Origin of the sequence: Aeromonas sp. DSM 116730, assembly GCF_046581335.1 — a bacterium.
Lineage (GTDB): Bacteria > Pseudomonadota > Gammaproteobacteria > Enterobacterales > Aeromonadaceae > Aeromonas > Aeromonas rivipollensis.
In genome coordinates this window covers 1,808,774-1,866,444 of the sequence record NZ_CP144265.1, presented here as the reverse complement: position 1 = coordinate 1,866,444, position 57,671 = coordinate 1,808,774, and the positions used below count along the sequence as shown (strand labels likewise).

General features: G+C 62.4%; 47 protein-coding genes (1 of these 47 cut by a window edge). 14 read left to right on the top strand and 33 right to left on the bottom strand.

The annotated features are described in order from the left end of the window. Positions 1-195, bottom strand: partial view of an FAD-binding and (Fe-S)-binding domain-containing protein gene (locus Aeroheme_RS08530; RefSeq protein WP_411167089.1) — the 5' end (the start) only. The gene continues 2,868 nt to the left of window position 1, outside the view; 195 of the gene's 3,063 nt are visible here — the first part of the coding sequence; it begins with the start codon at positions 193-195; its stop codon lies beyond the left edge, outside the window. 182 nt (positions 196-377) lie between these two features. Between Aeroheme_RS08530 and Aeroheme_RS08525 the strand changes: the two genes are divergently transcribed. From Aeroheme_RS08525 to Aeroheme_RS08510, 4 genes are all read left to right on the top strand, one after another. Then, positions 378-1,304 (top strand): cation diffusion facilitator family transporter, encoded by a 927-nt coding sequence (locus Aeroheme_RS08525; RefSeq protein WP_289977474.1) that lies wholly within the window; start codon positions 378-380, stop codon positions 1,302-1,304. 370 nt (positions 1,305-1,674) lie between these two features. Beyond that, positions 1,675-2,199 carry a hypothetical protein gene (locus Aeroheme_RS08520; RefSeq protein ID WP_111911466.1) on the top strand — a complete coding sequence of 175 codons (525 nt, stop codon included), beginning with the start codon at positions 1,675-1,677 and terminating at the stop codon, positions 2,197-2,199. 647 nt (positions 2,200-2,846) lie between these two features. Continuing rightward, entirely contained in the window at positions 2,847-4,397 is a 1,551-nt protein-coding gene (locus Aeroheme_RS08515; RefSeq protein WP_408858486.1) for a TerC family protein, read from the top strand. A 156-nt stretch (positions 4,398-4,553) separates the two neighbouring features. Beyond that, positions 4,554-5,675: an alkene reductase gene (locus tag Aeroheme_RS08510; RefSeq protein ID WP_303808039.1), complete on the top strand. Its 1,122-nt coding sequence runs from the start codon at positions 4,554-4,556 to the stop codon at positions 5,673-5,675. 70 nt (positions 5,676-5,745) lie between these two features. On the opposite strand, the gene Aeroheme_RS08505 is transcribed toward Aeroheme_RS08510, so the two are convergent. Then, positions 5,746-6,765 carry an adenosine deaminase gene (locus Aeroheme_RS08505; protein ID WP_411167088.1) on the bottom strand — a complete coding sequence of 340 codons (1,020 nt, stop codon included), beginning with the start codon at positions 6,763-6,765 and terminating at the stop codon, positions 5,746-5,748. Between the two features lie 200 nt (positions 6,766-6,965). On the opposite strand from Aeroheme_RS08505, the gene Aeroheme_RS08500 reads away from it, so the two are divergent. From Aeroheme_RS08500 to asnB, 3 genes are all read left to right on the top strand, one after another. After that, on the top strand, positions 6,966-7,715 hold the full coding sequence (locus Aeroheme_RS08500; RefSeq protein WP_005302324.1) for an HAD-IIA family hydrolase: 750 nt from the start codon (positions 6,966-6,968) through the stop codon (positions 7,713-7,715). A gap of 116 nt (positions 7,716-7,831) precedes the next feature. Further along, a complete protein-coding gene (locus Aeroheme_RS08495) occupies positions 7,832-8,200 on the top strand; it encodes a cupin domain-containing protein (protein WP_411167087.1) in 369 nt (122 codons plus the stop codon). A gap of 192 nt (positions 8,201-8,392) precedes the next feature. Then, positions 8,393-10,057 carry an asparagine synthase B gene (gene asnB / locus Aeroheme_RS08490; RefSeq protein ID WP_411167086.1) on the top strand — a complete coding sequence of 555 codons (1,665 nt, stop codon included), beginning with the start codon at positions 8,393-8,395 and terminating at the stop codon, positions 10,055-10,057. Between the two features lie 488 nt (positions 10,058-10,545). On the opposite strand, the gene maiA is transcribed toward asnB, so the two are convergent. From maiA to Aeroheme_RS08460, 6 genes are all read right to left on the bottom strand, one after another. After that, a complete protein-coding gene (maiA, locus tag Aeroheme_RS08485; RefSeq protein ID WP_111911478.1) occupies positions 10,546-11,184 on the bottom strand; it encodes a maleylacetoacetate isomerase in 639 nt (212 codons plus the stop codon). A gap of 72 nt (positions 11,185-11,256) precedes the next feature. Continuing rightward, a complete protein-coding gene (locus Aeroheme_RS08480) occupies positions 11,257-12,255 on the bottom strand; it encodes a fumarylacetoacetate hydrolase family protein (protein ID WP_411167085.1) in 999 nt (332 codons plus the stop codon). 10 nt (positions 12,256-12,265) lie between these two features. Continuing rightward, the gene (locus Aeroheme_RS08475; protein WP_411167084.1) at positions 12,266-13,417 is read right to left on the bottom strand and encodes a homogentisate 1,2-dioxygenase; all 1,152 of its coding nucleotides are present in this window, start codon (positions 13,415-13,417) and stop codon (positions 12,266-12,268) included. A gap of 50 nt (positions 13,418-13,467) precedes the next feature. After that, positions 13,468-14,601: a 4-hydroxyphenylpyruvate dioxygenase gene (hppD, locus tag Aeroheme_RS08470; RefSeq protein WP_111911484.1), complete on the bottom strand. Its 1,134-nt coding sequence runs from the start codon at positions 14,599-14,601 to the stop codon at positions 13,468-13,470. Between the two features lie 236 nt (positions 14,602-14,837). Further along, positions 14,838-15,488, bottom strand: coding sequence for an HAD family hydrolase (locus tag Aeroheme_RS08465; protein ID WP_411167083.1), 651 nt, complete (start codon positions 15,486-15,488; stop codon positions 14,838-14,840). Then, positions 15,485-16,129 (bottom strand): TIGR01621 family pseudouridine synthase, encoded by a 645-nt coding sequence (locus Aeroheme_RS08460; protein ID WP_411167082.1) that lies wholly within the window; start codon positions 16,127-16,129, stop codon positions 15,485-15,487. Before Aeroheme_RS08460 ends, Aeroheme_RS08465 begins: the two co-directional genes overlap by 4 nt. An 87-nt stretch (positions 16,130-16,216) precedes the next feature. On the opposite strand from Aeroheme_RS08460, the gene Aeroheme_RS08455 reads away from it, so the two are divergent. Beyond that, entirely contained in the window at positions 16,217-17,809 is a 1,593-nt protein-coding gene (locus Aeroheme_RS08455) for an ABC transporter substrate-binding protein (RefSeq protein ID WP_411167081.1), read from the top strand. A 97-nt stretch (positions 17,810-17,906) separates the two neighbouring features. Here Aeroheme_RS08455 and Aeroheme_RS08450 read toward each other — a convergent pair whose 3' ends face one another. The 3 genes from Aeroheme_RS08450 to Aeroheme_RS08440 form a co-directional block, all read right to left on the bottom strand. Then, positions 17,907-19,460, bottom strand: a complete 1,554-nt coding sequence (locus tag Aeroheme_RS08450; protein ID WP_411167080.1) for a methyl-accepting chemotaxis protein — start codon at positions 19,458-19,460, stop codon at positions 17,907-17,909. Positions 19,461-19,581: 121 nt separating this feature from the next. Continuing rightward, positions 19,582-21,240, bottom strand: a complete 1,659-nt coding sequence (locus Aeroheme_RS08445; protein WP_411167079.1) for a fatty acid--CoA ligase — start codon at positions 21,238-21,240, stop codon at positions 19,582-19,584. Positions 21,241-21,298: 58 nt separating this feature from the next. Then, positions 21,299-21,883: an RBBP9/YdeN family alpha/beta hydrolase gene (locus Aeroheme_RS08440; protein ID WP_163157143.1), complete on the bottom strand. Its 585-nt coding sequence runs from the start codon at positions 21,881-21,883 to the stop codon at positions 21,299-21,301. Between the two features lie 315 nt (positions 21,884-22,198). Here Aeroheme_RS08440 and Aeroheme_RS08435 point away from each other — a divergent pair, with 315 nt between their 5' ends. Beyond that, complete coding sequence (locus Aeroheme_RS08435) at positions 22,199-23,251, top strand: AraC family transcriptional regulator (RefSeq protein ID WP_411167078.1); 1,053 nt, start codon at positions 22,199-22,201, stop codon at positions 23,249-23,251. 82 nt (positions 23,252-23,333) lie between these two features. Here Aeroheme_RS08435 and Aeroheme_RS08430 read toward each other — a convergent pair whose 3' ends face one another. From Aeroheme_RS08430 to Aeroheme_RS08375, 12 genes are all read right to left on the bottom strand, one after another. Further along, positions 23,334-25,850: an efflux RND transporter permease subunit gene (locus Aeroheme_RS08430; protein ID WP_411167077.1), complete on the bottom strand. Its 2,517-nt coding sequence runs from the start codon at positions 25,848-25,850 to the stop codon at positions 23,334-23,336. Positions 25,851-25,910: 60 nt separating this feature from the next. Further along, a complete protein-coding gene (locus Aeroheme_RS08425) occupies positions 25,911-26,987 on the bottom strand; it encodes a YCF48-related protein (protein WP_411167076.1) in 1,077 nt (358 codons plus the stop codon). 100 nt (positions 26,988-27,087) lie between these two features. Then, positions 27,088-28,446 (bottom strand): DUF1329 domain-containing protein, encoded by a 1,359-nt coding sequence (locus tag Aeroheme_RS08420; RefSeq protein ID WP_163137254.1) that lies wholly within the window; start codon positions 28,444-28,446, stop codon positions 27,088-27,090. A gap of 33 nt (positions 28,447-28,479) precedes the next feature. Beyond that, complete coding sequence (locus Aeroheme_RS08415; protein ID WP_394293624.1) at positions 28,480-30,405, bottom strand: DUF1302 domain-containing protein; 1,926 nt, start codon at positions 30,403-30,405, stop codon at positions 28,480-28,482. 464 nt (positions 30,406-30,869) lie between these two features. Then, the gene (locus Aeroheme_RS08410) at positions 30,870-31,499 is read right to left on the bottom strand and encodes a CoA transferase subunit B (RefSeq protein ID WP_411167075.1); all 630 of its coding nucleotides are present in this window, start codon (positions 31,497-31,499) and stop codon (positions 30,870-30,872) included. Positions 31,500-31,593: 94 nt separating this feature from the next. Then, positions 31,594-32,295 carry a CoA transferase subunit A gene (locus Aeroheme_RS08405; RefSeq protein ID WP_411167074.1) on the bottom strand — a complete coding sequence of 234 codons (702 nt, stop codon included), beginning with the start codon at positions 32,293-32,295 and terminating at the stop codon, positions 31,594-31,596. Between the two features lie 91 nt (positions 32,296-32,386). Continuing rightward, positions 32,387-33,406: a YeiH family protein gene (locus Aeroheme_RS08400; RefSeq protein ID WP_163148653.1), complete on the bottom strand. Its 1,020-nt coding sequence runs from the start codon at positions 33,404-33,406 to the stop codon at positions 32,387-32,389. Then, positions 33,394-34,377, bottom strand: coding sequence for a DsbA family protein (locus Aeroheme_RS08395; protein ID WP_411167073.1), 984 nt, complete (start codon positions 34,375-34,377; stop codon positions 33,394-33,396). The genes Aeroheme_RS08400 and Aeroheme_RS08395 overlap by 13 nt, the downstream gene beginning before the upstream one ends. Further along, complete coding sequence (locus Aeroheme_RS08390; protein ID WP_290029656.1) at positions 34,374-35,699, bottom strand: MFS transporter; 1,326 nt, start codon at positions 35,697-35,699, stop codon at positions 34,374-34,376. The genes Aeroheme_RS08395 and Aeroheme_RS08390 overlap by 4 nt, the downstream gene beginning before the upstream one ends. A gap of 190 nt (positions 35,700-35,889) precedes the next feature. Further along, positions 35,890-36,942 (bottom strand): 3-keto-5-aminohexanoate cleavage protein, encoded by a 1,053-nt coding sequence (locus Aeroheme_RS08385; protein ID WP_163137249.1) that lies wholly within the window; start codon positions 36,940-36,942, stop codon positions 35,890-35,892. 81 nt (positions 36,943-37,023) lie between these two features. After that, positions 37,024-37,872: a TauD/TfdA dioxygenase family protein gene (locus tag Aeroheme_RS08380; RefSeq protein WP_106886507.1), complete on the bottom strand. Its 849-nt coding sequence runs from the start codon at positions 37,870-37,872 to the stop codon at positions 37,024-37,026. 73 nt (positions 37,873-37,945) lie between these two features. Next, a complete protein-coding gene (locus Aeroheme_RS08375; protein ID WP_411167072.1) occupies positions 37,946-38,926 on the bottom strand; it encodes a quinone oxidoreductase family protein in 981 nt (326 codons plus the stop codon). A gap of 368 nt (positions 38,927-39,294) precedes the next feature. Between Aeroheme_RS08375 and prpB the strand changes: the two genes are divergently transcribed. From prpB to prpF, 5 genes are all read left to right on the top strand, one after another. After that, entirely contained in the window at positions 39,295-40,194 is a 900-nt protein-coding gene (gene prpB, locus Aeroheme_RS08370; RefSeq protein ID WP_106886505.1) for a methylisocitrate lyase, read from the top strand. Between the two features lie 64 nt (positions 40,195-40,258). Beyond that, positions 40,259-41,419, top strand: a complete 1,161-nt coding sequence (prpC, locus tag Aeroheme_RS08365) for a 2-methylcitrate synthase (protein WP_411167071.1) — start codon at positions 40,259-40,261, stop codon at positions 41,417-41,419. Further along, on the top strand, positions 41,419-41,571 hold the full coding sequence (locus tag Aeroheme_RS08360) for a hypothetical protein (RefSeq protein ID WP_411167070.1): 153 nt from the start codon (positions 41,419-41,421) through the stop codon (positions 41,569-41,571). Before prpC ends, Aeroheme_RS08360 begins: the two co-directional genes overlap by 1 nt. Beyond that, positions 41,571-44,201, top strand: coding sequence for a Fe/S-dependent 2-methylisocitrate dehydratase AcnD (acnD, locus tag Aeroheme_RS08355; protein ID WP_411167069.1), 2,631 nt, complete (start codon positions 41,571-41,573; stop codon positions 44,199-44,201). Before Aeroheme_RS08360 ends, acnD begins: the two co-directional genes overlap by 1 nt. Before the next feature lie 155 nt (positions 44,202-44,356). Further along, the gene (gene prpF, locus Aeroheme_RS08350; protein ID WP_411167068.1) at positions 44,357-45,559 is read left to right on the top strand and encodes a 2-methylaconitate cis-trans isomerase PrpF; all 1,203 of its coding nucleotides are present in this window, start codon (positions 44,357-44,359) and stop codon (positions 45,557-45,559) included. A gap of 108 nt (positions 45,560-45,667) precedes the next feature. Here the strand turns inward: prpF and Aeroheme_RS08345 are convergent, their stop codons facing one another. The 10 genes from Aeroheme_RS08345 to Aeroheme_RS08300 all read right to left on the bottom strand — a co-directional run bounded on the left by Aeroheme_RS08345 (position 45,668) and on the right by Aeroheme_RS08300 (position 57,545). After that, on the bottom strand, positions 45,668-45,922 hold the full coding sequence (locus tag Aeroheme_RS08345; protein WP_411167067.1) for a DUF6719 family protein: 255 nt from the start codon (positions 45,920-45,922) through the stop codon (positions 45,668-45,670). A gap of 367 nt (positions 45,923-46,289) precedes the next feature. After that, on the bottom strand, positions 46,290-49,649 hold the full coding sequence (locus Aeroheme_RS08340; RefSeq protein WP_411167066.1) for an Ig-like domain-containing protein: 3,360 nt from the start codon (positions 49,647-49,649) through the stop codon (positions 46,290-46,292). 275 nt (positions 49,650-49,924) lie between these two features. Further along, positions 49,925-50,446, bottom strand: coding sequence for a fimbrial protein (locus Aeroheme_RS08335; protein ID WP_106886499.1), 522 nt, complete (start codon positions 50,444-50,446; stop codon positions 49,925-49,927). 10 nt (positions 50,447-50,456) lie between these two features. Further along, the gene (locus Aeroheme_RS08330; RefSeq protein ID WP_411167065.1) at positions 50,457-51,455 is read right to left on the bottom strand and encodes a fimbrial protein; all 999 of its coding nucleotides are present in this window, start codon (positions 51,453-51,455) and stop codon (positions 50,457-50,459) included. 179 nt (positions 51,456-51,634) lie between these two features. Beyond that, the gene (locus Aeroheme_RS08325; RefSeq protein ID WP_411167064.1) at positions 51,635-54,196 is read right to left on the bottom strand and encodes a fimbrial biogenesis usher protein; all 2,562 of its coding nucleotides are present in this window, start codon (positions 54,194-54,196) and stop codon (positions 51,635-51,637) included. 12 nt (positions 54,197-54,208) lie between these two features. Next, positions 54,209-54,901, bottom strand: coding sequence for a molecular chaperone (locus tag Aeroheme_RS08320; protein ID WP_411167063.1), 693 nt, complete (start codon positions 54,899-54,901; stop codon positions 54,209-54,211). A gap of 9 nt (positions 54,902-54,910) precedes the next feature. Continuing rightward, on the bottom strand, positions 54,911-55,405 hold the full coding sequence (locus Aeroheme_RS08315) for a fimbrial protein (protein ID WP_111911534.1): 495 nt from the start codon (positions 55,403-55,405) through the stop codon (positions 54,911-54,913). Positions 55,406-55,778: 373 nt separating this feature from the next. Beyond that, positions 55,779-56,333: a fimbrial protein gene (locus Aeroheme_RS08310; protein WP_290029643.1), complete on the bottom strand. Its 555-nt coding sequence runs from the start codon at positions 56,331-56,333 to the stop codon at positions 55,779-55,781. Positions 56,334-56,665: 332 nt separating this feature from the next. Further along, the gene (locus tag Aeroheme_RS08305) at positions 56,666-56,956 is read right to left on the bottom strand and encodes a FaeA/PapI family transcriptional regulator (protein WP_411167062.1); all 291 of its coding nucleotides are present in this window, start codon (positions 56,954-56,956) and stop codon (positions 56,666-56,668) included. 91 nt (positions 56,957-57,047) lie between these two features. After that, the gene (locus Aeroheme_RS08300) at positions 57,048-57,545 is read right to left on the bottom strand and encodes a transcription termination/antitermination NusG family protein (protein WP_411167061.1); all 498 of its coding nucleotides are present in this window, start codon (positions 57,543-57,545) and stop codon (positions 57,048-57,050) included. Positions 57,546-57,671 lie beyond the last annotated feature (126 nt).

Sequence of the window (57,671 nt, the reverse complement as noted above, 5' to 3'; positions counted from 1 at the left end):
CGCAATATCATCCGCGCTGCGCGGATAGAGAACCGCCTGAGGTACTACCTGATAGACGCTGTTATCCGTCGCCATCGCCAACCGGCTTGCATAAGACTTTTCGATATCACCACGAAATGCTGATCGCGCCAGCAACTCAAGAAACTGCAGGGTTGTAGGTGACAAACTGTCCTGGTAATCGAGTCTCGGGATCATGAATCCTTGTTCCCATCCTTTGCTTGATGCCGGCATTCCGGCGACAACGACTGGCCTTCCGCCTCTTCGGGGCGCTCTTGTTTTAGAGCCATGGGGCCAGTCCGCTCACATGTGAGCGGGCAGTATATCAGCTAGAAAACCGCTTGCGCGTTCAATCTTCACCATTTGAAAGGAGGACTTTTATGGCTCACCTCAGCCATGTTATCAGTACGTTTATCACCACCGAGAAACAGGCCCTGACCTTGTCACTGTTCGGCTGCATCAGCTTCGCCATCTTCGGGATCGGCTATGGTCTCTTCGCCGGCTCCAACGCCATCATGCTCGATGGCATCTTCACCCTGTTCAGCATGGGCATGACGGGCCTCGGACTCATCACCGCCTACCTGGTGACCCGCCCCTCAGACGCACGCTTCCAGTATGGCTACGCCCACTTCGAGCCCATCACCAACGTCATCAACGGCACCATCATACTGCTGCTCTGCCTCGGCGCCTTCCATAGCGGCATCACCTCCCTGCTCGAAGGGGGACGAGAGATAGATCTCGGCCACGCCCTCATCTACGCCGCCGTCTGCACCTTCTTCTGCGCCATCATCTACCGGATCGAGGCGGGCGTCGCCGAACGTATCGACTCCGAACTGGTGCGGGTCGACTCCAAGGAGTGGCTGGTCGACACCCTGCTCAGCGCTACCCTGCTGATCGGCTTCGTGGTCGCCATCGGCCTCGACGCCCTCGGCTACGGCCACTACAACCGCTACATAGACCCAGTGCTGGTCACCCTGCTCGCCCTCTGCGCCACCCTGATCCCCATCAAGGTGCTCGGCCGCAACCTGCGGGAGGTGCTGAAAATCGCCCCCAAGGGGGATGTCTCGGCGCGGGTCGAGCGCGAGATAGACGCCCTGCGCCAGCGCCATGGCATAGAGTGCTACAGCCATCTGGCGAAAAGCGGCCGCCGCTTCGATCTGGAATTGAACATACTGGTGGCCCCGGACCAGGAGTGGCCCATAGAGCGCCAGGATGCCCTGCGCCAGGAGCTCTGGTCCCGCCTCGGCGATACCCTGGGGGATGCCTGGCTCTCGGTCTGCTTCACCCGCGAGAAACGCTGGCTCTGATCCGGCGCTTGCCATCCTGATGCAACGCGGGGCCCCGTCGCCCCGCGTGACAAATGTCCCAAACAGGGCGCCAGCTACTTTCTCCTACTTCACGCTCGCCGCCCCTCTCCTGCCCGTTATTGCTCTGTTTTTTTTAATCTTTAAACCATTGACAGGGAAAACCGTTTGTCGAGTCCCTTGAATCAATAACCATTTTCAGCAGCACAAAAAGTTACGAAAATTTCGTTGCTAAAATTAAGTAGGCCAGCTATTTATTTTCGCCAAGGACAAACGGCAGACTGCGCGCCGAAATACAGTGATGTTGTTATCCACCAAACAATAAAAACAAATACACTTATTCCACTTTGTTAAAACAGTTAAGGTAAGTCCCATGAAAAAGGTGTTGATCACAGTATTTGCATTGACCATGGCGGGCACCGCCAGTGCTGCCCTTCCCCAGCTTAATTACGAGTGCCCGGGTAAGATCCAGATGCACAGCGATGAGGGTGGCCCCGTCTATATCAATGGTAAAGAGGCCAAGCTCAAGAAGTTCAACGACAACTTCTATGAGGCCAAGGGCGCAGGTGTCACCCTCTCCATCAGCAACACCGGGGGCCAGTACGATGTCTCCTACAACAGCAAGCAAGGCTCGGGCGTCTGCCAGCCCGCAGCCACGTCAGCAGCGCCTGCGGCCTCGGCAAGCCCTGCCAGCCCTGCCAGCCCTGCGGAGAAAGCCTGTCTGAAGGCGGTCTCCGAGAAGACGAACGTGCCCCAGGCTCAGCTTCAGGTGACCGATGTGATGGACTCCGAAGCCGGGGTCGGCGTCACCATCAAGGTGCCGGGTGCCGATGCTCCCTGGTCCTGCCTCAGTGACAAGAAGGGCCATGTTCAGGGCGCCGCCTACACGGGCCAATGAGGGGTTTCGCACCCTTCAATATGAGATCCCCGTGACATGATGGGATTGACCGACAGGGAGGCAATGCCTCCCTGTCTTCATGTAAAACTCTTTATATTGATACGCCAACGCCCCTGTCTTCGTGTTCACATCTTTATATTTAGGCGCCAGCCTCCCTTCAAATAACCTCCACCTTCCATCGCCCCCAAAGACACCCGCTGCCTGTTCGCGCCACCTTATATAACCAAATGAGCTGACATTTATTAAAAAAAGCACCAAATGACAGGTGTCTGAAATAGGTTGTTACACTTTGGCCAGGTGCGGATATATACAGAGCCTGTGTCTTATGCCTGTCCTCATCCATATGGCGAGAGACTCTCCATGGGCCGACCAGCAGCGCAGGCGCCCCCCTAGACCCGATGCACCGCCACCACTTGTGCGCCCGGTGCTTGCCAAATCGGCGATAGCCGTTATCATCAGGGCTCACTTTTGACCCGAGGTTTTATTGCCCATCATGGACAACCCCCGAAGTAGCCCTTCGTTTTTCCCCATCAAAACCTATCTGTACCTGCTCAACCAGCGCCTCTGAAAACACCCGAGCCTTGCCCTGCCACGGCCCCTTGCCGTGACCGACATCCACTGCGTCTGTTTTTATTGAGGTCATCCTAATGGAATTCTTGCTGGACCCGTCTATCTGGGTCGGTCTGTTCACCCTGATCATCCTCGAGATAGTGCTCGGGATAGACAACCTGGTCTTCATCGCCATCCTGGTGAAGAAGCTGCCCCCCGCCCAGCGGGACAAGGCCCGACTCATCGGCCTCTCACTGGCCCTGATCATGCGCCTCGCCCTGCTGAGCGTGATGTCCTGGCTCGTGACTCTCACGACCCCCATACTGCACATCTGGGATCACCCCTTCTCGGGTCGGGATCTCATCCTGATGGGCGGCGGCCTCTTCCTGCTGTTCAAGGCCACCTCAGAGCTGCATGAGCGGCTGGAGGCCAAGCCGGAGGAGCAGGGCCCGGCCGGTGTCTATGCCGGATTCGGGGTGGTGATCGCCCAGATCCTGGTGCTGGATGCCGTCTTCTCCCTGGACTCCATCATCACAGCGGTCGGCATGGTGGAACACCTGGGCGTCATGATGGCGGCCGTGACCATCGCCATGGTGGTGATGGTGATCGCCTCCAAGCCCCTGACCCGCTTCGTCAACGCCCATCCCACAGTGGTGGTGCTCTGCCTGAGCTTCCTGCTGATGATAGGCTTCAGCCTGGTGGCGGAGGGCTTCGGCTTCCACATTCCCAAGGGCTATCTCTATGCGGCCATCGGCTTCTCCGTGCTCATCGAGTTCTTCAACCAGCTCGCCCAGCGCAGTGCCCAGCGCCACGAATCCAGGCAGCCCCTGCGCGAGCGCACCACGGCTGCCATCTTCAAACTGATGGGAGGCAGCCGGGCCAACCAGCACCCGCAGCAGGATGAGGAAGAGGAGCAGGATGCCCCCCGTCCCATCAGCTTCGGGGAAGAGGAGCGCTACATGGTGACCGGTGTACTGTCGCTCGCCGAGCGCTCCATCCGCACCATAATGACACCCCGCGCCGAGATGGAGTGGATCGACGTCAATGACTCCCCGGACGAGATCCGTGCCCTGCTACAGCGGGCCCCCCACAGCCTGTTCCCGGTCTGCGACGGTGAGCTGGACGAGATCATCGGGGTGGTGAAGGCGCGGGATCTGCTGTTTGCCCTCAACGAGGGGCAACCCCTGACCGAGCTCGCCAAGCAGAACGACCCCATCATAGTGCCCCAGACCATCAACGTAATCCGGCTGCTGGCGGAGCTGCGCAAGGCCAGGGGCAGCCTCATCCTGGTGGCGGACGAGTTCGGCATCATCCAGGGGCTGGTCACCAACCACGATCTGCTGGAGGCCATAGTCGGCGAGCTGCCGGATGAGGATGAGACCCCTGACATAGTCCAGGAGGGGGAGAGCTGGCTCATCAACGGCAGCACCAACATCCACCAGATAGAGCAGACCCTGGGCCATGACGGCCTGGTGAGCGAGAGCGATGAGTACGTGACCCTCGCGGGCATGCTGCTCTCCCACTTCGGCAGCCTGCCCACCTGCGGCCAGCAACTCCGTCTGGGTCAACTCTGCTTCGAGGTGCTGGCGGTAAGCGAGCGCCGGATAGAGCGGGTGCGGGTCACCCCGATAGGCGCCAGCGCCGCCTGATCTGCCGCGACACTGAAAAGAGGGCCAGAAGGCCCTCTTTTTCATGGTCTCGGGCTCATTGCTGTGCCAATGGCAATTCTCTTCTGCAATTACCCCTCTTTTTCACAATGACAATCCCCTCTAGAGTCGCCTCCATCCCAACACGAGGAATTCACCATGAACCACGATCCCCTGTTCTGCCCCCTTCGCCTCGGCCAGTTGCACCTCTCCAATCGCATCGTCATGCCGCCCATGACCCGCTCCCGCGCCAGCCAGCCCGGTGACGTGGCCAACGCCATGATGGCCACCTATTACGCCCAGCGCGCGGGCGCCGGCCTCATCATAGGCGAGGGCACCCAGATAGATCCCCTGGGCAAGGGCTATGCCTGGACCCCGGGCATCCACAGCGCCGAGCAGGTGGCTGGCTGGAAGTTGGTGACCGATGCGGTGCACGCCAAGGGGGGTATCATGTTTGCCCAGCTCTGGCACGTGGGCCGGGTCACCCACCCGGACAACATAGGCGGCGCCCAGCCCATCTCCTCGTCGGCCATCAAGGCGCAAGGGGTGAAGGTCTTTGTCGACAACGGCAGCGACGCCCCCGGTTTTGTGGAGACAGTCACTCCCCGTGCCATGACCCAGGCCGACATAGACGCCGTGGTGGGCCAGTTCCGCCAGGCCGCCCGCAATGCCATGGAGGCCGGCTTTGACGGCATAGAACTGCACGCCGCCAACGGCTACCTCATCAACCAGTTCCTCGACTCCGAATCCAACGCCCGCACCGACAACTACGGCGGCTCCCTGGAGAACCGGCTGCGCTTCCTGAAAGAGGTGACAGAGGCGGTCAGTGACGAGATCGGGCCTGACCGGGTCGGGGTGCGTCTCGCGCCGCTGACCACCCTCAACGGTACCGTGGATGCGAATCCGCAGGAGACCTATCTGGCCGCCGCCAGACTGCTGGGGGAAATAGGCATCGTCTATCTGCATATCGCCGAGGCGGACTGGGACGATGCGCCTCTGATGGCGGAGGGCTTCAAGCAAGGGCTGCGGGATGCCTTCCCCAACACCCTCATCTATGCGGGAAAATATGACGGTGAGCGGGCCAGAGCCGCGCTGCAGGCGGGCTGGGCCGACTTGATTGGCTTCGGTCGCCCCTTCGTGGCAAACCCGGATCTGCCGAACCGGCTGCGTCACGGCTATCCCTTTGCCCCCCATGATCCCGCCACCCTGTTTGGCGGCGGCGAGCAGGGGCTCATCGACTACCCCGTCTATCAGGCCGAGACAGCGTCGCAGCCTGCCTGAGACTGGCAACCGGCATAGTCCCACGCGCCCGCCCTCATCGGCGGGCGCGCGCTATTTGCACCTCCGATGCCTAGTAGAGGGCTACCCCGTGGCAGGCACCATAGCCTCTGATCTCCTGGGTCAGCCTCACCTTGTCGGCAAGACTCAGCCAGCTCGCCTCCACCCCATTGAGGGAGAGGCGGCAGAGCTGCTCCCGCGTGGCGCCGAGCCCGTCGGCCAGGGCCCTGAAATTTGCCCCCAGGTAGCCGCCGAAATAGGCGGGATCGTCCGAGTTGATGGTGACGCAGAGCCCCTGCTCCAGCAGGGTCAGCACATTGTGATCCGCCATGGTGCCGAACACCTTGAGCCGCACGTTGGAGAGGGGGCAGACGGTGAGCGGCAGCCGGGTGTCGGCCAGGTAGCGCACCAGCTCGGGATCCTCGGCGCAGCGCACCCCGTGATCGATGCGGCGCACCGCCAGCTCCCGAATCGCCTGCCAGATATAGTCGGCCGGCCCCTCCTCCCCCGCGTGGGCCACCACAGGCAGCCCCAGCTCCCTCGCCCGGGCAAAGACCCGGGCAAACTTGGCCGGCGGATTGCCAAGCTCCCCCGAATCGAGGCCGACCCCGTTCAGCCGCGCTAGATAGGGCTCGGCCTCGCGCAGGGTGGCGAAGGCATCCTCTTCGCTCAGGTGGCGCAAAAAGCTCATGACGAGCCGCCAGCTGATGCCAAGCTGCCGCTCCCCCTGCTGCAATGCCCGCTCGATGCCGCCGAGCACGGTGGCAAAGGGCACGCCCCGGGCACTGTGGGTCTGGGGGTCAAAGAAGATCTCCACGTGCACCACCTTGTCGGCGGCGCAGCGTTCAAGGTAGGCCCAGGTGAGGTCGAAGAAGTCCTGATCCGTGACCAGCACGCTGGCCCCCAGGTAGTAGAGATCGAGAAAGGATTGCAGGCAGTCGAACTCATAGGCAGCCCGCAGGCTCTCCACATCGGGCCAGGGCAGGGTCACCCCGTTGCGTCTGGCCAGGGCAAACATCAGCTCGGGCTCGAGGGTGCCCTCGATATGCAGGTGCAGCTCCAGCTTGGGCAAGCCGGCAATAAAGTTCTCCATGATGACGGCTCCATCGTCAGCGCCTGATGGATCAGGCAGTCCAGGCACCAGCGGCGCCCTCCCTCTGCCGTCATTGTGCACCCATCTGGCGCGCCGGGGGAGACTTGTCATCAAAGCGCCTTATAATGGCGGCACAAAAAAGCCATAAGTGATTGAAGACATTCGAGGTTGGCAACCACCTCCCCCTACAAGGAGTTTCCATGAAGAAAAGCGTCATCTGCGATATCGACGGCGTCATACTGCACAACAACGATCTGGTGCCCGGCGCCGACCGTTTCGTTCACCGCCTGCTGGAGCAGGGCAGCAAGCTCCTGTTCCTCACCAACTACCCGGCCCAGACCCAGAAAGATCTGCAAAACCGCTTCCGCTCCGCCGGGATCGAGGTACCCGAGGAATGCTTCTATACCTCCGCCATGGGCACCGCCGATTTTCTCAAGCGCCAGGATGGCAAGAAGGCCTACGTGATAGGCGAAGGGGCCCTGACCCACGAGCTCTACAAGGCCGGCTTCACCATCACCGACATAGACCCCGACTTCGTGGTGGTAGGGGAGACTCGCAACTACAACTGGACCATGATGCAGCTGGGGGCCAAGTTCGTGGATCAGGGGGCCCGCTTCATCGCCACCAACCCCGATACCCACGGCCCCATGATGCACCCGGCCTGTGGCGCGCTCTGTGCCCCCATAGAACGGATGACCGGCAAGAAGCCGTTTTACGTCGGCAAGCCGAGCGCCTGGATCATTCGCGCGGCGCTCAACCGGATGGAGGCCCACTCCGACGACACCATCATCATCGGCGACAACCTGCGCACCGACATACTGGCGGGCTTCCAGGCCGGCCTCGAGACGGTGCTGGTGCTCTCCGGGGTGAGCAAGGTGGCGGACATAGACCGCATGCCGTTCAGACCGAATCACATCTTCGACTCCGTGGTCGACATCGATATCGTCTGATCCCCCTCATCGGCTCCCCCTTGGCAAGGTGGCACACATCGTTTAACGTAAGCGCAACATTGTTAAACAAACTAAACGGGAGCAGGACGCTCCCCTCGCCACCCCAAGGACGCACCATGAAGAGCCTGAATGACTGGATCCTGCTGGACCAGCACCCCGTCTCCCCCACCCCGCTGATGCCCGCCCCCGAGCGGATCCGGGCCGGCAACCCGAGCCAGACCCTCTGGAACCACTACTCGGACCCGAGCCAGCAGTTTCACGTTGGCTTCTGGGCCTGCGAGCCGGGGCGCTGGGCTGTGCACTACACAGAGCACGAATACTGCCAGTTGCTGGAGGGCGAGGCGCGGATCCACGACGGCCAGGGGGGCCAGTTGCACCTCAAGCCAGGGGATCAGTTCGTCATACCGGCGGGCTTCGTCGGCGAGTGGGAGACCCTGGTGGCCTGCCGCAAGCTCTATGTGATCTTCGAACCCGCCGCGGCCTGACGCGCACGTCAAGCACCCGCCCTTTATTGACACCATTCTCACCCGCCGACTTGACGTTGGCGGCATGATTTTCTGCGGTTTTCCCGCTTGCAAAAGGGTTTTCCGCTAGGCATTGTGATTGGCGAGGAATGTAAATGGAATTTCGAGCCCAAACGTGGGGGGCTCATATAAAAATCAAGAGGATTACCGCCAATGTGTTCTATTTTCGGCATTCTGGACATCAAGACCGACTCCGCTGCCTTGCGCAAATCGGCCCTGGAGATGTCCAAGCGACTGCGTCACCGCGGGCCTGACTGGTCCGGCGTCTACAGCTCCGACAAGGCCATTCTGGTGCACGAGCGCCTGGCCATCGTCGATCCGGGCAATGGCGCCCAGCCGCTCTACAACCCCGAGCGCACTCACGTATTGGCCGTCAACGGCGAGATCTACAACCACAAGGAACTCGAGAAGAGCCTCAAGGTCGACTTCAAGTTCCAGACCCACTCCGACTGCGAGGTGCTGCTCGCCCTCTACAAGGAGAAGGGCCCCGCCTTCCTGGACGATCTCAACGGCATCTTCGCCTTCATCCTCTATGACGCCGAGCAGGATGCCTACCTGATTGGTCGTGACCACATGGGGATCATCCCCCTCTATACCGGTCGCGACGAGCACGGCAACTTCTATGTCGCCTCCGAGATGAAGGCCCTGGTACCCGTGTGCAAGAGCGTCGAGACCTTCCCGCCCGGACATTACCTCTGGAGCAAGGATGGCGAGCTCAAACAGTGGTACAAACGGGACTGGATGGAGTACGGTGCGGTCGAGCACAACGTCAGCGACAAGGCCGAGCTGAAAGCCGCCCTGGAAGCGGCGGTCAAACGCCAGCTGATGTGCGACGTGCCCTATGGCGTGTTGCTCTCCGGCGGGCTGGATTCCTCCGTCATCTCCGCCATCACCAAGATCTATGCCGCCCGCCGGGTGGAGGACGATGGCAAGAGCGAAGCCTGGTGGCCCCAGCTGCACTCCTTCGCAGTCGGCCTGGAAGGCTCACCGGATCTCGCCGCCGCCCGCAAGGTGGCCGATCACCTCGGCACCATCCACCACCAGATCCACTTCACAGTGCAGGAGGGGCTGGATGCCCTGCGGGACGTCATCTATCACCTCGAGACCTATGACGTCACCACCATACGCGCCTCTACCCCCATGTATCTGATGGCCCGTTACATCAAGGCGATGGGCATCAAGATGGTGCTATCCGGCGAGGGCTCGGATGAGCTGTTCGGCGGCTACCTCTACTTCCACAAGGCGCCGAATGCCCGCGAGTTCCACGAGGAGAACGTGCGCAAGCTGGCCTCCCTGCACCTGTATGACTGCCTGCGGGCCAACAAGTCCATGGCCGCCTGGGGCGTGGAGGGTCGCGTGCCCTTCCTCGACAAGGAGTTCATGGATGTGGCGATGCGCCTGCAGCCTGCCGACAAGATGTGCGGCAACGGCAAGATCGAGAAGCACATTCTACGGGAAGCCTTCGAGGAGCTGCTGCCCCACGAAGTGGCATGGCGTCAGAAGGAGCAGTTCTCCGACGGCGTGGGCTACTCCTGGATTGACAGCCTGAAAGCCATGGTCGAGACCGAAGTGACGGATCAGATGTTCGAGGCGGCCGCATTCCGCTTCCCCATCAACACTCCGCTCACCAAGGAGGCCTACTTCTACCGCGCCATCTTCGACGAGCACTTCCCGCTGGAGTCCGCCGCCCGCACAGTGCCCTACGGCAAGTCGGTCGCCTGCTCCACGCCCACCGCCCTGGAGTGGGATGCCAAGTTCAAGGAGATGGCCGACCCGTCCGGCCGCGCCGTGATGGACGTCCACCAGCAGAGTTACTGATAATCCCAGCGGACAGTTTCACTGCGAGATAACCAAGCCCCTTTTGAGGGGCTTTGTTTTTTGGTTCCCCTCCGCTTCCGCTCCGGCTTTTCGCATATCACCCGCCACTCTTGCCACTTGGCGACAGAGTTCGTTCGTGGCGGCTTGGAAGCTACAAAAACGCCACAGGAAAGAGGCTATGAGAGGACAGCTATTGCAGAGGCGAGTGGTACAGCGGGTGTCAGGAGATAAACCGCTTCCTGGATCGGGAGCCCGAGTATATTGGGGCGCCTCACTTCTACGTGCTGGATGCCAGGGGCTGGCTGCTGGAGCCCTTCAATACAGGATTGCTTGAGCAGGGAAAGCGCTACGACGAGGCGACATTCGGCAGCTTTATCGACCATTGTCAGCGCCAGGGGATTCGCATCTGACAAGCGCCGACCAAGATGAGAAGGCCCCGCACTGTCGCCTGACGGTGCGGGGTGTTTGTTGTTTATCACAGGGAAGGATCAGGCTTGCGCATCCGGCTGATTGGCGGGGGCCGCCTTGATAAAGGCCTGCAACTGCTCGCAGTTGGCGACGATGCGCGCGATGGTGGGGTAGTCGTCCAGCGTCATGTTGAAGCGGCGGGCGTTATAGACCTGGGGCACCAGCATGCAGTCCGCCAGGGTCACCTCGTTGCCCACGCAATAGACGCCGGCCGTGGTCATCAGCAACTGCTCTAGGGCGGTGAAGGTCTCGTCAATCCAGTGGCGATACCAGACATCGCGCGCCGTCTTGCTCTGTCCCAGCTCCTGCTCCAGGTAGTTCAACACCCTCAGGTTGTTGAGGGGGTGAGTGTCGCAGGCGATCATGTTGACTATCTGGCGCACCCTGGCCCGCTCCTCGGGAGCGGAGGGCATCAGGGGGTAGGCCGGATAGGTCTCGTCGAGGTACTCCATGATGGCCACCGACTGACCCAGCTGCACATCCCCGTCGATGAGAAAAGGCACCAGCCCCTGGGGATTGACCCGGCGATAGGCCTTCTCTTTCTGTTCACCCTGTCTCAGATTGACCGGATGCTGCTCATAACCAAGTCCCTTGAGTTGCAGCACCAGACGTACGCGAAAGCTGGCCGATGAACGCCAATATCCAAACAACTGCAGCATATTATGTCCCTATGGTGGCAGGTGTGTGCCACCTGCCGTGTCGCCTGCCGACCTTGGCCGGCCCAGGCTTTCCTAGCTCGTCTGGCTGGCGCCCCCTTGCGTGACCCGTTGCAAAATGGTGCCAAACAGACTCATCCCATTGCGATCCTGCATCGCGATGGACACTGTATCACCAAAGCGCAGAAAGGGTGTAGTGGCTTGACCTGACTCGATAATTTCCAGCATCCGCCGCTCGGCGAGGCAGGAGGATCCCCGGCTTCTGTCGTAATTGGAGACGGTGCCCGAACCTATGATGCAGCCAGCGCCAAGGGGTCTGGTCCTGGCCGCGTGGGCAATCAGCTCGAAGAAGTTGAAGGTCATGTCGAGCCCCGCATCCGGCTCTCCGAACAGGGCGCCGTTGAGCTGGGTCACCAGGGGCAGATGCACCTTGCCCTGCTGCCAGTCGCCGCCGAGCTCGTCCGGGGTGATGGCCACCGGCGAGAAGGCGCTGGAGGGTTTGGACTGGAAGAAGCCAAAGCCCTTGGCGAGCTCCCCGGGAATGAGGTTGCGCAGGCTCACATCGTTGACCAGCATCAGCAGCTTGACGTGCTCCTCTGCCCCCTGCGCGCTGGTGCCCATGGGCACGTCGTCTGTGATGACGGCCACCTCAGATTCAAAGTCGATGCCCCACTCCTCAGACCCCATGATGATGGGGCCGCGCGGAGCCAGGAAGCTGTCTGAGCCCCCCTGGTACATCAGGGGATCGTGCCAGAAGCTGTCCGGCATCTCGGCACCACGCGCCTTGCGCACCAGCTCCACGTGGTTGACGTAGGCGCTGCCGTCGGCCCACTGGTAGGAGCGGGGCAGCGGGGAGAGACAGGCCGTCTCATCGAAGGGGAAGGCGTCGGGGCAGGCGCCGTCGTTGAGGGCCTGATAGACGGCGGTCAGTCGGGGGGCGAGCTCGGCCCACTCGTCCAGCGCCCCTTGCAGGGTGGGGGCTATGTCGGCCACGGCCACAGCCCGGCTCAGATCCCGGCTGACCACCGCCAGGGCACCATCGCGCTTGCCATTGTTCAAGGTTGCCAATTTCATATCGAATTCCTTATTTGCCGGGGGTGCCGTCTGGTCGCTGCCAGCTGGAAACATAGTGGGGATTCTCTATCCCCTCGCAGATCTGGCCGACCCCGAGGGCATCCCGGGTGTCGAGCATCACAGCCACCTCGTCGGTGAAGGTCTTGGCGTGGGCCTGCCCCGCCGCAAAGGCCTTGGGATGAGGGCCGTGGGTGAAGCCGGCGGGATGGAAGGTGACCATGCCCCGCTCTATGTTGTCCCGGCTGAAGAAGTCCCCGGCGTGGTAGAAGAGCACCTCGTCAAAATCGTCGTTGCTGTGGTAGAAGGGCACCCGCAGCGCCCCGGGATCGCTCTCTATGGGGCGCGGTACGAAGGTGCAGATGACGAAGCGGCTCGCCACGAAGGTGGAGTGGGCCGACGGCGGCAGATGGTAGCGGTGGCTCATCAGGGGGCGGATGTCCCGCCAGTTGAGGCGCACCACGCAGAGATCCCCGTGCCAGCCCTGGGCATCCAGGGGGTTGAAGGGCCAGGTGATGACAGAGACCTGATCGTGGCGCTTGACCTGCAGCGACCAGGGATTTTCGTCCTGCTGGGCCAGGAAGCGCTCGTTGATGGCAGGCACCTCCAGCGCCGCCGGATCGAAGATGGCGTGCTGACCCACCAGCCCCTTGTCCGGCAGCTGATAGCTGTCCTCCGTCGCCTCTATCATCAGGATGAAGAGCGGCGCCGTGGGCTCGATGCGCCACATGGTGCCACGGGGGATCACCACATAGTCCCCCTCTTTCAGCGTGAGATGCCCATAGTCGCAGAAGAAGTCACCGCTTCCCTCGTGAATGAACAAGAGCTCGTCGCCGTCGGCGTTGCGCACCAGAAACGGCATTGTCTCGGTCAGGCGCCAGATCCGGTAGCGGCAGTGGGGATTGCTGAGCAGATCCGGCATCACCCAGGGGGAGAGGGAGCTCACCTCTTCCTGCAGCCCGTTCAAGTCAAACGCCCGCGGCCGCAGCGGCCCTTCCCAGTGGCTCCAGTCGGTGGGGGCATGCTTGTGGTGCATGTGGGTGGCGGGGCCGAAGAAGCCGCTGCGCCCCAGCTCGCGCTCGTAGATGGCCTGCTCGGGCAGATCGGCGTGGGCCTGGCGGGAGTGGGTCCCCTCCCGGTGGGGAAAACTGATCCAGTTACGCATGGCTCTGTACCTCCCATGAAATAGATACCGGCCGACGAGCTCGCATCCCGTTACGCATCGCTCGGCTCCCCCTTCTTCTCGCCCTGCTCGGCCCCGCTCAGCACCCCACGACGGATCTGATCCAGTTCAATGGATTCGAACAGTGCCTGGAAGTTGCCCTCGCCGAAGCCCTCGTTGCCCTTGCGCTGGATGATTTCGAAGAATACCGGGCCTATGACGGTGTCGGTGAAGATCTGCAGCAGGATGCCGTCCTTGGTCGGAGAGCCGTCGATCAGGATGCGCAGCGCCTTGAGTGCCTCCAGATCCTCCTGATGCCCCGCCACCCGGCTGTTCACCTTCTCATAGTAGGTGTCCGGGGTCGGCATAAAGCCGGTGCCGCGACCACGCAGGGTACGGATGGTCTGGTAGATGTCGCTGGAGGCCAGGGCTATGTGCTGTATCCCCTCCCCCTTGTACTGGCGCAGGTACTCCTCTATCTGGGATTTGTCGTCGGAGGATTCATTGATGGGGATGCGGATCTTGCCGCAGGGGGCCGTCATGGCGCGGGAATGCAGCCCGGTCAGCTTGCCCTCGATGTCGAAGTAGCGAATTTCCCGGAAGTTGCCGATCCGCTCGTAGAAATTGGACCAGAGGTCCATGTTGCCGCGATGGACGTTGTGGGTCAGGTGATCGATCTCATAGAGCCCCGCATCCACTTCGGCCATGCGCGCCTGCCAGTCGGGGTAGAAGACGAAGTCCACGTCATAGATGGAACCCTGCTCGCCGTAGCGGTCTACAAAGGAGAGGGTGCTCTCGCCTATGCCGTAGATGGCGGGGATGTTGAGCTCCATGGGCCCTATCTTGCCGACGAAGGGCTTGGCCCCCTTGGCGATGGCGTACTGCTGGGCACGGCCCGCGTCGCTCACCCGAAATGCCATGCCGCAGACGCTGGGCCCGTGCAGGCTGGCAAATTGCTCCGCCTGGGAGTGGGGCTCGGCGTTGACCACGAAGTTGATGTCCCCCTGGCGGTAGAGCCAGCACTGCTTGTGCTTGTGCCTGGCCACCTCGGCAAACCCGAGCGACACGAACAGCGCCTTGAGGGCGGCAATGCCCTTGAGATCCGGGGCCGTGTACTCGACGAATTCGAACCCGTCGGTGCCGAGGGGATTGATGCTGTGGGAAGGGGAAGAAGAGGTCGTCATGATGCGCTCCTTGCGATGGACTGATAACGAAACGGGTCACGCCGGGAAGGCTCGACAGGCAGCCCGGACGGCATTGTTAACAACTTGTTTCATTAGAGGCAGGGGCGGGGCAGAAGAGAAGAGGCGAGTTTCAGATAGTTTGGCGAGGACCGCCGCCAGAAGATGTAAATAGATTGTGACATTGCAGCCTGGGCCTTGCGGACAGCCCCACGGCGCTCCGCCGGGCTGTCAGCTTTCCCTTACAGGTGCCAGTTTTTCACCTCGAGATGGGGCAGGTGGGCCCTGGCCTGTTGCAGCCGGCGGACGGTCGGGTTGATGAACCAGGCCTGCTGCCCCAGCGCCAGTAGCGGCAAGTCGTGCAGGCTGTCACTCAAGGCCAGCGTCACCCTGAGGGCGCGGATCTCGGGCAGGATCTTGTGCCGGCCGTGGCAATAAAAACGCGGCACCAGGCCACCGAGGCGATAGCACATTCGCGAGCCTATGATGCGATGGGGAAGCCGTGGCAGTTGTCGATGGAGCTGGGCCCGGACCAAAGCCCGGGGGCTGGCGGAGATGACCCAGCAGCGCGCCCTTTCGGCCATCAGCAGGGAGCGGGCCTCCCGAAACAGCCCGGGCCGGGTGCAGCAATAGGCCCGCACCAGCTGGCGCCAACCCAGCGGCGAGAGCCCCAGGGTGATGGCCCACCAGATAAGCGAAATTCCCTGACGCCGCAGGCGGGGCACCAGATACACCAGGCCACCCAGTGCGATCACCGGCAGCAGCAGGAGTGGCCAGCGGCGCCGGCGCAAGATGAAGCGCAGCAGGCCGGCGTGGCTGTCCCCCGGCGCCAGGGTGTCGTCAAAGTCGGCCAGGATCCAGCCAGCGCCGGGCGCCCCGCGGGTGCTTGTCATTCGCTCAATCCCGCGATGGCGGCGTGCAGTTCGGGCAGGAGGAACAGCTCCCCCTCATCCGGCGGGCAGACAAGATCGAAGGCCTCCCCTGCCAGGGTAAACTGCAGGCGCCAGGCGTGCAGATAGCCGCGATCGGCGATCGTGCCACCGTAGCGCTCGTCCCCGAGGATGGGGGCGCCAATGCTTTTCAAGGCGACCCGGATCTGGTGGGTCTTGCCGGTCTGGGGCTTGATGCGATAGAGCCGCAGCCCCTCTCGCACCGAGACAGAATCAAACCAGCTGATGGCCGGGTTCTCCTGGGTGCGGGCCAGCATCCAGCTGCCGCCACGCCCTTTCTCCATGTCCCCCTTGACCCAGCCCTGCTTCTTCTTCGGCTTGCGGTCCGAGAGGGCCAGATACTGCTTGCTCACCTCCCGGGCGGCAAAGGCCATGCTGAGTGCGCGGTTCGCCTCCGGGGTGCGGGCCAGCAGCACCAGCCCCGAGGTCATCTTGTCGAGGCGATGAACAGGGTAGAGTGTCAACCCGGTCTCGGTGCGCAGCCGGTTGACGAGCCCGGGCTCACCGCCCTCGTCATGCATGCCAAGGCCTGGGCCCTTGTTGATCACCATGAAATCTTTGTGCTGCAATTGTATCCGGTACATCTATAACCCTTTAGAATATGGATTGTTAACAAGTTGAATGCGGGCCTGCTGGCCACCCCATGGATCCTCAGCACAAGAATCGCACGGATGAAGAGATACTTGTTTTGGCTGCTATTGCTTGGCGCCAGTTACGCTTCCCCTGTCCTGGCAAGTGACCGTCCCCATGAGCCTCCGGATCGGGTCGTCTTGCAGTTGCGCTGGCTGCATCAACCCCAGTTCGTGGGCTATCACATGGCCAAGGCGAAGGGGTTCTATGCCGATGCCGGACTGGATGTCGAGATAAGACCCGGCGGCAAGGGGATAAGCCCGGTACAGGAAGTGCTGAGCGGGCGCGCCGACTTTGGCGTCGGCAACACAGAGGTGCTCACCAGCTACGTCAATGGCGAACCCCTGTTGGCGCTCGCCTGCGTCTATCAGCACTCCCCCTCCATCTTCCTGGCCCGTCGCGACAGCGGCATTCTCACCGTTGCGGACATGCGTGGCAAACGGATCATGATGTTTCCCGGCCATCAGGATGCCGAGCTGCTCGCCACCCTCTACTATCAGGGGCTGCACGAACGCCAGCTCATCCCTGTGCCCACCTCGGTCAACATAGACGATCTGATCACCGGCAAGATCGACATCTTCAACGCCTATCTCAGCAACGAGCCCTTCTATCTGGAGGAGCACGGCGTCTCTGTCTCCGTCATCAATCCCCGCAATTACGGCATCGATTTTTACAGCGACATCCTGTTCACCACCCAGAACGAGGAGCGCACCAACCCGGAGCGGGTGGCAAAGTTTCGGGCCGCCAGCCTCAAGGGGTGGCGCTACGCCCTCGCCCACCCGACCGAGGCCATCGACCTGCTGCGCAAGGAGTATGCCGTCAACCGCAGTCAGGCCCACATGGAGTACGAGCTGCAGATGAGCAAGGAGATGATACAGCCGCTCTATGTGGAGATCGGGTATATGAATCCGGATCGCTTCGCCCACATCATGCAGCAGCTGGTCGAGATAGGCCTGGTCCCGAGGGCGGTGCCGCTGACCCGTTTTCTCTATCAGGCCCCCTCAGCGCAGTGGATCTTCTGGCGCCCCTGGTTCTTGCTGAGCCTGGGGGTTGGCGCCCTCATCCTGCTGCTCTCCCTCTATCTGCTGGTCAGCAACAAACGGCTCAATCGGGAGGTGACACTGCGCAAGTTGCGCGAGCAGGAGATACTGCAGCTGGCCCGCATAGATCCCCTCACCGGCCTGCCCAATCGCCTTAGCCTGATGGAGCAGTTGAAGACGCAAGTTCAGCTCGAGGATCCCGGCTGCCTGCTGTTTTGCGATCTCGATGACTTCAAGCGCATCAATGACAACTTCGGCCACAGCCAGGGGGATGCCATCCTCTGCCAGCTGGCCAACCGGCTCCATGACGCCATCGGTCACCAATGCTATTTTGCCCGGCTGGCGGGGGATGAATTCATCCTGCTGCTGCCCGGCTACAGCTGCTCCCAGGCGCAGGATGTGACCGAGGTGATCCGGCACGCCATGCGGGCCCCCTTCGTGGTCAATGGCCAGGCCATGCAGGTCGGGATCAGCATAGGGGTCAGCCACTACCAGAGTGGCTGGAGCCCGGAGCAATGGCTCATCCAGGCGGACAGGGCCATGTATTGCGACAAGAGCGGCGGCTTCATTGCGCTGGCGGAGCAGACGAGCTGATGGTGGCCCAAGCGCCACGCCTCCACAGGACGCGCTCATGCAACAAGGCCACCCCGGGGTGGCCTTGTTGTCATCTTGTGCCTGCTCGACGCGGGCGTCAGCCGAAGGTCTGCCCCAGGGATTTGAGCTGGCGCGCCTTGGTGAGCAGGATGTCGCTCGAGGCATCCATGTCGTGCATCTTGTTGCTGTTGGTGTGGGAGTGCTGGGAGATGGCGTTGACGTTTCGGCTGATGTCCTCCACCACCGCCTGCTGCTCCTCCGCCGCCGCCGAGATCTGGGTCGACAGATCCACCACCCGCTCTATCTCGGCCAGCACCTGATGCAGACTCTGTGAGCCCTGCCGGGTCAGGGTCACGCAGGACTGGGTCTGCACCAGGTTCTGCTGCATCATCCCCTTCCAGCCATTCAGGGTGCGCTGGATCTGCCCTATGCTGCCCTGGATCTGCTCGGTCGCCTTGTGGGTCCGGGTTGAGAGGGTGCGCACCTCGTCCGCCACCACGGCGAAACCGCGTCCCAGCTCTCCCGCCCGGGCTGCCTCTATGGCGGCGTTGAGTGCCAGCAGATTGGTCTGATCCGCTATCCCCTGGATCTCGTTCATCAGGACCCCGATGCGATCCGACTCCTCCGCCAGCGCCACCGCCGCCGTGAAGGCGTGCTCCGCCTGGGTGGCCAGCTCGGTGACCCTGTGCTGGGTATCCTCCAGCTGCTGATTGGTGTGTTGGCAATGTACCTTGGCCTGGGCGATCTGGTTGTCGGTCTCCTGGATGTTGCGGGCTATCTCGTGGGCCGTCGCCGCCATCTCGGTGATGGCGGTCGCCACCTGCTGGGTCTGGATGTCCTGCTCGGCGATGTCGGCGCTCGTCTCGCTGGAAGCTGTCTTGAGATGGACCGCCAAATCCTGCAGGGAGAGGGTGGCATCGTCCACCCGCCCGAGCACTGTGCGGATCCTGGCCTGCAGCAGCTTGATGTGGAAATCGGCGATGGCGCTGGGTTCATCCCCCGAGTAGATGAGCCGGGTCAGGCTGTCGTACTCCTCGGCCAGCTGGCTCAGATAACGGGGGGTGGTGATGAGGGTGTGACGATAGAGGAGGCCGAGCCACAAGAGGGGCAGCAGCATGAACAGGGCCCCCAGGGGCCCCGTCAGATAGGCGCTCGCCGCCAGCATCAGCAGGAGCCCGGCGATGGCCAGCCCATGGCGGACGGGGCGCAGGCTCAGGCCCGCCTTGCGCTCCCCCCGCTCCACCGCCCGCAATCGCCCGTAGGTGCGGGCGGCGACTGCCTTCATCCCGGGCTCGGCCCGGTTGCGCACCGACTGATAGCCGCTGATCCGCCCCTGCTCGAAGATAGGGGTGACATAGGCATCCACCCAGTAGTAGCGACCATCCTTGCAGCGATTCTTCACCATGCCGCGCCAGGGCTTGCCCTGCTTCAGCTTGCCCCAGAGATCGGCGAAGGCCGCTTTGGGCATGTCGGGATGGCGCACCATGTTGTGGTGCTGGCCTATCATCTCTGCCCTGCTGTATCCCGCCACCCGGCAGAAGTGGTCATTGGCATAAGTAATGACCCCCTGCAGATCCGTGGTGGAAACCAACTGTTCACTGGACGGAAAATCCACCTCTTCATCAACGAGATGAATCTGGGTTCTGTTCATGGCGCACGCCTCTTGTGTGATAACTCAGTTATCGTAGTCAAGCCATGGCAGCCCGGCCAACAAGGCCCCTCAGACAGTGGGGATGACTGAGAGGCCGTCCTCTGGATCTATGACGGCGGCCTCACTTCTCCACCGCCGGATGGCATTCACGCTCCCGGATCAGCTTCTTGTTCACCTTGCCGACGCTGGTCTTGGGGATCTCCTGCACTATGCGGATCTGGCGCGGTATGGCCCAGCGATTGATGCGACCACTGTCGACGAATCCCTGCAGGTGAGCCTTGATGGCCTGTGCATCCAGATGCACCCCCTCCTTGCCGACCACCAGGGCCAGAGGGCGCTCCCCCCACTGCGGGTCCGGCACCCCGATCACGGCCACCGCATGGACGGAAGAGTGAGCGCTGATGAGACTCTCCAGCGCCAGGGAGCTTATCCACTCGCCCCCTGTCTTGATCACATCCTTGATGCGATCCTTGATTTCCACTGTGCCGTCCGGGGTGATGGAGGCCATGTCCCCCGTGTGCAGCCAGCCCCCCTCCCAGAGCTCGGCCCCCTTGCCCGGCTCTTTCAGGTAGCCCTGGGCCAGCCAGGGAGCACGCACCACTATCTCCCCCATGGTCTGACCATCGTGGGCCAGCGACCGGCCCTGCTCATCTATGATGCGCAAGTCCACCAGCCCGATGGGCTTGCCGGTGCGGATCCGCAGCGGCAGTTGCTCGGCCATGGGCAGCGCCAGCTCCTCGGGAGCCAGGTGCACCACGCACAGCAGCGGACAGGTCTCCGACATGCCGTAACCGGCGTGCACCAGTATCCCCTGTCGGTGGGCCTGGGTCGCCAGCCCGAGCGGCAGCGCACTGCCCCCCAGCAGCATCTTCCAGCCAGCAAGGGAGGTCTTTGCCGCCTCCTCGCAGTCGAGGATCATCTGCAATATGGTCGGCACGCAGTGGGAGAAGCTCACCCCCTCGTCGCGATAGAGCCGTACCAGCTTGTCCGGCTCGTAGCGCCCCGGATAGACCTGCTTCACCCCCAGCATGGTCGCCACATAGGGGACGCCCCAGGCATGGACGTGGAACATGGGGGTGATGGGCATGTAGACGTCGTCTGAGCAGAGCAGCGACTGGCCCGCATGGGCCGCCAGGGTGCCCAGTTCGTTGAGGGTATGCAGCACCAGCTGGCGGTGGCTGAAGTAGACCCCCTTGGGATCCCCAGTGGTGCCCGTGGTGTAGAACAGGGTCGCCACCGAATTCTCGTCAAAATCGGGGAAATCGAACTGGTCGTCCGCCCCGGCCAAGAGCGTCTCGTACTCTCCGAGCAGGGGCAGTGTGGTGGAAGGCAGCTCCCCATCGGTCAGCCGGATATAGCCGCGCACCGTGGGCAGCTTCTCCTGAATGCTCGCCAGCATGGGCAGGAAGTCGTCATGAGCCAGCACCAGATGATCCTCTGCGTGGTGCATGGTGAAGGCGATCTGCTCCGGCGAGAGGCGCACGTTCACCGTGTGCAGCACGGCGCCTATCATGGGCACGGCGAAGAAGCATTCGAGGGAGCGGTGGCTGTCCCAGTCCAGCAGGGCGACCGTGTCCCCCGGCCCTATGCCAGAGGCCGTCAGCAGGTTGGCGAGGCGGTGGATGCGCTGGTTGAGGGTGCGATAGTCATAGCGCAGCCGATCTGCGTAGACGATCTCCCGGCCCGGGTGCTGGCGCACCCCGGACAGCAGCAGGCTCTTGATCAGCAAGGGATAGGCATGGGCTCCCTGGGCTGGCGGTATGATCCTTGTCTTCACCATACGGACTCCTTCCGATTCGTGTCTGGGCGCAGGGAGGCATCCCTCCCTCGCAATGGGGTTAGCGGGCGTCGAGACGCCCGAGCAAGGCCTCGGCCTGGGGCCAGGGGCCAAATCCACTCGCCGGGTTGAGGTGTCCCACGGCCCCGGCGTCCACCAGCTCGCTCCCCCAGTCCAGGGCCAGGGCACGCACGGCCGCCGGGCTCGCCAGGGGATCGTTGTGGCTCATCACCACCAGGCTCGGGAACGGCATCTTCATGCGGGGCAGCGGGTGCCAACCTCCGGCCTGCATGGCCTCCGGGCTCGGGTAATGGGATGGCCAGCTGGCATCCAGATCCGGCGGCGTCACCAGCAGGGCGCCCCGGATGGGGTGGCGATGGCGGGCAGCGCCTTGCTGCGCCACCCAGTGAGCCAGCATCAGCACCCCGGCACTGTGAGCCACCAGGATCACCGGGCCCTGGATGCGCGCCAGCGCCTGCGTTATGGCCTCGACCCTGGCCTGGCAGCTCAGCTTGTCCGAGGTCAAAGGCGGCACTGTCACCACCTTCTCAAGCCCCTCGGCGAGCAGGGTCTGCCAGTGATCCGCCACATGGTCACGCAGGCCGGGCACTATCAGTACTGTGGCCTCGGGCTGAAATGCCTTCATCTCTCTCCCCCTGTTCAGGCGCTCCGGCGACGGCCGGATGACATCAAGACCACAGTAAGGTGCCAGGCCCCCGGCTGCTTTACCTTGGATGCCATGGAGTTGTCTTTATATGACAGTCACCTGGCGCCATGAGCGCCACGGGGTGGGAGAGCGTCGGACTCGAAAGGCATGAGACGGGCTGGCACGCAGGGTCATCACATGGCACCTGCGACTAATAGATCAGTTAATAAGCACTTTCCAATTTGTAAACGAAATGATAAAAACCAGTTAACAACAAGCAACCAGCAGATGAGCTGTCGCCATGGGAATTGCATCATGACCCTCCTTGCCAGAGCCGCCACCCTCACCAACTATCTCGATGTCGCCCGCCAACTGGGCCTCAATACCCCCAGCCTGTTGTCGCAAGCCGGCCTCAGCGCCTCCATTCTGGATGTGCCCAATCAGCGCATCCCCGTCTCCACCATAGTCAACCTGCTCGAGCTGTCCGCCCGTACCGGGAACTGCCAGAGCCTGGGTCTGCGCATGGCGGAGCATCGCCAGCTGTCGGACTTTGGCGAGGTCAGCCTGCTGCTGAGCTATCAGCCCAACCTGCGCGAGGCCTTGCAGGTCATAGTGCAGTACATTCACCTGTTCAATAATGCCCTGGCCATCTTCATCGAAGAGGCGGGCAAGGCGGTGATCATTCGCGAGGAGATCATCACGGACGCCCCCATGCCCTCGCGCCAGGCCACCGAGCTGGCGGTCGGCGTCATGTATCGCTTCTGTGCGGCCCAGGTCGGGGTTGGCGCCAACTGGCATCCCATCAGCGTCAACTTCACCCATGACGCGCCGGCGGATCTCTCCATCCACAAGCGGCTGTTCGGCTGCAAGCTGGAGTTTGGCAGCGAGTTCAACGGCATCGTCTGCCAGGCCGCCGATCTGGACGTTCCGAACCCCCTGGCCAACCAGGCCATGGCCCGTCATGCCCGCCAGTACCTCGACACCCTGCTGGTAGAGACCCAGCAATCCCTGATGACGGACGTGCGCAAGGCCATCTACCTGCTGCTGCCCATGGGGCGCGCCACCATAGAGCAGATAGCCCGCACCCTGGGGATGAACGTGCGCACCCTGCAGCGCCATCTGGAAGAGAGCGGCGCCACCTTCAGCGAGCTGGTCAACGACGTTCGCCGGGATCTGGTGATGCGCTACCTGCAAAACTCCGGCTATTCGCTGGGCCACATCGCCGACATGCTGGGCTACTCCATGCCGAGCTCCTTCACCCGCTGGTTCAGCGCCCAGTTCGGCATGCCGCCGGCCACCTGGCGCTCCCGCCACAAGGGCGTGCCCAAGGTGGCCCAGCCCGCACGCGCCGGCCTCGCCTACGGTTGAGCACAGGCGCCATTCGCCAGACGAGAGAAGGGAGGCATGGCGCCTCCCTTCTCTTATTCCTTTCCCTGTGTCACGGCTATTGCTAGCTGACGTCGGCCCCCACCGGAGTCCGGCAGGGCTTGACCCCCTCTTTGGCATCCCCCTCCTGCCGCTCCCGCGCCTGGGCAGGCACAGCCCCAGTCCCGGAGAGCAGGAAGTAGGAGAGCGCCGGCACCCCTATCAGGGCCCCCAGCATGTTCCACAGGAACATGAAGGTGAGCAGTATGCCCATGTCGGCCTGGAACTTGATGGGGGACCAGACCCAGGCCACCACACCGGCGGCCAGGGTGATGCCCACCAGCCCCACCACCCGACCGGTGAAGGCCACGGCCTGGCGATAGGCATCCACCAGTGACATGCCCTGGCGCTGATGGTGCAGCTGCACGCTCAGCAGGTAGAGGGCGTAGTCCACCCCTATGCCGACCCCCAGCGCAATCACCGGCAGGGTCGCCACCTTGACGCCTATGCCCATGAATACCATCAGCGCCTCGCACAGCACAGAGGTGAGCATCAGGGGCACCAGCGCCACCACGGTTGCCCGCCAGCTACGGAAGGTGATGAGGCAGAACAGGGTCACTGCCAGATAGACGTAGAGCAGCATGGTGCGGTTGGCCTCGTGCACCACCATGTTGGTGGCGGCCTCTATGCCGGCACTGCCCGCAGCCAGCAGGAACTGGCGATCCGCCGTGCTGTTCTCCCGGGCAAACCGCTCGGCGATGGCCACCACGCCGCTCAGGGTCTCGGCCTTGTGATCTTTCAAGTAGGCTATCACCGGCATCAGGGAGCAGTCGGTGTTGAAGAGCTCGGGGCTGTTGACCGAGGCCTGCTGGGCGGCATAGTTCAGCACGTTCTGGTTGCGCTGGATGCTGGCGAGCTTGGGGTTGCCCTCATAGGTGCCGGCGGTGATCTGGCGCACCGCATTGACCAGCGAGGTCGTGGCCTGCACCCCGGGATGCTGCTGCAATTCCCACCCCAGGCGATCGGCCAGGATCAGGGTCTGGTAGTCGAGGCACCCCTCGGGCGCCGTCTTGATCATCACCGCAAAGAGATCGCTGGAGAGGGCGTAGTGGCTGGTGATGTAGGCGTTGTCCCTGTTGTAGCGCGAATCCGCACGAAGCTCGGGGGCGCCGCTGTCCAGATCGCCAATCTTGAGCTGCAGGCTCACCAGGTAGCCGCCTATGCCCATCGCCAGGCCGAGGATCACCACCACTGTGGCCCACTTGCGCTCGGTGCAGCGATCCAGCAGTGCCCAGAGTCTGCCGAAGCCCTGATTGGCGGCGGCGTGGGTGTCTATCTTGAGCGCTCGCTCGGCCGCCTTGCGGCCCACCCCCACATAGGAGAGGGCCACCGGCATCAGCAGCAGCGAGGTGAAGATGAGCACGGCCACCCCTATGCTGGCGGTGATGGCGAGATCCTGGATGACGGGGATGTCGATCAGCATCAGCACGGCGAACCCCACCGCATCGGCCAGCAGCGCCGTGACCCCGGCGAGGAAGAGGCGGCGGAAGGTGTAGCGCGCCGCTATCTGGCGGTGGGTTCCGCGGGCGATGTCCTGCATGATGCCATTCATCTTCTGGGCCGCGTGGGAGACGCCGATGGCGAAGATGAGGAAGGGCACCAGCACAGAGTAAGGGTCGATGGCGTAGCCGAGCCAGGCGATGATGCCGAGCTGCCAGATCACGGCGACCAGGGAGCAGCCCACCACCAGCAGGGTGCTGCGCACGCAGCGGGTGTAGAGGAAGATGATGAGGAGCGAGGTCGCCACCGCCAGGGCGAAGAAGAGGATCACCTGGATGAGGCCGTCGATGAGATCGCCGACCAGCTTGGCAAAGCCGATCACCCGGATCTTGTACTGGCCCGTCCCCTCCTCCCCCGCCTGATGGGGGGCGCCTGCGAACTCTATCTGGCTGCGCAGCGCCTCGATGCGCTGGGAGAAGTCATGGTAATTGAGGGGCTTGCCGGTGACAGAGGCCTTGTCCAGCAGGGGCACTATCAGCATGCTGGACTTGAAATCGCTCGCCACCAGGCTGCCGACTATGCCGGCTCTGTTGATGTTCTGGCGCAGCTGCTCGATGTCAGAGGCCGATCCCTGATAGGCATCCGGCATCACGGGCCCGCCCTGGAAGCCTTCCTCGGTCACCTCGGTCCAGCGCACCGCCGGGCTCCAGAGGGACTTCATCCAGGCCCTGTCTACCCCTTCGGTCAGGAACAGCTCGTCATTGACCCGCTTGAGGACGCTTAGATAGTCGGGGTCGAAGATGTCTCCCCGGGTATTCTCCACCACCACTCGCACCGAGTTGCCGAGGCCACGCAGGGAGTCCCGGTTCTCCAGGAAGTTTTTGATGTAGGGTTGGCTCTGGGGGATCATCTTCTCGAAGCTGGGCGCCAGCGCCAGACGGGTCGCGCCCATGTAGCCAAGCACCAGGGTCGCCAGCGTCATCGCCAGCATGAAGAGCCCCCTGTGGTTGAACACCAGCCGCTCCAGCAGGTTGCCGGAGTGCCTGTCGAACGCGCTCAGCTCGCGGATCACCGGCATCGAATCTTGCTTCACATGGCCCATGTCTGGATCCTCGTTATCGTTATTGGGCCGTCATCCGGTGACGGCCTGCTTTGACAAACCTTATTTGACGCCAAGGGTGCGCACCCCGCGGCTGCCCACCAGCGCCAGGGTGCCATCCGCAGTCAGGGCGGCGCCCGCCACCGGCGATGGCTCGGCCAGGGGGGCCAGGCTCAGCGGCTCGTTGCCCCGTTGCAGCAGCATATGACCGGCCTGGGTAAACAGACGGAACTGGCCATCGGCCCCCTGCATAGCGGCGCTGATGCTGATGGGCAGCGGGCTCACGAGCCGGGTCCAGTTTTCGCCTCCGTCCGTGCTGCGATAGACATGGCCCCGCAGGCCATAGACGATCACCTCATCCGGGCGACCGACAAGGCCGAAGAAGCTGCCGTCATAGGGGCTGGGCAGTGAGACGAAGCGCTGCGTCTGCGGCTCCCATTTGCGCAGCAGGCCCTGCTCGCCCACCAGATAGAGGGCGTCACCGGCGGGGGCTATGGCATTGAGATGGAGCCCATCCGGGTTGTCGGTGCGATCCTGCATGGGCGTCCAGTGCAGGCCGCCATCCTGGGTGCCCAGTATCAGGTTGAAGACCCCGACCACGTAGCCGACCTTGTCGTCCTCAAACCAGACGTCGAGCAGGGGTTTGTCGGCCCCCTCCTCCTCCAGCCGCTGGCCCTCCTCCACCAGCGCGGCCCACTGTTCGTTGTCCGGCTCGGCCCCGGCCTTGGCGGCATAGAAGGCACTCACCAGCCCGCCTATCTGGCGACCATCCAGCTGTTTTTGCCAGCTGGCACCGCCATCCTGGCTGTGCAGCACCACCCCATCCCCCCCCACGGCCCAACCCTGCTCGGGGGTGGGGAAGGTGACGGCGTTCAGATCCGAGCTCACCGGCACCCTGGCCTGCTGCCAGCGCCCTCCCTCGTCGTCCGAGTAGAGGATGTGACCCCGTTGCCCCACCGCCACCAGCCGCGACCCGGCACGAGCCAGACCCAGCAGGGGGCTGCGCTGGGCCAGGGCGCTCGCCTTGGCTGGCAGGTCCAGCACGTCCACATAATCGGCCGCCTGCCCGGCTGTCACCCCTGCGCTTTGCATCAGCAGGGCGCAGCAGATCAATGGCGCCAACGTCTTGAATGAACCCATACCACGTCCTTGTCTCAGAGGGCGGCGGGATGCCAAAAGGCGCCCGACGCCAACATCGAGGAGCCCGGTTCATCAATGACGATCCGGACTCCTGTTACGGCTAGCGGATCCCGGCGCCAGCCAGGGACTCCGGCGACCACTTCGCCTTGGACAGGGAGGCACCGTACTTGATGCCGCCGTAGGGGCCCACCACACCGTTGATGTTGTAGGTGCCCGCCACCAGGTCATAGATCATGAAGGGGGTGGCGTCCGGGGTCTGCTTGTCGTAGCTCTGGCTCAGGAAGGCGAAGGAGCCGCGATAGAGCTGACCACGGGCGTCGTACTGATCGGAGGCCAGCGCCACCCAGCTGTCTTCGTCCAGGTAGAAGCGGCGCTTGGCGTAGATGTGGCGCTCACCGGCCTTGAGGTTGCCCTCCACCACCCAGACCCTGTGCTTCTCCCAGCGCACGTGATCCGGTGACAGGAAGTTGGGGGTGGTCAGCGCCCTGGCATCGGGCTGATAGGTCAGCCGATAGGTGTTGTAGGGGACTATCATTTCCTGCTTGCCCACCAGCTTCCAGTCGAATCTGTCCAGCGCCCCGTTGAAGACGAAGACGTCGTCATAGGTGCCCGCCCCCGAGGTGCCCGGGTTCGGGGTATCATAGGCCAGGTTCGGTGCCAGCTTGACCCGGCGCTGGCCAGGCAGGTACTGCCAGGCCTTGCGCGGCTGCTCCAGGGGGTTGGCAGCATCGCGCAGCATGATGGCCTCGCCGGCGCGACGGGCCGGGCCCGTGTAATGGAGCTTCATCTGGTAGTAGGTATCCTTGGCCGAGATGGGCTTATTCATGTCCTCGTAGATGGCGTAGTTGATGAAGGCCTGCCCCGTGGTGGAGAGGGCCGCCGTGCCGGCGGCGTCCACGTTCCAGGAGTCGTACTTGGTGGCGATGTTCACCCCCTGGTAGCGCAGCAGGAAGTTCCACATCGCCTCGGCCCCGCTCTTGGGGATGGGGAAGGGAATGCCCGGCAGCACCTTGTCCACCGCCATGCCCCCCGCCAGGGTGGTGGCGCTGAGCGCGTTCTTCCTGGTGTTGTCCAGCACCGCCTGTGGCAGCGCCACGCTGCGGTGGGTCGGGTAGAGGTCCACCCTGAAGTCCGGGAAGCGCTTGAGCAGCTCCGCCGTGGTGGCGGTCAGCGCCCCCTGGTATTGGGCCGCGTTCTTGCCGGTGATGACCAGGAGCGGCTGCTCACCCGCATAGGGATCCGGGCGCATGCTGTCACCGGCCTTGAAGCCGGCGGGGGGCGTGGTCAGGCCTCCGCTGTAGGCGGGGATGCTGCCATCGGCATTGGCGGCCGCTTCGGCGCCCACCTGGGTCAGACTGGTGCCGAGCTGTGCGGCTTCGCTGCTGGAGACGGCGGCCAGTGCCTGGCCCGCGAGGGCCAGGGTGAGAGAGGCGGCCAGCATGGTCTTGTTGAATGTCATATCTCGTTCTCCGACTCGGTCGCTTGAGGTGACTCAGTAAGTGGTCTTCAGGGTCAGGTAGATGGCGCCTCTGTCTTCCGTGGTGGCACCGCCACCGGAGAAGGAGGCGTAACCACCGGCATAACAGGTGTTGCGCTGGGCCCCATCGAGGGCATTGGGGGTGGCGCCATCCTCGGCACCGTCATTGCACTCGGCAGACTTGCCAAAGGAGTCCACGTATTTCAGATCGACGAAGTACTGGTTGTAGAGGGTGGCGCCTAGCCCCACCGCATAGCTGCCGGTGTCTTTCGCCCCGCCTGCCTGGACCGGGGAGATGCCCGCCAGCCCCCAGTTCACCGAGAGCGGCATGTTCATGTCAACCCCCGGCAGGACCTGATACCAGGTCGGGGTGAAGTTGACCGCCAGCCCCCAGTTGTCCCGGGTGGGCTTGTCGATGCCCTGATAGCTATCTTCTCCCTTGTAGAGAGCCTTGTTGTGGTCATCCAGGCTCAGCAGGTTGCTGTAGTAGAGCTCCCCGAGCAGGGCGGCGCCGTCGAACAGCGCCGTGTCCGCGAAGGTCATCAGGCCGTTGAGGGTCCAGTGCAGGGTATCGCCGGTGGCGCTGTAGCCGTCGGAGTCATCGGTGATCACCCCGGTGTCCGGATGACGGGGACCTAGCACGGGCGCCGGGATCCCGAAGCCGTTGGCCAGTCCCCCGGGACCCGTGGCACTGAGCAGGGCCGGGATGCTGGAGAGGGGCATGTGCTGGCGATAGTTGAGGTCGCTGCCGACACTCACCCCGGCCACATCCTTGGAGAGGCTGAGGCCAAAGATGTCGATGTCGTCGCCATAGGCCAGGGCGTAGCTGGTGTTGGCGATGGACTGGCGCAGGTTGGGCACGGCCCCGGCCGGCAGGGGCGCCGCCCCGCGAATGGTCATGCCACGGGCATCGAGCACCGCCTGGGGCAGGATGTCGGCGGTACGGCGGTAGAAGGCCCCCAGGGTCGCATCCAGCGCCTCGGGAGACCACTTGGCCATGATGCCCCAGTCGCCGTGCTTGCCCGGTTCTATGTCATCCCCCCGGCGAATGTTGCTGAGGGTGCCGCTCGGTCCGGCCAGACCCGGCCCGCCGGTGTGACCCAGCAGGAAGGACTGGGCACCGAAGCCCACCAGATCGGAGCTGCCGTAATAGGTGCCGGCTTCCGGCAGGCGGGCGGCGTTCCAGTCCAGGAAGTACTGGGCGGCGAAGGTCCACTCCGGGTTCAGGGTGAAGGAGGCGGAGATCTGGTTGCGGGGCACAAACAGCTCTTTCGCTTCCGTCCCCGGGGATGCCGCGAGCTTCGCGAGATCCAGGCCGGACTGGCCATAGCTTAGGGCGTGCACCGGGCTCAGCAGGGTTTCCCCCCAGAAGATGTTGTGCTGGCCTATCTTGACCCCGAGCAGGGATTCGTCGCCCACCTCCATGTTGTGGAACACGAAGGCATCGAGCAGCTCGCCGGAGGGGCCATGGTAGTAGCGATCCGCATAGTCGCTCAGATGACGGTTGCCCGCCACCGGGGGCAGCCCGACGATGCCGGAGCTGGCGCTGTTGCCGTTGATGAAGGGGTTCTCGTCAGCGCCGACGTCGCGGTAGGCATAGTCATACCAGCTGGCGGCGCTGATGCGAAAGCCGGTGTTGCCCTTGTTCACCACATCCAGCTCGGTCAGCAGATCGAAGCGGGTGGTGACGGTGTCGCCGGCATCCTTGAAGTTGTAGTCCCCGTCGTTGTTGTTCGGGGTGGCAAGCATCCGCGCATCGGCACTCTCGGTGCGCATGCCGTAGTTGAACTTGCCGGTGTTGTCGAAGCGAACGGACCAGTCTTCACTCTGGGTGTCGACTTCGACCGCCTGAACGCTGGGCATGAGGACGGCCGTGATGGCCGTCGCCAGCAGGCTGAGGCGCAGGGCACCGCAACCATGACTCGTGTGCTTGTAATCCATTACAGTCTCTCCGAGTGTTGTCGTCGTTTTGTTATTTTTGTTGCCGTTTCCGTTGGCTTTTTTATGGCGCAGACCGGGGCGTTTCGCCGGGTTTGGCAAGCTGGCCATTGGCCGGTTGCCTCCCCCCTGTATCGCTTGTCCGAATGCGCTCTGTGTTCTTAGTGCCGACTGTAAGGCCTAGCTCCAGGGGCGCGCTTGCCATTGAACGTCAGTCACTTTTCATTTGGTGACAGCGGCTGCATCCCACGGCTGGCGCGGGATTCGCTCGTCGACGACCGGCCCCATACAGCCCTTGTTCAGCTGAGAACAGTGATCCGGGCGACAGAAACGGCGCGAAGGAAACAGGAGATGGAGACAAGCGGGAGGCGACGGGTCGGTGCCGGATAGCCAAGGGGCAAGAGACGTAGATGGCGAGAAAAGATAGCGGGGAGTGCGCGAGCGCCCTCCCCGTGGATGGCTAAGCGTCAGCGCGCTATGGCGCAGCCGGTGGCGGCTTGCAGCGCCTCGAACTCGATGCCGGGGGCCAGCTCCACCAGGCGAAGGCCCCCGGGGGTCACGTCCAGCACGGCGAGATCGCTGATGATGCGATCCACCACCCCGACCCCGGTCAGCGGCAGGGAGCACCACTCCAGTATCTTGTGCTCGCCCCCCTTGGCGCAGTGCTCCATCAGCACCACCACCCGCTTGACCCCGGCCACCAGATCCATGGCCCCCCCCATGCCTTTGACCATCTTGCCCGGGATCATCCAGTTCGCGAGATCGCCGCGCTCGGAGACCTGCATGGCCCCGAGCAGGGCCAGGTTGATGTGGCCGCCGCGGATCATGGCAAAACTCTCGGCGCTGTCGAAGAAGCTGCTGCCGGGCAGTGTGGTGATGGTCTGCTTGCCGGCGTTGATGAGATCCGGGTCCAGCTCGGCTTCACTCGGGAAGGGGCCTATGCCGAGCAGGCCGTTCTCGCTCTGCAGCCACACCTCCATGCCGTCCGGGATGTAGTTGGCCACCAGGGTCGGCAGGCCGATCCCCAGGTTGACGTAGAAGCCGTCCTCCAGCTCCTTTGCGGCGCGCTGCGCCATCTCTTCACGGGTCCAGGCCATGATTTAGTTCCTCGCTGCGCACGGTTGGAAAAAGAAAGCCAATAGAAGCTCCTGGGGGGTGTACTGCACCAACTCTTCACGGGTCCAGAGCATGTCAGTTTTTCTCCATGACGGTGCGCACTTCGATGCGTTTCTCGGGGTTGGGGTTCAAGACCAGCCGCTGCACATAGATGCCAGGCAGGTGAATGTCGTCCGGGGCCAGCTCCCCCACCTCGACTATCTCCTCCACCTCGGCCACGCAGACCCGCCCCGCCTTGGCACAGAGCGGGTTGAAGTTGCGGGCCGTCTTGTTGAACATCAGGTTGCCCGCCTTGTCGGCCTTGGCACCCTTGATCAGCGCGATGTCGGCGGTCAGGGCGAGCTCCATCACATACCACTCGCCGTCGAACTGGCGGGTCTCCTTGCCCTCGGCGATAAGCGTCCCGTAACCGGTGCGGGTGAAGAAGGCCGGGATGCCGGCGCCGCCAGCCCTCAGCTTCTCGGCGAGCGTCCCCTGGGGGGTGAACTCAAGCTCAAGTTCCCCCGCGAGGTACTGGCGTTCGAACTCCTTGTTGCCCCCCACGTAGGAGGAGATCATCTTCTTTATCTGGCGGCTGTGGAGCAGCGGCCCCAACCCGAAGTCATCCACCCCGCAGTTGTTGCTGATGATGGTGAAGCCCCCCTTGCCGCTTTCCTTCAGCGCCTCGATGAGCCGCTCGGGGATGCCGCACAGGCCGAAGCCCCCCGAGGCTATGGTGATGTCGTCCTGCACCAGGCCGCTCAGGGCGGCCTGGGCGCTGGGATAAACCTTGTTCATAACTACCTCTCTGCTCTCTGGCTAGTCCGTTGGCCACAGGGGCTCGTTCGTTTTATGGCTGTTTTTTTTTGAGTCGGCATCCATGGCCTTCCTAAGGCTTGATGCCCCAATGCATCAGGGTCAGCACCAGGGCGACCAGGAAGGCGGTCTCCCCCACCATCAGCAGGATGGGCTTGATGCCGACCGCCGCCAGCTCCTTGAGCTGGGTCTTCATGCCGATGGCGGCGATGGCGATCACCAGGCACCAGCGTGACAGGCCGTTGACCCCCTCCTGCAATGGGACGGGCACCCAGCCTGTGCTGTTGATGCAGGCCAGCACCAGGAAGCCGACGGCAAACAGGGGCAGCAGGGGCGGACGCTTGCCAGAGGCGGGATCCGCCCCCTGCCTGCGGGTGATCATGGCGGCGACGACGATCACCGGCAGCAGCATGGCGACCCGCATCAGCTTGACCACGGTCGCCACGTCACCGGTCTCGGTGGACATGCTGTAGCCAGCACCCACCACCTGGGCGACGTCGTGAATGGTGGCGCCGAGGAAGACCCCCGCCTCCACCGGCGTCAGCTCGAAGAAGCGGGCGATCATGGGGTAGAGGATCATCGCCAGGGTCGAGAGCACCGAGACCCCGATCACGGTGAACAGGGTGGCGCGCTCCTTCTGGGGGTGATTGGGCAAGGAGGCGGCCAGGGCCAGGGCGGCGGAGGCACCGCAGATGGCGGTCGCCCCCCCGGTCAGCATGCCGAACAGCCGCTGGAATCCCATCAGCCTGGCCGCCACCACGGAGAGACTGATGGTGACCACCACCAGGGTGACCACCAGCAGCACCGGCATCCAGCCCAGCTCGGCGATCTGGCCCAGGGTGATGCGCATGCCGAGCAGGGCGACCCCGATCCGCAGCACGCTGCGCGCGGTGAATTCGATGCCCGCCTTGCAGGTCCCCTCGGCGCTGAGGAAGTTCAGCCCCATGCCGAGCAGCAGGGCGAACAGCAGCACGGGGGCACCGTAGTGTTCGGAGAGGAAGGTGGCGGCCGCCGCCACCGTGATGCTGACCGCCATGCCGGGGGCCAGGGTTCGCACCCGCTGATAGCGATCCGTCATGGTCAGGGTGAGCATGGGCTGACCTCCCGGGATGGGATGAGGATGGCGAGCCCCTCTCCCTCCCGCTCGACCGGGTAGCGGCCGACCCTGAGCTGGGTCGAGTTCAGCAGCAGCCCCGTCGTCAGGTTGAAGCGCAGGCCGTGGGCCAGGCACTGGATCACCTCCCCCTCCAGCCGCCCCCCGCACAATGAGGCCCCCTGGTGAGGGCAACTGTCGTCGATGGCGTGGAAGCGGCCATCGACGTTGAACAGCACCAGGCTCTTGCCCTGGGCCTCGATGAGGATACGTTTGCCCGGCTCAGGCACCCGCTCGGCTGGCACCAAGATACGCGCAGCCGTCGCCCCGGCCGCCGCATCCAGCGCCTGGCGCAGGCTGGCCAGCAGCTTCACCACCGGCTGGGCCCCGCTGAGAGTCAAGCCCTTCCCCATCACGAAGCTGGGCACCCCCTGCTGGGCCGCCCCGGGCAGATCGCAGTGGAAGGGAGTCCCGTCCCCCTGCAGGCTGCTCACCAGATCGGTGGACCCAAAGCCCGCCGCCTCGGCCAGCCCCAGCAAGGTAGCACCATCCCCCAGATCCCCGCCGTGCAGGAAGTGGCAGGCGAACAGCCACTCCAGCAACTCGTCCAGCTGCGCCGGCGATCCCAGCTGGCAGGCCCGTTGCCACAGGCGGTGGGCATCCGCCGTGTTCGGCATGCGGGGGATATTGCCAAAGTCCAGCTCTACGCCGACGCTGGCCGCCGCCTGCCGCACCTGGGCCTGACGCAGGCCCATGGCCTGTTCGCTGCCAAGGCGCCGCAGGTAGAAGTCGTGAAAATCCTCCCCCTGCACCGGCAGCGCGGGTAGCAGTTGCACCCCGCGCCAGCGTACATCGACCTGCACCTCGGGCCGCTCTGCCCGCAGTTGGGTCAGGGCCTGTGCCAGCTGGCGTTTGCCGATGAGGCACCAGGGGCAGATGAAATCGACATAGACCTCGATGCAGATCCTCATGCCCTCACCTCCGAGCCCTGGGGACCTGTGATGATCTGGCGGCCGGCGTCACCGTCGAGCCGGGCCACGTCCTTGTGGTAGTGGCGCTTGCCGTAGAAGAAGACGGCGGCCGCCGCGACGCTGATGAGGGGCACCAGCTGGAAGGCGTTGTCCAGTCCTATGTGGTCGGACACCTTGCCGGTGATGAAGGGGCCAGGGGCCAGCCCGAGCAGGTTGTTGGCAAGGGTAAGGGTCGCAAAGGCCGTGCCATGCACGCTGGCGTGGGTGAGGTTGGCCACCATGGCACCGGCGGGACCCGAGGTGCCGGTGGCGATAAACATCCCCAGACCTATCAGCAGCAGCTGGGGCAGCCCGGCCGGCAGGGCAAACGCCAGGGAGAGCAGCAGACAGCTCCCGAGGCAATAGGCGATGGCGAGGCTTATCTTGCGATCCGGCCGGTTGCGGCACAGCCGATCGCTCAGCATGCCGCAGAGGATCATGCCGGCGCCGCTGCACAGCACTATGATGGCGGCCATGAGCCCCGCCTTGTCCGTGTCCAGCCCGTAGTAGCGGTTGAAATAGCTCGGCATCCAGACGATGACGGTGCCGCCGACGAACAGTTGCAGGCCGCTGCCCACATAGGCCGAGATCACCGAGCGGCTTGAATAGAGGCTGCGCAGGGGATTGCGGCCCGCCTCCGTGCTCCCTCGTGCCGCCCGGCTGGTCTGGGAGATCCGCGCCTCCTTGACGATGAGGGGATAGATGGCCGCCAGCACCAGGCCGAACAGGGCCATGCCGGCGAAGGCCCAGCGCCAGCCGAGGAAGTGCGCCAGCACGCCCCCGGTGGCCATGCCAAGCACGGAGCCGAACATGCCGCCGGAGATGAAGGCGCCGGAGAGGGTGGCCCGCATCTCCCGCGGGAACACTGAGACCACCACGGCGATGCCGACGCTGCCGTAGGCCGCCTCCCCCACCCCCACCAGGAAGCGGGCGACGAACATCTGCTCATAGTCCTGGGCCAGGGCGCAGCCCAGGGTGGCCAGGCTCCAGAGCGCGGCCATCAGGGCCAGGCTCTTCACCCGCCCGAAACGATCGGCGAGCAGGGAGAGCGGAAAGGTCAAGAGCCCGACCATGAGCGCCACTATGCCGCTGAGCAGGCCAAGCTGAGTGTCGGATAGCGCCCACTCCCCCTTGAGCATGGGGAAGACGGCATTGAGCACCTGACGCGACATGTAATCGGAGATGAGCAGACCGAAGGTCAGCGCAAACACTATCCAGGCATAACGACGGGGCACGGCAACCTTGCCGGCCTCTGGGTCGTCATCGATATGATACGTAGCCATACAATCCCTCGCGCTACTGCAAATTGGGTTGGGTTTTTCGGTCAACGGACCGGCGGCAGAGGCCCCCGGCCAGACAATATTGATTCATCACTCAGTTACCCTGCGTGCTGCATAGTGCAAGGCGCAAGGCCGTTTGGCAAACAGTGTTGGGGGGTCGCCGCCCCACTATTTTTGCGGCGACCCATCTGGCTCAGGACCGTTGTGGCACCCCTTTCTGGCCCGGGGTCCGGTTCGGCGCCATGCCGTTGGCCAGCAGCGTCTCCTCCACGCTGTCGTACTGCACGCCGATGCGGTAGATGGCGCGCGCCTCCTTGCCGTTGGCTACCTCGCGACCCAGCTCGTGAGCGACCCGCACGCACTGGCGGATCTGCTCCACCGAGCTCATGCGCTGGCCGTGCTGACCTATGATGGTGTCCTCTATGCCGCAGCGGGGGTGCAGCCCCATGGCCATGGCCATCATGTTGAAGGGCAGCACGTTTTTCAGCAGGGACTCGGCGGTGACGCAGGCACCGTCCGGCGCACGGTGGACGAAGTTCATGAAGTTGAACGGGTTGGGACCGTCGAAGCCGCCGCCGATGCCGATCCAGGTGAGGTTGAGCGGCCCCATGTAGACACCCCGGCGCACCAGCCGCTCCAGGGTCTCGAGGGCGTGCATGCCGGTCAGCTGGAAGTGGGGCTGGATGCCATTCGCCATCAGCCGCTTGAGGTGCTCCGCCACCCAGGCCGGGCCGGCCGGCACCGTCATCTCGCTGTAGGCCGCCTGGTAGGCGGGGTTTGCCAGCGAGGTGCCCGACAGGTACTCGGGGTAGAGCAGCTCCATGATGTTCATCTGGGTGGTGTTGATGGCCACAGTGACCTGATCCGGCTTCGGGGTCAGCTCGGCCAGCATGTGGCGGGTATCATCGGAGAGCCACTTGGCCGCCTCCCCCTCCCCTTCCGGGGCGAAGGAGATGGAGCCCCCCACCTGGATGATCATGTCGGGCACCGCCTTGCGCACCCCGGCGATCAGCTCGTTGAACTTGGACAGCCGCTTGGAGCCGGTACCGTCCAGCTCGCGCACGTGCAGGTGCAGCACTGTGGCGCCGGCATCAAAGCACTCCACCGCCTTCTGGACTTGCTCCTCCATGGTCACCGGAATGTCTTCCGGGAAGTCGCCGGGGGCCCACTCTGGGCCGTAGGGGGCCACTGTGATGACCACCTTTTCCATGTTTTCCGGGTGCAGGGAATCGTCAAAAAATTGCATCTGTTCATTCCTTAAATTGGCTGGCCTTCCATGAAGAGCCGGGCGTGGTGATCTCTCCCGGGCGCGGGGCCCGGGGTTTGATCAGAAGGGGGTATCTCCCATGATCCCGGCCCGCTCCATCTTGCGATGGCTGGGGGGGTAGTCCATGGCGGCATAGTGCTGGGTGCTGCGATTGTCCCAGATGGCGATGCTGCCCGGCTGCCAGCGCCAGCGCACCTGATACTCGGGGATATAGGCCTGGCTTATCAGGTAGCGCAGCAGATCGCTGCCCCCCATGCTGTAGTCCTGACCGACACGCACGTGGGCCGGGGTGTGGAAATTGGTGAGGTGGGTGGCGAAGGCGTTGACGAACAGGATCTTCTCGTCGGTCTCCGGGTGGGTGCGTACCACGGGGTGCTCCGCATCCGGGAACTGGGCCTTCAAGGCCAGCCGCTTCTCGATGGGCATGGCCGCCCCGAAGCTCGCCTCTATGCTGTGACGGGCACGCAGGCCGGCGATCTTCTCCTTGATCTCCCCCGGCAGCTGCTCGTAGGCCACCACCATGTTGGCCCAGAGGGTGTCGCCCCCCACGGGCGGACACTCCACGCAGCGCAGCACGCACCCCATGGGCGGTTGGGTGCGCCAGGTGGCGTCGGTGTGCCAGGCATTCTCGTAGCGATCGTTCGGCACCTCCGGGGACTTGTAGATGCGCACCAGGCCGGGATTCTCCGGGTCGCTGCCCGCCACCGGGTGATCTTCCAGCTCGCCGAAACGGCGGGCGAAGGCCACGTGATCGGCGCGGCTGATATCCTGCTTGCGCAAAAACAGCACCCTGTGCCTGAGCAAGAGGGTACGGATCTCGGCGAACAGCCCCTCATCGTGAACGGCGTCCGCCAGGTTGACGCCGCTCAGTTCGGCGCCGATGTGGCAGGTCAGTTGTTCTACACGCATGTCTCTCTCCCTGAATGACAAGTCAGTGCTGCAGGCGCCGCCCTCCAGTGCGGGCTGGCCTGGGATCCTTGGCCTAGATGATGAACACGGAGGAGCCCGTGGTCTGGCGCGACTCGAGATCGCGGTGAGCCTGCGCTGCGTCCTGCAGCGCGTAGCGCTGGTTGATCTCTATCTTGATCCGCCCGCTGGCCACGTGATCGAACAGCTCGCCGGCCAGGGCCTCCTTCTCGGCGGGATCGACGATGTAGTCGGCCAAAGCCGGGCGGGTCAGATAGAGGGAGCCCTTCATGGCCAGCAATTGCGGGTTGAAGCCCTCGATGGGACCGGAGGCGGTGCCGACGCAGACCATGAGGCCGCGGCGTTTAAGGGAATCGAGCGAGCCCATGAAGGTGCTCTTGCCGACGCTGTCAAACACCACGTCGACCCCGGCGGCGCCGGTCAGGGCACGCACCCGGGTGGCCACATCTTCGCGGCTGTAGTCGATGGTGAAGTCGCAGCCGTGGGCACGGGCCAGCTCGGCCTTGGCGTCGCTCGAGACGGTGCCTATCACCGTCAGCCCCAGCAGCTTGGCCCACTGGGCGACGATGAGGCCGACGCCCCCCGCCGCCGCGTGCAGCAAGATGCTGTCACCGGGCTTGAAGTCATGGATGCGGCGCATCAGGTAGGCAGACGTCAGGCCCCGCATTGTCATGGCGGCGGCGGTCTCGCAGCTGATGCTGTCCGGCAGCCGGATGAGGGGGGCGGCCGGGATCAGGCGCTCGGTAGAATAAGCGCCTAGGGTGTTGATAAAGCCGGTGTAGGTGACGCGATCGCCCACCGCCACATTGCTGACCCCCTCGCCCACCGCCTCCACCACCCCGGCTGCCTCGACACCGAGGCCATTGGGCATGGGGATGGGGTAGGTGCCATTGCGAAAATAGGTGTCGGCATAGTTCAGGCCGACCGCGGCATGGCGCAGGCGCACCTGGCCGGGACCGGGCTCGCCCACCGCCACCTCTTCGTAGCGCAGCACGTCCGGGCCCCCGGTTTCATAAAAGCGTATGGCGTTGGCCATCTCTGTTCTCCAATCCGTTCGTGAATGAAATGCATCGTCCGGATTGAATCTAGGGGGTTGGGTGAATGGCCGCTTTTCATCGGGCGACAGCCACTTTTCATCTCATGACACCCCCCTTCGAATTCGTTGCCCGCCCTCGGGGAAGACGACAGAATCGGCCCTGTTCCCCCATGACGGCGAGGCGACATGGCCGGGCAGGTGTTGGAGCCTGAAGGTATTTAATTGAATTACAGGGATTTATCCAGGAAGCAGCCGCCTGTGCCCGCTCAGTAACGGGCCTTGGACCTAAGCATAATTGACGTTAACGTCAACGTAGTGTGAGATGGTTCTATTCACAGCAAAACATGAGCAGCATGAAAGGAGTCACTATGTCTAACTTGTCCCCCTCGGCCGGGGCGCGTTTTCGCACCGCGCTGGCCAATGAGAAACCCCTGCAGATCGTCGGCACCATCAACGCCTACATGGCGCTGATGGCCGAACGCAGCGGCTTCAAGGCCCTCTATCTGTCCGGTGCCGGGGTGGCCAACGCCTCCTACGGCCTGCCGGATCTCGGCATGACCTCCATGAACGACGTGCTCATCGATGCCGAGCGCATCACCGCCGCCACCCAGGTGCCACTGCTGGTGGACATCGACACCGGCTGGGGCGGCGCCTTCAACATAGCCCGCACCGTCCGTGCCTTCGAGCGCGGCGGGGTCGCCGCCGTTCACATGGAGGATCAGGTTGCCCAGAAACGTTGTGGCCACAGGCCCAACAAGGCCGTGGTCTCCCTCTCCGAGATGGTGGACAGGATCAAGGCGGCGGTGGATGCCCGCCAGGACGAGAACTTCGTCATCATGGCCCGCACCGACGCCCTGGCGGTGGAAGGCCTGGGCTCGGCCCTCGAGCGCGCCGCGGCCTACGCCGCCGCCGGAGCCGACATGATCTTCGCCGAGGCGGTCACCGAACTTCACCAGTACGACAGCTTCAAGCAGGCGGCTGGCGTCCCCATCCTCGCCAACATGACTGAATTCGGCAAGACGGAGCTGTTTGACAAGGAGGCCCTCGCTGCCCACGGCGTCGACATGGTGCTCTACCCCCTGAGCGCCGCCCGCGCCGCCAACCAGGCCGCCCTCAACGTCTATCAGCAGCTTCGCCGCGACGGCCACCAGCGTGCCGTGGTCGACACCATGCAGACCCGAGAGTCCCTCTACGACTTCCTCGGCTACCACCACTACGAGCAGACCCTGGACAGGCTGTTCACCAAGGACCTGTCTACCAAGGAATAACATGCCGACCGGCCGCCTCATGCTGGCAGCCGGCGCTTCAACGGACTGAATGAGGAAACCTGTGATGAGCGCACTTGTGGAAACCACCCCCGGCTTCAAGCCGAAGAAATCCGTCGCCCTCTCCGGCACCGCCGCCGGCAATACCGCCCTCTGTACAGTGGGCCTCTCCGGCAACGATCTGCACTACCGTGGCTATGACATCCTGGATGTGGCCACCAGCTGCGAATTCGAGGAGATTGCCCACCTGCTGGTGCACGGCAAGCTGCCCAATGCCGCAGAATTAGCCGGCTACAAGGCCAAGCTCAAGTCCCTGCGCGGCCTGCCCGCCGGGGTCAAGGTGGCGCTGGAGCAATTGCCCCCCAGCGCCCATCCCATGGATGTGATGCGCACCGCCACCTCTGTGCTGGGGTGTCTGTCGCCCGAGAAGGAGGATCACAACCACCCGGGGGCTCGCGACATCGCCGACAAGCTGATGGCTTGCCTCGGCTCTGTGCTGCTCTACTGGTATCACTTCAGCCACAACGGCAAGCGCATCCATGTGGAGACCGACGATGACTCCATCGGCGGCCACTTCCTGCACCTGCTGCACGGTGAGAAGCCCCGCGACTCCTGGGTGCGCGCCATGCACACCTCCCTCATCCTCTATGCCGAGCACGAGTTCAACGCCTCCACCTTCACCGGTCGGGTGATCGCCGGCACCGGCTCCGACATCTTCTCTTGCATCACAGGTGCCATAGGTGCCCTGCGCGGGCCCAAGCACGGCGGCGCCAACGAGGTGGCCTTCGAGATCCAGAAGCGTTACGACAATCCGGACGAGGCCGAGGCCGACATCCGCGCCCGCATCGAGAAGAAGGAGGTGGTCATCGGCTTCGGCCACCCCGTCTACACCGTCTCGGATCCCCGCAACAAGGTGATTAAAGAGGTGGCTCGCGAGCTCAGCCTGGAGCAGCACAACACCAAGATGTTCGACATCGCCGAGCGCCTGGAGTCCACCATGTGGGAAGCCAAGAAGATGTTCCCGAACCTCGACTGGTTCAGCGCCGTCAGCTACCACATGATGGGGGTGCCCACCGCCATGTTCACCCCGCTGTTCGTGATCGCCCGCACCTCCGGCTGGTCGGCCCACGTCATCGAGCAGCGCATCGACGGCAAGATCATCCGCCCGAGCGCCAACTACGTGGGCCCGGAGGATCTCAAGTTCGTGCCGCTCAAGGAGCGCAAGTGATGACCAACACTCAATATCGCAAGCCCCTGCCCGGCACTCAGCTTGACTACTTCGACGCCCGGGAGGCGGTCGAGGCCATCGCCCCCGGCGCCTGGGACAGGCTCTCCTACACAGCCCGCGTCCAGGCCGAGCAGAATCAGGAGCGCAAGTGATGACCAACGCACAATACCGCAAGCCCCTGCCCGGTACGGCACTGGACTACTTCGACGCCCGGGAGGCGGTGAACGCCATCGCCCCCGGCGCCTGGGACAGACTCTCCTACACAGCCCGCGTCCACGCCGAGAACCTTGTTCGCAAGTGCGATCCGGCCATCCTCGGCGAGTGCCTCGGCCAGATCGCCTTGAATAAGCGCGATCGCGACTTCCCCTGGTTCCCGGCCCGGGTGGTGTGCCACGACATCCTGGGCCAGACCGCCCTGGTGGACTTGGCCGGTCTGCGCGATGCCATCGCCGATCAGGGCGGTGACCCCGCCCAGGTGAACCCTGTGGTGCCGGTGCAGCTCATCGTCGATCATTCCCTGGCCGTGGAGTGCGGCGGCTTCGATCCCGATGCCTTTGCCAAGAACCGCGCCATCGAGGATCGCCGCAACGAGGATCGCTTCCACTTCATCAACTGGACCAAGCAGGCGTTCAAGAACATAGAGGTGATCCAGCCGGGCAACGGCATCATGCACCAGATCAACCTGGAGAAGATGTCGCCGGTCATTCACAACGATCGCGGCGTGGCCTACCCGGACACCTGTGTCGGCACCGACAGCCACACCCCCCACGTTGACGCCCTCGGGGTGATAGCGGTGGGGGTGGGTGGGCTCGAAGCGGAGAACGTGATGCTGGGGCGCGCCTCCTGGATGCGCCTGCCGGAGATCGTCGGCGTGGAGCTCAGTGGCAAGCCGCAAGCCGGCATCACCGCCACCGACCTGGTGCTGTCGCTGACCGAGTTCCTGCGTCAGCAGAAAGTGGTCGGCGCCTACCTGGAGTTTCATGGGGAAGGCGCCGCCGCCCTGACCCTCGGCGATCGCGCCACCATCTCCAACATGGCGCCTGAGTACGGCGCCACCGCGGCCATGTTCTTCATCGACCAGCAGACCATCGACTACCTGCGGCTCACCGGCCGTGATAGTGAGCAGGTCAAGCTGGTGGAGACCTATGCCAAGGAGGCGGGTCTCTGGGCCGACAGCCTGGCGAGCGCCGAGTACGAGCGCGTGCTGCACTTTGATTTATCGACCGTGGTACGCACCCTGGCGGGCCCCTCCAACCCCCACCGCCGCCTGCCGGTGGCCGATCTTGCCGCGCGCGGCATAGCGGTGGATCTGGACAAGGCCCGCGCCCAGGAGGCCGATGGCCTGCTGCCGGATGGGGCCGTGATCATCGCCGCCATCACCAGCTGCACCAACACCAGCAACCCGCGCAACGTGATTGCGGCGGGACTCTTGGCGCGCAACGCCAACCAGCTCGGCCTGACCCGCAAACCCTGGGTCAAGTCGTCGCTGGCACCGGGCTCCAAGACGGTGGCCTTGTACCTGAAAGAGGCGGGACTGGACAGCGAGCTGGAGCGGCTCGGCTTTGGCATAGTGGCCTTCGCCTGCACCACCTGCAACGGCATGTCAGGCGCACTGGATCCGGCCATCCAGCAGGAGATCATCGATCGCGATCTCTACGCCACCGCCGTGCTGTCGGGCAACCGCAACTTCGACGGTCGCATCCACCCCTACGCCAAGCAGGCCTTCCTCGCCTCGCCGCCGCTGGTGGTGGCCTATGCCATCGCGGGCACCATCCGCTTCGACATAGAGAAGGATGTGCTGGGAGTGGTGAACGGTAAGGAAATTCGCCTGAAAGACATCTGGCCGTCAGATGACGAGATAGATGCCGTGGTCAGGGCCTCGGTGAAGCCGGAGCAGTTCCGCCAGGTCTATATCCCCATGTTCACCATAGAGGAAGACCATGGCCCCAAAGTGGCGCCTTTGTATGACTGGCGTCCCATGAGCACCTATATCCGTCGCCCGCCTTATTGGGATAAAGAGGGGGAAGGGGCGCTGGCGGGGGAACGAACCCTCAAGGGCATGAGGCCGCTGGCGGTGCTGCCGGACAACATCACCACGGATCACCTCTCCCCCTCCAACGCCATCATGCGCAGCAGCGCGGCCGGTGAATACCTGCACAAGATGGGGCTGCCGGAGGAGGACTTCAACTCCTACGCCACCCACCGCGGCGATCACCTGACCGCCCAGCGCGCCACCTTCGCCAACCCTCAGCTGGTGAACGAGATGGCGGTGGTGAACGGCGCAGTGAAGAAGGGCTCCCTCGCCCGGGTCGAACCGGAGGGCCGGGTCATGCGGATGTGGGAAGCCATCGAAACCTACATGGCCCGCAAGCAGCCGCTGATCATAGTGGCGGGCGCCGACTACGGCCAGGGCTCGTCCCGTGACTGGGCGGCCAAGGGGGTACGGCTGGCGGGGGTGGAGGTGATAGCGGCGGAAGGCTTCGAGCGGATTCACCGCACCAACCTGATCGGCATGGGGGTGCTGCCGCTGGAGTTCAAACCGGGCACCAGCCGTTTGACCCTGGGGCTGGACGGCACCGAGACCTATGACGTCAAGGGTGCGCGCACCCCGCGCACCGATCTCGTGCTGGTCATTCACAGGCGCAACGGCGAGACACTCGAGGTGCCCATGACCTGCCGTCTCGACACCGCCGAGGAGGTCTCGGTCTATGAGGCAGGCGGCGTGCTGCAGCGCTTCGCCCAGGACTTCCTGGAGGCGACCACCCACAAGGCCGCCAGCTGATATATGGTATTCCCCCTCCCCTTCACCGGGAGAGGCATGATGTGCTCCCTCTCCCTTTGGGAGAGGGTTGGGGTGAGGGGATCTCCCCTCATCCGCCCTTAGGGCACCTTCTCCCCGAGGAAGAAGGAACCGTCACTCTTTTCAGGACAAGATTCATGGCCCCACTCTCTTCGACTCACACACCTCAAGTCAGGATCCCGGCCACCTATATGCGCGGCGGCACCAGCAAGGGCGTCTTCTTTCGCTTAGGCGATCTGCCAGAACACTGCCAGGTGCCGGGCCCGGCCCGCGATGCGCTCTTCATGCGCGTCATCGGCAGCCCTGATCCCTACTCTGCCCACATGGACGGCATGGGGGGTGCTACCTCCTCCACCTCCAAGTGCGTGATCCTCTCCAAAAGCCAGCAGCCCGATCACGACGTGGACTACCTCTACGGCCAGATCGCCATCGACAAGCCGTTCGTGGACTGGAGTGGCAACTGCGGCAATCTCTCCACCGCGGCCGGCGCCTTCGCCATCCATGCGGGGCTGGTGGATCCGGCCCGCATTCCCCAAGACGGCACCTGCGTGGTGCGAGTCTGGCAGGCCAATATCGGCAAGACCATCATGGCCCATGTGCAGGTGAGCAACGGTCAGGTGCAGGAGACCGGTGACTTCGAGCTGGACGGGGTCAGCTTCCCCGCCGCCGAAATCGTGCTGGAGTTTCTCGATCCGTCCGACGATGGCGAGGAGGGCGGCGCCCTCTTCCCCACCGGCAACCTCATCGACGATCTCGAGGTGCCAGGCATAGGAAACATCAAGGCCACAATGATCAGCGCCGGCATCCCCACCGTCTTCGTCAATGCCGAGGAGATCGGTTATCAGGGCACCGAGCTGCGCGAGGCGATCAACGGCGACCCAGAGGCACTGGCGCGCTTCGAGCAGATCCGCATCGCCGGCGCCCTGCGCATGGGGCTCATCAAGACGCCGGAGGAGGCGGCCACCCGCCAGCACACCCCCAAAATCGCCTTCGTCGCGCCGGCCAGGGAGTACCGCACCTCCAGCGGCAAACAGGTGCAGGCGAACGAGATCGACCTGCTGGTGCGGGCCCTCTCCATGGGCAAGCTGCACCACGCCATGATGGGCACCTGCGCCGTGGCCATAGGCACAGCGGCGGCCATCCCCGGCACCCTGGTGAACCTGGCCGCCGGTGGCGGCGAGCGCGAGGCGGTGCGCTTCGGCCATCCGTCCGGCACCCTGCGGGTGGGGGCAGAGGCGCGGCAGGTGAATGGCGAGTGGACGGTCACCAAGGCGGTCATGTCCCGCTCCGCCCGCATCCTGATGGAGGGCTGGGTGCGGGTGCCTGGGGATGCCTTCTAACCAGCAGCAAGCCTGCACACCACCGAAATGAAAAGGCCCGGGCAATTGCCCGGGCCTTCTTGTGGTGACCTTCGTATTGGGGGCTGACCTCCCCTGCTTATCCACCCGTTATTTCGGGCGCGGCACGCACTCCACATGGCGCGGTATGCTCTTCTTCGCATCGCCACCGATCAGCCGCTTCACCTGACCATCCGGGCATTGGCCGTCGTCCACATAGGCAAGCTTCCCATAAGGGAGCTTGCCCGGCGCGGGATCCTGACTCAGATAGCTGATGGGGGTCGGCGCGAAATAGGTGCACCCCGACACCAGGCCCACCAGCAGCAACCCCCCTGACAACAGCGCGCTCTTCCATATGACAGCCATAGACCACTCCCCTGTGTGCGGCAGGAGCTGCACCAAGCTGTGCATCCCCTAGTACCGACCCAGGCAGTGTAGTCACCCTTCATGGCTGCCCGATAGCCTCCCCGGGCGGCGCACCGACGGATCCAGACACAACAAAAAAAGCCCAAGTGACAGGGTCACTCGGGCTTTGTACTCCATTACGTCATAAAGGCAGACAAGCAGGATGCTACCTGTCACATCCTGTCAGGATCTGCGGCTGACACCGTTATGGCACCGAGGCGGACAGCCCATATACCCAGGCTGTCCGCACGCCGGCTGCCGCCAGACTCGCTATCCCTCCTCGCCATGCCCCCTGCGCTTGAGGGTGAGCGTTGGTCACCAGCACAAATTACTCTGCTGCCCGCCGGCACGACACAAAATGGTAGTAAGCGTCGGGAATCGAACTATGGCCGCCATACATAGTGCTGAACGCATAGTGATTGCTGCCACTGCTATAATCGCCCGTCCAGTGATAGGAGCTAGTCGGCCAACCGGCAGCTATCGACAAGTCACCGAACTCCGCAAAGAGTCCCTGGTACTCAGCCAGGGTTGGCAGGCGAAAACCTTGCCCCAGGTAAGTGCAATAGTTGTTTCCGTTAGGCCATGTCATCGTGACGTAGGTCTTTCCATTGTGTTTAATTGTGCCGTCATATGGGATCCCCGCGGCATCCACCTCGCTTTGCAGCGGCGGACAAGTCCATTCGGCACCAAAACTGTCGACCAATATGCCTATAACACAGCCAGTACCATAAGCTGGCAGGGGGTAATACACGGTTAGCTGCGTAGTGGCACTGACCCCTGAACTATCCTGCATCGTCGCAGCAATGGTGGTGGCACCACCAGCAATCCCCGTGGCCAGGCCGTCGCCATTGATGGTGGCAATGGCGCTGTTGCCGCTGCTCCAGGCGACGCTGGCACTCGCATCCACGACGCTCCCATCGGACAGAGTAGCCATGGCGGTGAACTGCTTGGTTTCCCCTATCAGGAACGAGCTATCAGCCGGCGTCACGACCAGGGAGACCGTTGTCGGAGGCAACTTAGCACAGGTCACGTTATCGTAGTTGTTGGCATCGTGTGCCGTACCACCGCTGGTGCCATTCCCCAAATAGAAGCGATAGTGGGAGCCCGCATTAGTCCCCATGGTCGACGACCAGTAGGCTCTCTCGCCCGGCCAGCCCGCATGGTTTTCCAGGCTACCAAACTCGTCGTACAGTCCCTGCAACTCATTCTGGCTCGGCAGGTAATACCCATCCCCCAGGCCGGTGCAGTAGGCGTCTGCCTGCGGCCAATTCAACAGGGCATAGATAATGCCGTTCTCGCTATAGGTCATACCGTAAGCAATACCCTCGGCATCGGCCTTCGACTGGGTCAGCGGACAGGTCCAGGTCTTGCCTGCCCCATCGACCAGAGTATCCGTGGCACAACCGGCCCCCGTCACCGTCAGCTCGGCCGTGTCGCTAAGCGAGGAGCCATCCAGCGTCATCGCCGTGATGGTGCTGCTGCCCACCGCCACCCCGGTCGCCAGGCCGGTGTTGCTGCCGATGGAGGCGACGGCGAGATCGCCGCTGCTCCAGCTGACCGAGCTGGTCATATCCTGGCTGCTGCCATCGGACAGGGTCGCCGTGGCGCCAAACTGTTGGCTCTGCCCCACCGCGACAGTGGCGCTCTCAGGGGTCACGGCCAGCTCTGTCATGACGGCATTGGTCACATTCAGGGCCGCGCTGCCGGACTGACCGCTGGCGCTATCGGTGGCCGTAATATTGGCGCCACCCACGCTGACGCCGGTCGTCAGTCCGCCGATGACGGTGGCTACCCCGGTGGCGTCGCTGCCCCAGCTGGCGGTGTCTGTGATGTCCTGAGTGCTGTTGTCGGACAGCTGGGCGGTCGCGGTGAGCTGCATGCTGAGCCCAACCGGCACAGTGGCCGGATCCGGTGTAACAATCACCCCCATCACGGCGGCGTCGCCCACCGCCAGTGAGGCGCTGTCACTCAGAAACTGGCCATTGATGCTGCCCGCCGCGCTGATGTAGGCCGAGCCCTGCGCCACCCCGGTTGCCACCCCGGTGCTGCCATCGACGGTGGCGACGCCGCTGTCGTCGCTGCTCCAGCTGATATTGTCGTTGCCGGTCAGCTCCTGGCTGGAGCCATCCGACATCCAGGCGCGCACAGTGAACGGCTTGCTCAGGCCCGTCGACACCGTCTCGATGCCCGGGCTCACCTCCAGGCTGGTCACCTTGGCGCCGCTCACCGTCAGGGAGGCGCTGTTGCTGACGGACACGCCATTGACGACGGCGGTGGCACTGATGTCTGTGGTGCCCACCCCCGTCCCGGTGGCATGGCTTCCATCGAGGGTGGCAACAAGGGGGTCGCTCACCCAACTGGCGCTGTCGGACATCGGCAAACTGGTGCCGTCCGACATCAGGGCCGTGGCTTCATAACGCTGGCTAGTGCCAATAGATACCGAGCCCCTGGCCGGGGTCACCTGCAAGGCGGTCACGGTCGCGTCGGTCACGGTCAGCTGCGCGTGACCGCTCAAGAGCTGGCCGTTGACCCTGGTGCTGGCGCTGAGGGTGGCGCTACCGGCCCGGGCCCCCGTGGCCAGGCCGGCGGCACTGATGGTAGCCATGCCGGGATCGCTGCTGCTCCAGCTGGCATCCAGCACAGGCTGGCTGCTGCCATCGGACAGCATGGCGGTTGCGCTGTACTGCTGGGGCAAACCTATCGGCGCCCTCAGGCTGGGGGGGGTCAGCTGCAGTGCTGTCACTGTGGCATCGCTCACCTTCAACTGAGCCGAGCCAGCGATGGGCTGACCATTGAAGGTGCCAACGGCCGTGATGGTCGTGGTGCCGGCACTCACCCCCTTCGCCAGCCCCCAGAGATCCTGCTCATTGCTGACGGTGGCGGTGGCGCTGTCACCACTGCTCCAGCTCACTATGTCCGTCACCACCTGACTGGTGCCATCTGAGAGCACAGCGGTGGCGATCAGAGGCTGTGCCAGGCCGATCGCCGTCGTGCTCGCTGCCGGGGTCACCTGCAAGGCGGTGACTGTGGCGTCGCTCACCGTGAGCTGCGCCGCGCTACTGACGCTCTTGCCCTGGAAGAGACCGCTCGCACTCAGGCTGGCCACGCCCGACCCTATCCCGGTCGCCAACCCTTGCGCGACTGTGGCGGTGCCCGCATCATCACTGGCCCAGCTCACCTCAGGGGTCACATCCAGGGTGGTACCGTCGGAGAGCTGCAGGGTGGCGGTAAAGCGCTTGCTCAAGCCCGACGCCACCAGGGTGGCAGGGGGCGCCACCTGCAGCCCTATGGCCTGGGCATTGCTGACCTCCAGCTGCGCCCTCGCCTCGACAGGAGTGCCATTGGCCCCCACTCCTGACGCCGTGATGGTGACCTTGCCCGGCGCCACTCCGGTCGCCAGCCCTGTGCTCGTGATGGTCGCGATGGCGCTGTCGCTGCTGCGCCACTGAAGATCGCCGAGCGCCGTCACATCCTGCACCTTGCCATCGCTCATCAGCGCCTGCGCCACATATTGCAGCTCCAGCGCCACAGGTATGCGTCCCTGGGGCGGGGTTACCTGCAGCGAGACTATGGCCGTCGCGCCGCTCCCGGACTCCGGCTGTGATGACGAGTCCTCATCTCCCCCGCCACAGGCGGTCAGCAACAAGGCCGCCATGGACGCGCATATCCACATGAATAGTTGTTTCATCGTATGTCCTAATAAGCTGTTCAACTTGTATACCTTGCCCCCCTGCCCTGTCGTTTTTGCGGCTGGGCAAGCGCCCTATTGCGACCCAGCAGAGGCCAGCCAGAATCACCGGGATCAGGTCATCACAAGGGCACATGAAAACGAGAGAGCCGGATTCACCTGGATATCTAGCAGGGCGAGCTGTGGCTGCCAACGCGGGCATGGGGTCAGACAGAGACCATCAGAGGGCGCGCCATCGCCAGGATTCCTCTGGCCGGATCCGGGCAGCCACCGGGTTATGGGTATTCCACATTCAAGACGGCCTGGGCGCTGAACACCCCGGGTTGTGGCAGGGCGCCTGTACCCACAGGGGCCGCATAGAAGAGCACTGTCCCCTCCCCGTTGAGCAGAGGCACCGACAGTTTTCCGGTATTGGGCACTATCCAGTCGCCGCTGTCGGCCACGTCACTCTGGGTCGAGAGAGCCACCCCCAGCCCCGCCTTGCCGGTCTCTATCAGCGCGGGGTTTTCCGCAGAGGCCGCCGCGTTGACACTCAGCGTCACTCCTGTGCCCATGTCCACACAGCTGATGGGCATAGAAACCGTCTGGATCAAGCCAGGTTGAGAGGGGGGCGCCCCCAGTCTGATGCTGCTGGACGGGAAGGTGCCGAAGTCCACGATTTCGGCCGCATTGTTGTTGATGACGCAACCCGGCTGGATCAGGGTAGCGCGCACCTCAATAGTCACATCCGCCGCCCCGGCGAAGAAGACGGCGCCGCACAAGGCAAGGCCGATGCTCGCGGCTATCTTGCTGTTCATCACGCTCGCCTCATTGATAGGATAAAGTGACACCCACGAGGGCCGTCGCCGTACCGGCCGTCATCTCCCCGGTCCGGATATAGCGAAAGCCAAGGGGGAAGTTGAATGTGCCACCCTGGGGACCACTCTGCCCCAGCCAGACTTGATTGATGCCATGGTTGCTGGCGTCATCGGGCCCCAGCGAATAGAACTTGCCGCTCCCTGGATTGACCACTTGAACCCCCAACCCACGGGCGGTACTGTCGGCAGTCAGCTCTACGATGCCGGTTCTGTTGCTCGGGTTGGTCTGATCCGAGAGTGTGAAGTTGATCTCGACATTGGGATCGCACTGCAAGCTGATCATGGTGGGGATAGTGCTGGTGGTGCTGCCAACGGCAGAGAAATCACGGGAACTCAGCTCGCCGAAGTCGATGTAGGTATGCGCCGGAGAGGTCACGTCGCACCCCCGGGCGGCGACATTGACAGTAAAGGCCCGCTGCCCGACGCGATCCTGATATGTCCTCCCTTCCTCATCTTGGCAATCAATCCCCAGAAACGCCTCCATTTGCGGGATCACATAACTGCCTGCAGGCAACTCACCGGGCATGGCATACAAGACATAACGAAATCTTGCATCAATCGCCCCTGCGCCAGGTACCCGCGTGGCGTTGGGAGTCGGATACCAGGTCGTGAACGTCAAGGCAAGGGGAACGGCATCACTGTCTGGGGCTGAGGTATCTCTGGTCGGGACTATGACCCCGAAATAGGGATTACCCGTTGACATGAGGGTATGTACTTTTCCATTAAATTCGACGGTATTGGCCGTGGCCGCGGTGTAGCTGAAAAAACTCCCCTCTCTGTCATCAATCGTGGGATCACTTGGGTGGCAGACATTGGCGGCTGTCAATCCGGCATTCGCCACCAGATAAGCCTCGGTATTATTCTCTGGTGCCGTTATGGTTATTTGACCACTGGGTGGCCCCAGATATGTCTTGGCCGAGACGGCGGATACATGAAATACATTCGCCATCATGCCTCCCCATATTCCAGAAACCATGGCCAAACGTATCAACCTGGTGACGGCACTCTTGCCATCCATATAGGCCCACTGGTCACCTGAAAAATATTGGCACACCCTCATTACTCACACCTTTCATTTAAATAACAGGAATATTTATCAAGCATTCAGGAGAAACACTGACGATGCGTCTATTTATTCTGATGACAGGCTATGGCTAACCGGGTGATGGGTGCCTGCTTCGCCGGTTCCGGCAGCAGGTAATCGGCCCCGCAGCGCTGATCCTGCCCGGCACCCCATCGGATATCCAGGGATCCTGTGGGAGCCAGACCAGCCAGGTACACCACCCCCTCCTCACTCACAATGCCCGATACGCCCTCCTGCTCGCTGACAACACGCGCGCCAAAGGGAACGGGGTTGCCATCGAAAGTCAGCGCAAACAGCGCTCTGATCCCTTTCCTGGTCTCAAGCGTTGCACGCACCAGGGCGCCATCGGTCGGCACCACCATGGCGACGGCTTCATCCACCTCCACGTCGTCCTGCAACGAATTCACATCCAGCGCGACGCGGTTCAGGCGATAGCTAGAGGCATAAGGGATGACGGCATAGCCATCGGTGTCGGTGACAGTGCCTATGGTGTTCTCAATCTCGACCCCCTCGGCACCCGGTGCCGCCACCAGAATATTGGTGTTGCCAAGTGGCTGGCTGAAGGTCACGCCGCCCGCATGCACCACAACACCGCCAGTTCCGCCATAGGTCACCTGCTGCTTGTCCTCGCTGTAGTTATATCCGAGCTCAATATCGCCTCTGGCGCCTTGATACTGGATCTGTGCATTGCCACTGGATCCCACGTCCTGGTTGGTATATCCCTGCTGAACGCTGTAATTCAGGTTCTTATTTTCCAAAGCGGTCCCGCTCAGCCCAATCCGGTTCGTCGTCCGTCCATCCGCATCGTAGCTGACACCATAATCAGCGTAGGCAGAGGCGTAATCATCCGAGGTTGCCAGCCATCGCCCGACGGGGAGGGAGATATTCAGCGAGATGACCTTGTCTTCCTCAGGTTCAAAGGCGCTCTGGTTATAGCTGTATGCAAGTGAGTAAGTGATGTCTTTCCACACACCGGAATAACCGAGTTGCAGATATCTGTCCTCTTCATCGGTCTCCCAATAATTTTGCACTCGCGCACTCAAATAGACCGACTCGGCATCCCCTATCTGCTGGGATATGCTGCCCTCCAACCTGCCGCGCTTGGCATAATTGAGGTCATAGCGGCTGACTGGCTCATCATCATGGCCGGAATCGTCCGACTCATTATTACCGTCATCCAGATCACCAGACATGGACTTATAGGTGCTATCGGCGAAGGTGTAATATCCCTGCGTAGAATAATGGGCCCCCAGTAGCTGCACATCAGTGCCAAGGTCCACCAGTGATTTGGCATAAAGCAGGCTGAAGGATTGTCCTTGTGTCTCGCTTTCATCCGGCAGTACCGTATTCGCATAGGATAACTCGGCCGAGATGGCACCGAAGTCCCCCATGTTTTTGCCAATCCCCACCGCAAAGGAGTAATAATCCGACGACAATTGTGTTCCGCCAAAGAGCGTCACCGTTTCCTGAACCCCCATGGCGAGGGATCCCTGAATAAACTCAGGCTCCTCCTGCATGTCGCTGCCAGAACGATATTTCCCTACCGTCACGTCATATTTCACCCGACCTTCACGGAGCAAGGTTGGAATGGATGCAAAAGGCACAACATAATGGCTGATGCTGCCATCATTCTCCTTCACTTCCACATCAAGGTCGCCGTTGGCCGAGGTCGCAAACAGATCCTCAATCAGAAATGGGCCCGGAGGAACATGGGTCTGGTAAATCACATAGCCATTCTGCTTGATGGTGACGCTGGCATTGCTTTTCGCAATGCCATGTACCGTGGGTGCATATCCCTGCAAGCTGCTGGGGTACATCTGTTCATCTGATGCCAGCTGCACGCCACGAAAACCCACGCTGTCAAATATGTCGGACAGGGTGCTGCTATCACCTATGACGAGTTCACTCTTCAATGGGATGATGGCCCGCGTAATATGATTGCTCACACTCTGCAATTCGCTCGATTCATCACCCTTGTTCCAGGTCGAGTAATTTCTAAAACGCCACGCCCCCATATTGATACCGGTGTTGAGTGCAACAAAGCTGTCATCACCTATATCTTCCTTGCCGACGCTGTTGCTGCCACTGAACATGTAGTTCAGCATCAGCGCGTTGATACCTTCATCCCACAGCTCTTCCGAGACTTCACCCAGCACGCGCCGACTCATGGCAGCCTGCGGAATACTCACATCGAGCCGCAAACGCTCAAAGTAGAAGACATAATCGGCCCCGGGGATCAGCTCCCGAATATCGACAGGCCCGGCCATCTCCTCCCCCACGGCGGGCTGCCCCTCTGACAGCGCTTGCGCATCGACGCCGAAGGCAACCAGATCATCGACGGAGAGCACTGGCCGCAAACCATCGCCATCCTTTTTGGATGTGCTGACGGCGAACACCACATCTCTGGTATCCACAAACTGATCGTTCAGAAATATATCGACCCGGTAGGTTCCCGGTAGCTGTTCGTTTTGTTCAAATGCAGCCAGATCCGCCACCGAGGACGGATCACCTGACAAGAATGCAGGATTAAACTGGACATCGGCCTGAGCATCAGAGAGCAGGCCCCATCCCGCCAATAATACGGCCAGTGACTTCGAATACGACATGGCTTGCATCCATTACGATTTAGGGCAAATGGACGGCTTGGTTTGAGAACCGTAATCATTGATTGATTGAAATGTCACATCCCCCGTCAAGTTGTCGACGTCGACACGCTCAGTCGCCAATGGTGGGACCATCATGTTGGCGATTCTTGTCTTTCCTACCTGCAGATTGACCATGGTGACAAAATAGGGCGACGGGTTGCGAACCGTCAGCATGCTGCCCTCGAGATTGCAACGCAGCATGGCGGGCGCCTCTATCGGTGGCACGGCCAGCCCTTGGGGTCGATAAAACAACTTGATGACACTCTGGGTGGCGATTTGCAGGGTATTACTATTCTGAGCTGCTTCTGAAACAGCAGGGATGGCCTTGGCATTGAGATAATAAACACTTTCACGATCGGTGGGCAGCGGATTTGCCCCCACATAAATAATTCTTAAGGTGTTCTCTTTTTTCGGCATCAATTTAAACAATGGTGGCGTGACCACAAAGTCATTGCTTTTTTTCCCCTCACTATCCGTGAACCAGGACTGAATCAAAAAAAGCGCCTTCTCATCGGTGTTGGTCACGGCCAACGACACCTGTTTATTGCCTTGAGGATATATAACGCGAGTGGCACCCAGCACCACACCACCCGCATGAATGGCAGTGCTGATGAAATAGAGGGCAGCCCCTATAAAAAGTGAATGCATGCTTTTGTGCGCTATCATAAATACCTCTCAAGGATAGGCGACTAAAAAATATACTGGAACGCTGACCGGTGACTCACTGGACATGGGCACCAAAAATTTGAATTTGGAGTGGAACCGGAATACGGGACCATTTACGAAACGCAAGAGTGTTGGATCATGGGCAACCTGAATGACCACCCGACCATCGGACCAATTCCAGGCCCCCTCTTCAACCTCATTCGATCTCCCGACATCATCTGTGCCCTCATCCTCGACACCGCTAAAACGGACACTCACATTCTGACTGACCGCAGAGGTGCATTCGCTCAGCCGAATATCAAACAACTTGGCATCGGTCCACTCTGTGGACGTGATTCGCCCCTCTTGCCACGATATCAGCTGCGCTGTTTCGGGTGCGCCAATGGCACAGGTTGAATAAACGACGCGCCCCTCAAGGTTCACATCGCCGGCAGTTCGTACTCGCTTACCCCCTTCTGCCGCGACACCCAATGGCGTCATGGCGACCAGAATGGACAGCGACATCCCTTGCAATGCTCTTAGCACCGATGGCCCCTTCGAAACGATCGACAACAAGGCGAAGACCCAATAGATTGCAGAGCCCTACTCACCAAAAAGGTGCCTCGACTCCTGCACCCGGATCCCCTGCTGCCTGCTCTCACGACCCCAGACCGTCAACCGACCATGGGCATTCATCAGTCAAGAAGGCTGCCGGTGATACCAGTACCCCATTGCCTTCTCGGACGACGGAAGTGCCGCAGGGAAACAAAAAGAGGAGTGTCATTGCGTGACAGCAAGTGCCTGTACGACTGACCCCCGATACCGAGACAACCTGCAATCTAACGTTGGGACATAACGGAATGGGTGGCTCCGACAAGGAGCCACCCAGCCAATTCCCTTACTCGTAATGCACGTTGAAATTGGCCACGCTGCTGACGGGGCCAGGTGTGACCACAGTGCTGGTGGAGATATAGTCGACCGACAACGGTATGACTGTGGTGCCATCTACGAGGGTCACCTTGCTGGAGGGTACACCGGTATTGATCTCCAGCACCTCGCTGTCAGGTCCCATCAGCACCAGACCCACCCCTTGTGCAGCACCTGCCCCCGCCGAGTTGGCCAGCACAGAGGTCTTGCCAGGGGCTGTGGTGCCCGTGAATGACACTGCGGCCGTGGCCTGTACACTCGTATCGCAATCAACCAGTTTGATTTCGAAATTTTCCGGTTGATTTGCAGGCGCATCCGCCGCGCCGTTAAAGGCGGCAGTCCGTACCTGATCCAGATAAACAGTTTGATCCAGGGAGTCGGAGCTCACCGCGCAGGCCGCATTGACAACCTCACCGTTGAAATAGACGGTGCCACCGGTCACGATTGTCGCCGGTTCGGCAGCGAATGCATTCAGGCTCATACCAGAGGAGAGCACAACGGCCATGGCCAACAGGGACTTTTTCATAAAAACCTCAAATGAATGTGTAAATTAATAAGCGCCAAAGTTTACCTCTCAGAAAAATACATCCTGAGCATTGATATACATCTGGCAAGTACCTAGCAGTAAATAAACGTCTATGTCACTGACAAAAGTCACCCTGAAAAATATATCTCCCTGATATATCTTGCTTTATTAACTTGTAATCATGGTTTTGCTCCATGGCGCCATTAATCAGCACCACGGCAGTAGGTTATTAATACCATCAAGAAGCCTCCCTCTCGGGGGGAGAATGAACATATAATGGAAAGTAGAGGCATCATCACGGCATCCACATATTGGATGCTGTCATATATGGATCATGCTCGTGGCGTTAGAATGACAGGCTCAATATCGGGCAGTTCGTCCTTGCACAATCTAGGATACCAGCGCAGGGAGTTATTCACGTTTTGATATGAACAATAAACTGCCCCCTCATCTGCCAGTGCCAGCAAGTAGAGCCTCGCTGAATAGATGGTCTCATTGCACGCATCTGCAATTTCCCGCGTCTTGGGCCAGTCATCATAAGGCGGTATATTTCCTTCCACCGCAGGGCATAACGCCAGCAACGCACCATAAATCTTCTGTTTTTTGACGTCACTCTTTTTCACAATATTCTCGATTACCAGGTTCTTGATGGCTGATGTTCTGGGTATCAAATACAGACTCACCTAATCAGCTATATAACTTCAATTGCCAGGGTCAGCATCGACTCGCCTCGACAAATGCATAAAACAGTGCCGAACGTGTCACCCCATTTTTTTCCTCTATCACCCGCCTTATCTGCCTGCGTTGTGATTCCGTCAAGGCTGATGCTCTTTGAGCCTGGTGCTCAGGGCTCACGAGCTGCTTTATCGACTCGTCTGCCTCCACATTTACCGTCAACACCAACTGCAGAACCTCATCGACCACGGCCTCGTGCAGAGGATTTATCACCCCGGCAAACCGCACAAGGTGGCTCAAGCCAGGGCAAGCCGACACTTTCGATGTATGGTGTGTCTCAGGATCGAAGTGAATGAAGAGATAACCGGGAAATAATGGCTCCCAAACGGACCTTATTTGACCTGGGCGATCCAGCCTTGGCTGATGCATGCGAATCTGGGGTATCAGCACCTCAATATTCAGATGTGCCAGAAATGCTTTAACCCTGAGTGCATTATGTTTCCCTGTCTTGTGACAGGCCAGATACCATCGTTCCACAGTGATTCATTCCCATACCCATTATCGATGGATGCGCACCGAAAACCGGCAACAAGGGGGTAAGCTCCGCCAAAATCGTACCCGGGAGCACAATCTAGACGACATGGATTCGGTGACAATATGAGA

What these genes read in the sequence shown, in the direction of transcription:
- Aeroheme_RS08500 (WP_005302324.1), top strand. Translation starts at nt 6,966, where the DNA reads ATGAAGAAAAGCGTCATCTGCGATATCGACGGCGTCATACTGCACAAC.
- Aeroheme_RS08320 (WP_411167063.1), bottom strand. Translation starts at nt 54,901, where the DNA reads ATGATAGCGCACAAAAGCATGCATTCACTTTTTATAGGGGCTGCCCTC.
- Aeroheme_RS08450 (WP_411167080.1), bottom strand. Translation starts at nt 19,460, where the DNA reads ATGAACAGAACCCAGATTCATCTCGTTGATGAAGAGGTGGATTTTCCG.
- Aeroheme_RS08400 (WP_163148653.1), bottom strand. Translation starts at nt 33,406, where the DNA reads ATGCTCACCCTGACCATGACGGATCGCTATCAGCGGGTGCGAACCCTG.
- Aeroheme_RS08345 (WP_411167067.1), bottom strand. Translation starts at nt 45,922, where the DNA reads ATGGCTGTCATATGGAAGAGCGCGCTGTTGTCAGGGGGGTTGCTGCTG.
- Aeroheme_RS08380 (WP_106886507.1), bottom strand. Translation starts at nt 37,872, where the DNA reads ATGCGTGTAGAACAACTGACCTGCCACATCGGCGCCGAACTGAGCGGC.
- prpB (WP_106886505.1), top strand. Translation starts at nt 39,295, where the DNA reads ATGTCTAACTTGTCCCCCTCGGCCGGGGCGCGTTTTCGCACCGCGCTG.
- Aeroheme_RS08340 (WP_411167066.1), bottom strand. Translation starts at nt 49,649, where the DNA reads ATGAAACAACTATTCATGTGGATATGCGCGTCCATGGCGGCCTTGTTG.
- Aeroheme_RS08405 (WP_411167074.1), bottom strand. Translation starts at nt 32,295, where the DNA reads ATGAACAAGGTTTATCCCAGCGCCCAGGCCGCCCTGAGCGGCCTGGTG.
- prpC (WP_411167071.1), top strand. Translation starts at nt 40,259, where the DNA reads ATGAGCGCACTTGTGGAAACCACCCCCGGCTTCAAGCCGAAGAAATCC.
- Aeroheme_RS08525 (WP_289977474.1), top strand. Translation starts at nt 378, where the DNA reads ATGGCTCACCTCAGCCATGTTATCAGTACGTTTATCACCACCGAGAAA.
- Aeroheme_RS08330 (WP_411167065.1), bottom strand. Translation starts at nt 51,455, where the DNA reads ATGGCGAATGTATTTCATGTATCCGCCGTCTCGGCCAAGACATATCTG.
- Aeroheme_RS08390 (WP_290029656.1), bottom strand. Translation starts at nt 35,699, where the DNA reads ATGGCTACGTATCATATCGATGACGACCCAGAGGCCGGCAAGGTTGCC.
- Aeroheme_RS08475 (WP_411167084.1), bottom strand. Translation starts at nt 13,417, where the DNA reads ATGCGTAACTGGATCAGTTTTCCCCACCGGGAGGGGACCCACTCCCGC.
- Aeroheme_RS08480 (WP_411167085.1), bottom strand. Translation starts at nt 12,255, where the DNA reads ATGAAATTGGCAACCTTGAACAATGGCAAGCGCGATGGTGCCCTGGCG.
- Aeroheme_RS08425 (WP_411167076.1), bottom strand. Translation starts at nt 26,987, where the DNA reads ATGGGTTCATTCAAGACGTTGGCGCCATTGATCTGCTGCGCCCTGCTG.
- Aeroheme_RS08505 (WP_411167088.1), bottom strand. Translation starts at nt 6,765, where the DNA reads ATGGAGAACTTTATTGCCGGCTTGCCCAAGCTGGAGCTGCACCTGCAT.
- Aeroheme_RS08360 (WP_411167070.1), top strand. Translation starts at nt 41,419, where the DNA reads ATGACCAACACTCAATATCGCAAGCCCCTGCCCGGCACTCAGCTTGAC.
- Aeroheme_RS08375 (WP_411167072.1), bottom strand. Translation starts at nt 38,926, where the DNA reads ATGGCCAACGCCATACGCTTTTATGAAACCGGGGGCCCGGACGTGCTG.
- Aeroheme_RS08455 (WP_411167081.1), top strand. Translation starts at nt 16,217, where the DNA reads ATGAAGAGATACTTGTTTTGGCTGCTATTGCTTGGCGCCAGTTACGCT.
- Aeroheme_RS08440 (WP_163157143.1), bottom strand. Translation starts at nt 21,883, where the DNA reads ATGAAGGCATTTCAGCCCGAGGCCACAGTACTGATAGTGCCCGGCCTG.
- Aeroheme_RS08495 (WP_411167087.1), top strand. Translation starts at nt 7,832, where the DNA reads ATGAAGAGCCTGAATGACTGGATCCTGCTGGACCAGCACCCCGTCTCC.
- asnB (WP_411167086.1), top strand. Translation starts at nt 8,393, where the DNA reads ATGTGTTCTATTTTCGGCATTCTGGACATCAAGACCGACTCCGCTGCC.
- Aeroheme_RS08410 (WP_411167075.1), bottom strand. Translation starts at nt 31,499, where the DNA reads ATGGCCTGGACCCGTGAAGAGATGGCGCAGCGCGCCGCAAAGGAGCTG.
- prpF (WP_411167068.1), top strand. Translation starts at nt 44,357, where the DNA reads ATGGCCCCACTCTCTTCGACTCACACACCTCAAGTCAGGATCCCGGCC.
- Aeroheme_RS08445 (WP_411167079.1), bottom strand. Translation starts at nt 21,240, where the DNA reads ATGGTGAAGACAAGGATCATACCGCCAGCCCAGGGAGCCCATGCCTAT.
- Aeroheme_RS08335 (WP_106886499.1), bottom strand. Translation starts at nt 50,446, where the DNA reads ATGAACAGCAAGATAGCCGCGAGCATCGGCCTTGCCTTGTGCGGCGCC.
- Aeroheme_RS08315 (WP_111911534.1), bottom strand. Translation starts at nt 55,405, where the DNA reads ATGTCGCTGTCCATTCTGGTCGCCATGACGCCATTGGGTGTCGCGGCA.
- Aeroheme_RS08435 (WP_411167078.1), top strand. Translation starts at nt 22,199, where the DNA reads ATGACCCTCCTTGCCAGAGCCGCCACCCTCACCAACTATCTCGATGTC.
- Aeroheme_RS08395 (WP_411167073.1), bottom strand. Translation starts at nt 34,377, where the DNA reads ATGAGGATCTGCATCGAGGTCTATGTCGATTTCATCTGCCCCTGGTGC.
- maiA (WP_111911478.1), bottom strand. Translation starts at nt 11,184, where the DNA reads ATGCTGCAGTTGTTTGGATATTGGCGTTCATCGGCCAGCTTTCGCGTA.
- Aeroheme_RS08515 (WP_408858486.1), top strand. Translation starts at nt 2,847, where the DNA reads ATGGAATTCTTGCTGGACCCGTCTATCTGGGTCGGTCTGTTCACCCTG.
- Aeroheme_RS08460 (WP_411167082.1), bottom strand. Translation starts at nt 16,129, where the DNA reads ATGTACCGGATACAATTGCAGCACAAAGATTTCATGGTGATCAACAAG.
- Aeroheme_RS08420 (WP_163137254.1), bottom strand. Translation starts at nt 28,446, where the DNA reads ATGACATTCAACAAGACCATGCTGGCCGCCTCTCTCACCCTGGCCCTC.
- Aeroheme_RS08510 (WP_303808039.1), top strand. Translation starts at nt 4,554, where the DNA reads ATGAACCACGATCCCCTGTTCTGCCCCCTTCGCCTCGGCCAGTTGCAC.
- acnD (WP_411167069.1), top strand. Translation starts at nt 41,571, where the DNA reads ATGACCAACGCACAATACCGCAAGCCCCTGCCCGGTACGGCACTGGAC.
- Aeroheme_RS08325 (WP_411167064.1), bottom strand. Translation starts at nt 54,196, where the DNA reads ATGTCGTATTCGAAGTCACTGGCCGTATTATTGGCGGGATGGGGCCTG.
- Aeroheme_RS08430 (WP_411167077.1), bottom strand. Translation starts at nt 25,850, where the DNA reads ATGGGCCATGTGAAGCAAGATTCGATGCCGGTGATCCGCGAGCTGAGC.
- Aeroheme_RS08415 (WP_394293624.1), bottom strand. Translation starts at nt 30,405, where the DNA reads ATGGATTACAAGCACACGAGTCATGGTTGCGGTGCCCTGCGCCTCAGC.
- Aeroheme_RS08385 (WP_163137249.1), bottom strand. Translation starts at nt 36,942, where the DNA reads ATGCAATTTTTTGACGATTCCCTGCACCCGGAAAACATGGAAAAGGTG.
- Aeroheme_RS08310 (WP_290029643.1), bottom strand. Translation starts at nt 56,333, where the DNA reads ATGAAAAAGTCCCTGTTGGCCATGGCCGTTGTGCTCTCCTCTGGTATG.
- Aeroheme_RS08520 (WP_111911466.1), top strand. Translation starts at nt 1,675, where the DNA reads ATGAAAAAGGTGTTGATCACAGTATTTGCATTGACCATGGCGGGCACC.
- Aeroheme_RS08465 (WP_411167083.1), bottom strand. Translation starts at nt 15,488, where the DNA reads ATGACAAGCACCCGCGGGGCGCCCGGCGCTGGCTGGATCCTGGCCGAC.